Raw genomic sequence first — 57,671 nt, 5'->3', positions numbered from 1 at the left:
TTTTCCATTGTTTTGAATTCCCACGTGGTTTGTATAGGCAATAGGAGTATTGTATTGTTTGGCTTGTGCACTAAATAGGGCGCGGCGTTGTTTTTGCTTATGAATTGTGTAAGGCGAAGAGGAACAATTCACAATCAGATCAATGTGCTGACCTTTCGCTTTTGCAGATTCTACCATAAGACTGGTCGGACAATCTGGATAGTGCGTGTCCCAGCTATCTTCACAGATAACAGGAGCAATAGTGAAAGCTCCTTGACGAGTGGAAATCGTGAGAGGCTGATTGATATTCGATAAAGAAAGATTGCGCTCTTTCATGACTACATTGGCGCTAGTGAAATGCCGAGGTTCATTAAAGTACCGATAACATGGCAATAAGGTTTTAATTGTAAATGGATAAGGCTGGGATGGATTGGATACCAGTTGTCCTTTGGATGCTACATATAGAGCATTGTATTTGCGAAGGCTGCCGTCCAAGTTACGTAGATGTTCATCGATTCCTACATTACCAAAAATAATGGTGAGATTTGTGTTAGCGGTGGCTTTAACAATTTCGTCACCATAATAGAGACAATCGTTTATAAAAGGCACTTGGTCCCACAAGTCGCCTACCATGTATCCGCTGAGACACAATTCCGGAAAGATAAGGATGTCCGTGCTCACCGCCTTGGCGTAGTCGATGGCATGCATCATAGATTGAAAGTTTGTAGCAGGATCACCGGGGTGCACCTGAATTTGTCCAAAAGCAATACGAATCATGGAGAACTCCTTTATAGAATAGATTACAGTGTTGATAGTTGGTGTGTATATTATAGCATTTTATGGATGATTTGTAGTGAGGAAGAAAATGGTAAAAAATTTATAACTGCTAATAATGATAGTCTATTTCCACAAAACTGTCCTTTTCATGCTATAATAAAATCATACAGATATTTTTCTATCTTTCACAAGGAGGAACGATATGTCATCCATTGCTATTATTGGTGGTACCGGTGTGTACGATCCAAATATGTTTGAAACTATGACGGAATCTTCGCTTATGACACCCTATGGTGAGATTCACTATGTGTGTGGTACGTATGAAGGCAAGACGGTATATTTCTTAGCTCGTCATGGTCGAGATCATTCTATTCCACCGCATAAGATTAACTATCGTGCTAATATTTGGGGGCTTAAAAAATTAGGCGTGAAATACATTGTTTCTACCACAGCAGTAGGTTCTTTGGATCAAAACTTTGGACCTGGTCATTTTGTGTTGACGGACCAATTCCTAGACTTTACGAAAAACCGTGTGAATACCTTCTATGAAGGAGGCGATCGTCCGGTGGCGCATGTGGATGTGACAGAACCATATAGCCCTGAGTTGCGAGGTATTGTAGAAAGCGCAGCTAAATCCTTAGGCTTAACGGTTCACAATGGTGGCACGTACGTATGTACAGAGGGGCCTCGTTTTGAATCTCCTGCTGAAATCCGCATGTATGCTATGTTAGGGGGCCAAACAGTGGGTATGACAAACGTACCGGAAGTGACCTTAGCGAATGAAGCGGAAATGGCATATATGACAATTTCCATGGTCACAAACTACGCCGCAGGTATTTCTGAATCTGCATTGACCCATGGCGAAGTGGTGGACATGATGCAACAAATGGCAGAGCAATTACAATTGCTTGTGAAAGAAGTCATCAAAGGCATCGATGTGAATGCTGATTATCCTGCTCATCACCGTATGGCTGAGTATGGTGGCTTTCAATTATAATCTATGGTGAAGAATCTAAAAGGAGAACGCCAATGCAATCTTTAATTCGAGATATTTCATTAGCCGCTGAAGGTCGTAAAAAAATCGACTGGGTAGCTAATTTCATGCCTACTTTGAACACATTAGGGGACCGTTTTGAAAAAGAGCAAACTTTCAAAGGTCAAACTATCGTTGTGTCCGTCCATTTAGAGGCGAAAACTGCGTACTTATCTACGGTGTTGCAACGTGGTGGTGCGGATGTGATCGTCACAGGTTCCAACCCATTGTCTACGCAAGATGATGTGGCGGCAGGACTGGTAGATATGGGCTTAACTGTATATGCTTGGTACAACTGTACAGATGAAGAATATACGATGTTCTTGAATAAAGCACTGGATCATAAACCTCATATCATCATCGATGACGGTGGAGATTTAGTAAGCTTGTTACATACAATACGAACTGATGCAAAAGAACGTTTGTTGGGCGGTAGTGAAGAAACCACAACAGGTGTACACCGTTTGAAAGCCTTGGCTGAAGCGGAACAGTTGACATTCCCAATGATCGCTGTGAACGATTCTAACTGTAAATACTTATTCGACAATCGTTATGGTACAGGCCAATCTGTTTGGGATGGTATTATGCGTACTACGAACTTGACGGTAACAGGCAAAAATGTAGTGGTTGCTGGTTACGGTTGGTGCGGTAAAGGTGTGGCACTTCGTGCCAAAGGTCTAGGCGCTCACGTGTATGTAACAGAAGTAGACCCAATTAAAGCCATCGAGGCTGTATTTGATGGTTTCAAAGTATTACCAATGGTGGAAGCTGCTAAAATCGGTGATATTTTCTGTACTGTCACAGGTTGTAAAGACGTTATTACAGAAGAGCACTATGCCGTGATGAAAGACCGTGCTGTGCTTTGTAATGCAGGGCATTTCGATTGCGAAGTAAATGTGAAAGATTTAGAAGCCATGGCTGTATCTCATGAACGAGTTCGTCAGAATATCGAATCCTACCATATGCAAGACGGTCGTCAATTGTATGTACTAGCAGAAGGTCGCCTTGTGAACTTAGCAGCAGGGGATGGACATCCAGCAGAAATTATGGACTTGTCCTTTGCTATGCAGGCATTAGCAGCGGAGTACATCTTACATCATGGCGCAGATATGGCAGATGATGTGCATGTATTACCATATGAAGTAGACGCGGAAATTGCGAAACTGAAATTGCAATCCATGGGCTATGACTTAGATACATTGACACAAGAACAGTACGATTATTTGTATACTGTGAATTAATAGTGGTGAAAATTTGTTGATACAAAGTAAATAAAAGTTCAATTGTGTTAAACTGGCGATGAAAATGCTAACTTTCGTCGCCAGTTTTAATATGGCAAAGTAGTAGATTGGATCATATTTCTAAAAGGATATAATTGTTATCAGAACCTATCTATTCCTATATTTACTATTCAAAAAAGATGTTTGTCCGCCTGATGAATACAAAAATAAGAAAAATATACGCTATGGGTTTACTAAATAAACTCATAACTAAATTCTTATATTTATATTTGACAAACTACTCATGTTACATTCATAATAGGAAAGCATAGATTTTCTATAGAGTTATCACTTGTTCTTTAAGCTGATAAAGTGAAAAAGGTAAAGATGACTTTCACAGTTAGAAAATCCAAAAGAGGAATTTTAAGAAGGAAGGGTGTAACATGAAAAAATCCATGTTCAAACGTGCACTAGCATTGGGTGCTACAGCTATTTTAGCCGCGGCAATCGCTGGTTGCGGTGGCAATAGTTCATCAACAAACAATGCAAATGAAGCAAAAGTAGCTTTACTGACAACTACGTCTGGCGCGGCAGCTGCCTATGGCGAATCTATTAAGAATGGTGCAGAGTTAGCGGTAGCACAAATTAACGCAGATGCTAACAATGTAAAAATTAATTTGTTAGTGGAAGATACAAAAGGTGACAAAAACGAAGCCATCAATGCGATGAACAAAGTGATTGCTAAAGATAAAGTCGTAGCTGTCATCGGACCTATGTTATCTGGTGAAATGATGGCGGCAGGACCGATTGCTAACAAAAATAAAGTCGTAGCATTGGGTACTTCTACAACTGCAGAAGGCATCACTGATATCGGAGATTATATTTTCCGTAATGCTGTACCAGAATCTTTGGCAGTAGATGCAGCGATTCGTCAATCTCATAAAGTATTAGGTTTCAAAACAGCAGCGATTATGTATTCCAACAACAATGACCAAATGGTTTCTGTAAACAATACAGCGAAAAAAGCATTGGAATCTGAAGGGGTTCAAATTGTAGCGACAGAAACATTTGCTGATAAAGATACAGATTTCTCTGCACAGTTGACTAAAATTCAACAAGCAAAACCTGACATTATCATCGTTGCCTCCTTGTACCAAGAAGGGGCATTGATTATGAAAAAAATGCGTGAACTTGGTATGAACCAACCAGTAGTAGGTTCTAATGGCTTCAACAGTCCAGCATTTATTAAAAATGCAGGCGCTGCTGCTGATGGTGCTATCGTTGGTACACCTTGGTTCCCTAACAAAGATGACCAAAAAGTTCGCGACTTCCGCAAAGCTTATGTAGAAAAATATGGTCATGAACCAGATCAATTTGCAGCACAAGCATATGATGCTGTATTCTTGTACGAAGCAGCTTTAAAAGCAGCAGGTTCTACAACAGATCGGGAAAAATTCCGTAATGCCTTAAAAGGTATTAAAGACTTCGTAGGGGTAACTGGTAAATTCCAATTCAACGAAAAGCGTGACCCATCTATGGAAGTTCAAGTTTTACAAATTAAAAACGGTCAGTTCGACGCATTACAAAAATAGGAGTTACACGATGTTTTTACAGCAATTAGTGAATGGCCTTACTTTAGGCAGTCTCTATGCAGTATTAGCGATCGGATTGACACTGGTTTTTGGTGTGTTGAACATCATCAACATGGCTCACGGAGGCATCTTTATGATAGGTGCCTTCGTGGGTTTATTTATGGTGACAGTCTTTGAAGCTAATATCTTCGTAGCCATCCTTGTGGCTATGCTCGTAGGGGCAATTCTTGGATATTTGTTAGAGTTTGTGGCACTTCGTCCACTTCGTAAGAAAAATGTATCCCATTTGGCGCCATTGATTTCCACAATTGGCGTATCTATTTTTATTGAAAGTATAGCCTTGCTTGTATGGGGCCCACAAACACGTTCTTTCCCACCAGATTTTATTGGTGGACTTATCGATTTTGGTATGTTCAAAATCTCTATGGTTCAAATCATTGGTCTTGGCGTATCTATTGTGTTAATGTTGATTTTAAATGTACTCATTAAAAAAACTAAAATCGGTAAAGCCATTCGTGCTGTATCCTTGAGTACGGAAACTGCATCTCTATTGGGTATTAACCCTACTTTGGTTATTTCTGTAACAGTGATGCTCGCTTCTGCGTTAGGTTCTGCAGCTGGTGTATTAGTTGGCTTATCTTTCGATGCCGTAGAGCCTATGATGGGTGTTGTCATCGGATTTAAAGGATTAGCTGTATTAATCTTGGGTGGTCTTGGAAATATTACCGGTGCCATGGTAGGTGGATTCATCTTAGGTGTATCAGAAGTATTCTCTGTTGCTTATGGAGCATCTTCTTACCGTGATGCTGTAGCCTTTGGGTTAATCATTCTCTTATTGTTCTGGAGACCACAAGGGTTATTCGGATCCAAAGATAAGGGGGGACGACCATGAGTGAAATTTTAAATCCATATTATCTACAAATTGTAATGTTCTTCATTATTAATGCCATTATGGGTATTTCCATTTTCTTCACCCTTTCTACAGGGCAGTTGACATTGGGAGCGGCTGGTTTCATGAGCGTAGGTGCCTACGTAGGTGCTTTACTTACTCTGAAAGTTGAAATGCCGATTCCGATTGCTATCTTCATTGGTGGTATCGTAGCGGCCTTAGTAGCTATTGTGATTGGTTTACCTACGACACGTTTGAAAGGCTTATACTTGGCGATTGCAACGTTAGGCTTTGGTGAAGTAGTGCGTGTTATCTTCTTGAACTTAGAAGTGACACATGGTGCACTAGGACTTTCGGGGATTCCAGCTATTGCGCAAGAATTGACAAATTATGTGTATGAATTTGATATGGACGGTTTGTTAGATATCGATGCATTAACATGGGGTAACTTGTTGACCATCATCATTTTGCTAGTTATTTTAGCATTGATTATTCTGTTCTGCTTACGCATCCACAATAGTCGTGTAGGTCGTGCATTCCAAGCGATTAAAGCAGATGACCATGCAGCAGAATTAATGGGAATCAATGTAGTGTATTACAAAATGTTAGCCTTTGTCATCGGTGCTTTTATTGCCGGTGTTGGCGGTGGTTTGTATGCGCATATTACAAACTTTATTAACCCTACAGATTTTAGCTATCACAAAGTAGTACAAATTTTATTGTTCCCAGTCTTTGGTGGCTCTAATGTAGTATGGGGATCTGTACTAGGCTCTTTCATTTTGACATTGCTACCAGAAGTATTACGTTTCTTAGCAGACTATCGTGATATTATTTATGGTGCCTTGTTGGTGATCTTGATGGCTGTTCGCCCAGATGGTATTTTGACAGAAGAATTAATGGACAAAATCTATCGTAAAGTAGGTGTAAATAAGAAACCATACATTCCAGAATCACAAGTATTAACAGAACGCTTTGAAGCTTATAAAACACAGAGCAAGTCTGGTCAAGAATAGGAGGTAACCATGCTATTACAATTAGATGATGTAAGTAAAAGCTTTGGCGGTGTGGCTGCCTTGACAGGGGTTACCTTCCAAGTGAATCAAGGGGAAGTCTTTGGTGTTATTGGACCTAATGGTGCTGGTAAAACTACGTTATTCAACTTAATTACTGGAGTGTTCCCTGTAAGTACTGGTAATATTGTCTTTGACGGTATGAATGTAGTGGGCATAAAACCACATCGTACGGTGGAAATGGGCATTGCTAGAACGTTCCAAAATATTCGCCTTTTTGGTAATATGACGGCCTTGGAGACAGTGCTGACAGGTATGCATTGTCGTACAGGTTCTGGAGTATTGTCTAGTTTCTTCCATACAAAACGCCAACGCATTGAAGAAGAGCGTTGCCGTGGTATTGCCTACGAGTTTTTAAAATTGGTTGGGTTAGAGGAAGATGCTGAAGAAGTAGCTACATCCTTACCATATGGTAAGCAACGTCGTTTAGAAATTGCTCGTGCTTTAGCAACGCATCCACAATTGATTTTATTGGATGAGCCTGCGGCAGGTATGAACGATAGTGAGACAGAGGTGTTGCGCCAATTGATCGGAAAAATCCGTGATTTAGGTATTACTGTGGTGGTCATCGAGCATGATATGGCGTTGATGATGAATATTTGTGACCGCTTAGCAGTGTTGAACTTCGGCAAAAAGATTGCAGAAGGAACTCCACAAGAAATTCAAAACAATCCAGATGTAATCGAAGCGTACTTAGGAAAGGAGGAATAATATGTTAAAAATTGAAAATGTAGTAGCTGGTTATGGTCATATAACAGCCTTAAAATCTATTAACTTAGAAGTTCCTCAAGGTTCTATTGTATCTTTGATTGGTGCCAATGGTGCTGGTAAATCGACAACCATGCGTTCTATCATGGGTTTAGTAAAACCTACAGAAGGTCGCATTACCTTTGAAGGTAAAGATATTACATCTATGAAAACCCATGATATTGTGAAATCTGGTATTTCCCTCGTCCCAGAAGGTCGTCAAATATTACAAGATATGAGTGTTTACGAAAATCTAGAAATGGGAGCCTATATTCGTAAGGATGCTGAAATCAACGATGATATTAAAAAAGTGTTCAAACGATTCCCTATTCTTGACGAACGTAGTTACCAATTAGGTGGTACCTTATCTGGTGGACAACAGCAGATGCTTGCCATTGGTCGTGCTTTAATGGCTCGTCCGAAACTGTTGTTACTAGATGAACCATCCATGGGTTTGGCGCCTTTGGTAGTGAATGAAATCTTTGAAGTTATCAAAGAGATTAGCGCCGAAGGAACGACAGTATTGTTAGTAGAGCAAAACGTACGTCAAGCTTTGAAAATCGCTGACTATGCATATGTATTAGAAACAGGTAAAATCGTTCTTTCAGGACCAGCCGAAGAAATTCGTCACGACCCTAGAGTGATGGAAGCATACTTAGGCGGTAAAGTAGAATAGAATACTCTAAAATAATTAGCAGATATACAATCCATTATGGTTGTGTATCTGCTTTTTAGTTTAAGTGTTTTCGATTTGTGGTTGCTGCCGATAGAAAGTGACTATATGTATACTATCATAAGAGTGTGCAGAATCTATTCTTTACAATATAAAGAAAATTGAATGGTGATAAAAACTATTGTGTATACATGAGCTACATGTCTTGTAGGAGAATGATTTTTCTTGTAAACTAGTATTATAAATATAAAATATATAACTAATATAGGAAGGTGTTTACTATGAGTATGGCAGCAAAACAAGCGCGTGGGAAAAAAGCAAATGATGTTATCTTTGCGACAAATTCACAAGCTCAAGAGGCAGCGAAACAATATGGCAAAGAAAATGTATTAATTGGAACTGTCGGATCTATCCTAGATGAAAATGGCGATATTGTTTTCTTGAAGGTGGTAGAAGATGAGTTTCGTAATTTGCCACGTAATGAATATGTTGCATATGCACCGATTGAAGGGTTAAAAGAGTTTGTGGAAGCATGTAAACAAGAATGTTTTGGACAATCTCGGCCAGATGCCTATATTGAAGGGATAGCCACAGCGGGTGGTACAGGTGGTATTCATCACTTGGTTCACAATTATACAGAACTAGGTGATAAGGTAATCACCGCTGATTGGTACTGGGGGGCATACAAGCAAATATGCCAAGATAATGGACGAGAATTAGTTACATACCCACTATTTGATGAGAACTATAAGTTCAATTTTGAAGCTTTGCAATCTTTAGTGCTAGATATTGCTGAGAAACAAGAAAATGTGGTAGTTATTTTTAACACACCTGGCAATAATCCAACAGGGTTTTCCTTGTGCGACAGCGATTGGGATAATGTATTAGACTTAGTGAAAGGTATAGTGAATACAGGTAAAAATAAAGTTATTATTGGTGTAGATGCTGCGTATATTGATTTCTCCGGACCTAAAGAAGATGTACGTCGATTCTTTAAAAAGTTTGAGCATTTGTCAAAAGATATTTTAACAGTTGTATGCTATAGTATTTCAAAAGGATTCACCATGTATGGTCAACGTGTTGGTTGTATGTTAGGTATTACTTCTGATAAAGAAGTGGCACAGGAGTTTTTTGATATTAACCAAATGACATCTCGTGGTACTTGGTCTAACATTAATAGACCTGCTATGCGTACGGTTGCTAATATCGTGCTTGATCCTGAAAAATTAAAGCGTTATGAAGAGGAACGTAATTGCTACTCTCGTCTCGTAGAAGAACGGGCAGGTATCTTGGAATGTGAAGGAAAAGCGATTGGCTTACCAATGTTGCCATACATGGGTGGCTTCTTTGCAACAATTCCAAGCGATAATCCAAAGGCCTTGGCAGATGAATTGAAAAAAGAAAATGTATTTTTAATTCCTGTAGCAGGTGGTGTTCGCATTGCTGTATGTTCCATTCCTAAAAGACAAATTACTGGATTGGCACAGCGAATTTACGATGCTATGAAACGAGTGGGGCAATTATAAACTAAGAGAAAAATAGAGACAATAGAATAGTTACTATAGAAGTGATAAAAAGATAGTTGAATCAATGATTTGGCTATCTTTTTTTGTTTTAAAATTAGTAAGTATAAGGATTAGGGATGCACTGTTTAATTGGATATCATTTTATATAAATATTGGCAAAATATGTAAAATTACTCCCACTTTTTACCACCTTTTTTAAATAATAAAATGTTCGATATTAAAGTGAAATATACGAACATATTAATAAATATTAGCAATAATGTTCGGTAGTAATGAGTATGAGAAAATAATATGTATAAATATCTATTAAATTAGTATTTGTTTGTTGTTAAAAGTGGGGAATTGTGGTAAAATTTACCATATAGTGGTAATAAGGGCGAGAAGGTGTAGGAAAAGGAGGTGTCCTTGCTATGTTTAAAGGTGAATTTTCACATACAATTGATAGTAAAGGACGTATGATAGTTCCTGCCAAAATGCGTGAACAACTAGGTGATACCTGTGTTGTTACTAGATATTTTGATAACACCTTAGCCATTTACACACAAGAAAAGTTTGATGAAATTGCAAAAAAATTAAGTTCTCAAAGCTCTAATAAAGCCAACCAACGTGGATTAGTGCGTTTTTTTGTAGGTGGTGCTGCTGACCTTGAGTTTGATAAACAAGGTCGTGTACTAATACCTAGTAATCTTCGTGCTCATGGGGAATTAAAAAAAGATGTAGTTGTAGTTGGTAATGGTGAACGCATCGAGATTTGGAGTAAAACTCGTTGGGAAGCGTATAACAACGAAATTTATGGTAATATTGAGGCGATGGCAGAAGAACTTGATTTGGACGATATTGGATTTTAAGTGAGGCATTATGGACTTTCATCATGTGAGTGTATTACTCAGTGAAACGCTAGACGGATTGGCAATTAAACCAGATGGAACCTATGTGGATTGTACATTAGGTGGTGGTGGACATTCCCACGCTATTGGAGAACGGTTATCCTCAAAAGGTATGATTGTTGGTTTAGATCAAGACGTAGCGGCATTAGAGGCAGCCTCTCAGAGATTATCTGATTTGTCTTGCCAGGTGAAAGTGATTCAAACAAATTTTTCTAACTTAAAACAAGCTTTACAAGAGTCAGGTATTTATGAAGTAGATGGATTTGTATTCGATTTAGGGGTTTCTAGTCATCAATTAGATACAGCGGATCGAGGGTTTTCTTATATGCAAGATGGACCTTTGGATATGCGTATGAATCAAAGTGGATCCTTAACGGCAGAAAGAATAGTAAATACCTATTCGAATGATGACTTGTATCGTATTATCTGGGACTATGGGGAAGAGCGTTGGGCGAAACGAATTGTTCAATTTATTGTGGAAGCTAGAGAAGAATCGCCTATAGTGACTACATTTCAGCTGGTGGATATCATTAAACGTGCCATACCTGCAAAGGCTAGACAAGATGGTCCGCATCCAGCAAAACGAACCTTTCAAGCACTTCGTATCGAAGTGAATCAGGAGCTTCAAATTTTGCATGATGCTTTTGTAGATGCTACATCCATGCTAAAGCCTGATGGAAGAATAGCTGTGATTACATTTCACTCTCTAGAGGATAGAATCACCAAACAAACTTTTAAAGAATTATCTCAAGGTTGCACATGTCCACCTAATTTACCAGTCTGTGTATGTCATCATGTGCCAACAGTGAAAGCTAAGAATAAGGCTGTAGAGCCAAGCAAAGAAGAAGTAGGAGTAAATCCACGGTCCCGTAGTGCCAAGTTAAGGGTAGCCGTAAAATTATAGTTAGGAGGAATATTTATGTTAGTGCGAAAGGCCGCGTATTGGGAACAATCAGCGCCCTATGTTGAACCAGTCAGAAGAAAGAAATCCAATACCCCTGACTTTATTATGGATCTTACGCCAGATATGCGACACTGTTTGGCTACAGTTCTTATGGGAATTGTATTCGGTATGATTTGTTTGTTATTAACTGGTGTCACAGAAAATACAAGAAAAGAAACTGTCAATCTACAAGATCAAATAGTTTTAGAAAATCGCACTAATTATGAGTATAATCTAGTATTAGCAGAGTTAAAATCTCCTACACGCATTCAAAAGATTGCGCAACAAAAACTTGGCATGGTATTACCAGATAATTTCGTTTACACTAGCAAGAATACAGTGGAAGAACGTAATGTTACGATGAAAAAGGATATTAGAGAATAATGAAGGCAGTCCTTTTGGGCTGCTTTCACTTTGATTGGAGGAATGCAGATGAAACGAGTGGAAGAAATAGTAAAAATTGTATCTCCTAAGAAGGTAGAAGGTCCTGTAACATCTGTAGTAAGTCATATTACTGCGGATTCCAGAACAGTGCAAGAAGGAAGTTTATTTATATGTTTAGTAGGTGCTACTGTCGATGGTCATAGCTTTGTGAATAAGGCTATAGAGGATGGGGCTGTGGCGATTATTGCATCAAAACCAGTCATAGTACCAGATAATGTAACCGTTCTATACGTAGACGATACGCGTCAAGCTTTGCAAGATGCTGTTCCATTCTTCTATGATTATCCAGCTTCTAAAATGCGGATGATTGGTGTAACCGGAACAAATGGTAAAACTACAACTACACATATTATTGGACATATGCTACGATCCCAAGGTTATACAGTGGGGATTATTGGTACAGTTCATATTTTGATTGATGATCAATCTTATCCAATTCATAATACAACTCCAGATGTAGCGGATTTACAGCAAATTTTACAGCAAATGGTGGATGCTGGTGTGACACATTGTATTATGGAAGTATCTTCTCATGCGCTAGCATTAGGTCGTACGGCGGGGGTAGAGTACGATACAGCTGTATTTACTAATTTAACTCAAGATCATTTGGATTTTCATAAGACATTCGATAATTATTTAGCAGCAAAATCTAAGCTATTTAAACAAGTAAGTGCATCCTATCAGATGAAAGAAGGTAAAGGCGCTGTTATAAATGTAGATGATGATTACGGTCAAGCTATTGTAGATGTGACTACAGCACCTATGATTACGTATAGTACAGAAGGTAAAGGTACTATGAATGCCTCTGAGTTAGCTATTACTGCTAAATCTTCTAAGTTCAACTTGTCCTATGATGGAAAAAGCTATTCAATTTCCACGAAAATTGCGGGTATGTTCAATGTGTATAATACCTTGGCTGCGGTAGGAGCGGCTTTATATGAAGGATTGACGATGGAGGAGATTGTAAGTGCTTTAACTACTTTTACGGCCGTGCCAGGACGTTTTGAGCTCATTGAAGAAGGACAAGATTTTGCAGTGGTTGTTGATTATGCACATACACCAGATGGACTAGAAAACATTTTACAAACAGCGAAGAAAATTATTGATAACCGTATTTTAGTTGTTTTTGGTTGCGGTGGTGATCGAGATGCTACGAAACGTCCAATCATGGGGCGTATTGCAGCACAGTTTGGAGATCGAGTGTTTGTGACTTCCGATAACCCACGTACAGAAGATCCTATACAAATTGTAAAAGATGTAGAAGTAGGGGTGAAAGAAGGATTACATGATGCTGTGACTTATGAAGTGATTGTAGACCGCCGTGAAGCTATTCATAAAGCAATCGGAGAGGCGACTACTGGAGATGTAGTTATTATTGCTGGTAAAGGTCATGAAGATTATCAAATTTTAAAAGATGAAACGATTCATTTTGATGATCGTGAAGTGGCAAGAGAAGCCTTGAAGGAGAAATAATATGGCACAATTTACAGTGCAAGAAGTTCTAGAGGCAACACAAGGGTTCTATGCAGGAACAAGTACTTGTTCCTTTGCTGATGTATCAACTGATACCCGTACAATTGGAAAAAATGGATTATTTGTTGCTTTGGAAGGAATGACATTTGATGGTCATGACTTCTTAACAGTTGCCAAAGAACGTGGTGCTACAGGTGCTGTAGTAAAACGAGGAAAAACGATAGAGGGCTTAGTCTGTATTGAAGTAGAAGATACACTGCAGGCGTATCAGCAGTTAGCAACCTATCATCGTAGACGCTTTCCTATCCCTATTATTGGAATCACTGGTTCCTCTGGGAAAACAACAACAAAAGAAATGATTAGTGCTGTATTGGAAAAAGCTTTTACAGTATTAAAAACAGAGAAAAATTATAATAATGAAATTGGTGTTCCAAAGATGTTATTGCAATTGACGGAAGATCATGATGTATGCGTTCTTGAAATGGGGATGCGTGGGCTTGGTCAAATTGCTGAATTAGCGGAGATTGCAGAACCTACAATAGGAGTTATTACTAATGTAGGTACTAGCCATATTGAACTATTAGGGTCTCAAGAAAATATTGGAAAAGCTAAGCAAGAATTGATAGAAGCATTACCGAGTACGGGGGCAGCTGTGTTGAATCATGATGATTCTTTTGTATTGCCTATGGAACAGGTAACGGATGCAAAGGTTATGACCTATGGTATGCAAGAGGGTTCTCACGTACAAGGGACTCAATTAGAATATACATCAAAAGGCATTAATTTTACTGTTCGGGATACTTCTGGTGAATGGAAAGTATTTTTGCCAATGATTGGTATTCACAATGTATATGATGCTTTATCCGCTATTGCAGTTGGCACGATTTTGGGTGTACCAAAAGCTGAAATTGTGGAAGCTTTTAAAGAATTTCCAGGAATTCCAATGCGTCAAGAAATTGTAGCATTTCCAACCTTTACAGTTCTGAATGATGCGTATAATGCGAACCCAAATAGTATGGCAGAATCCATTCGTGCCATGAGTCAATTACAAGGAGCTCGTAAAATAGCTATGCTAGGAGATATGTTAGAATTGGGAGACCATTCTAAACTAGCTCATGAAGAGATTGGTAAACTTCTTGGAGAAGAGCACTATGATATGGTATTTACTTTTGGTGATATGATGAAAACCACTGCTTCTATAGCTAAACAAGTGGGTGTTCCTTATGTGTATGTAGGGAAAAGTCATCTTGATATTGCCAATGCCTATTATGATGTAAAACGAGATGGCGATGTGATTCTAGTAAAAGGATCTCGTGGTCTTAAAATGGAACGTATTATAGAAGATTTTAAAGAACGACATGAATAAGTAAGGAGACATGTGACATGAATATGGACTATGCATTAGCCTTTGGCTTAGCCCTAGTAAGTACATTAGTATTCGGTAAAATAGGGATTCCTCTATTGCAGCGATTGAAAGCACAACAGTCGATTCGTGAAGATGGACCTCAGGCACATTTAGCTAAAGCTGGGACACCAACAATGGGCGGATTATTTATGATGCTAGCTTTAGTCATTACAGTTTGCATAGTACCACCCTATTCTGTAACATTGTGGATGCTATTATTTTTAACCTTAGGCCATGGTGCATTAGGATTTAGTGATGATTTTATCAAAGCTGTCAAACGTCGTAACTTAGGATTAACGGCAAAACAAAAATTACTAGGTCAAGCGGTATTGGCTGTCATATTTTGTTATATCTCAATCGCCTATGCAGCCTTGCCAACTACTTTGTGGATTCCTTTAGTGGATATCACTGTAGATCTTGGGTATGCCTATTATGCGCTAGCTTTTATTATTATATTGGGAACCACTAATGCTGTTAATTTAACAGATGGCTTAGATGGATTAGCAACTGGTATTTCTGCTATTGCAGGGGCTGCCTTTGCAGTGGTAGGATTATTAGTAGGTTCTTTAAGTGTTACCTTCTTTGGTATTGTCGTAAGCGCAGTTTGCTTAGGATTCTTATATTTCAATGCGAATCCAGCTAAAGTGTTTATGGGTGATACAGGCTCCTTAGCATTAGGTGGTGCTTTTGCAGGGATGGCTATTGCCACAAAAACAGAACTTCTATTAATTGTGATAGGCTTTGTATTTGTAGTAGAAGCATTATCTGTTATTTTACAGGTAGCATCTTTTAAAACTAGAGGGGTTCGTATTTTCCGTATGAGTCCGATTCACCATCACTTTGAATTAGGTGGTTGGAGTGAGCGAAAAGTAGTATATGTATTCTGGGCTGTCTCTTTAGTAATGGCTTTCTTAGGTATAGTACTGTTAAGCATGAAATAATATAGATTACGGCTCTACTAGTAAGGGCCGTTATTCTTGCATATAGGGTTAGGTGGTTAGAATGGATTATTCAGGTTCTCATGTATTGGTATTAGGTGCGGGACTTAGTGGTATTGGTGTAGCCCATACATTGGCTAAATTAGGCGCTACTGTAACGCTTAATGATTATAAAAAAATTGATTTTGATCAGACTGAAAGTCAGCGTTTGGCAGAGAGTCATATAGAAGTGATTACAGGGCAACAAGATTTTGTGTTGCTAGATACCGCTACAAGAGTGGTTGTATCACCTGGTATTTCTTTAGAGATACCTATTATTCAAGAGGCGAAAAAAAGAAATATTCCCGTAGTAGGGGAAGTAGAAATTGCTTATGAAGTATCAAAAGCTCCAATTTTAGGCGTCACAGGTACGAATGGTAAAACGACAACGACTTCTTTGTTGGCAGAAGTATTGAAAGAAGCAAAATGGGATGTTTATGTAGGTGGTAATATTGGTTACTCTTTGAGTGAACAAGCCTTGGCAGTACCTGAAACAGGTGTATTAGTAGCAGAGCTTTCATCTTACCAATTAGAGAGTATAGATAAGTTTCGCACTAAAGGGGCTATCTTGCTAAATGTGACACCAGACCATTTGTTACGCCATAAAACCATGGAACGATACCAAGAGGCAAAAGAAAATATTTTCCGTAACCAAGAATTAGGGGACTGGACAGTATTAAACTTTGATTCTCCGATTGTGGCAGATATGGCAAAACGAGTAAAAGGACATGTGTTAGGAATTAGCCAAGAAAGACCTGTCACAGATGGAGCTTATTTTGACAATAATACATGTTATGCAGTGATGCAAGGGAAAGCAGTCCCAATTATCACTACAAAAGATATTCATATCCCAGGATCTCACAATATTGAAAATATTCTGAGTGTTATTGCCTTAACATATGCATTGGGTGTAGCTGTAGAAGATATCCATCAGGCTATTGCAAAATTTCATGGTGTAGCTCATCGTTTGGAACGCATTCGTACCTTGCATGGAGTTACCTATTATAACGATTCTAAAGCAACTAATACGGATTCCACTATTAAAGCCTTAGAATCCTTTACCTCACCTCTTGTGTTGATTGCAGGTGGTAAAGATAAAATGACAGATCTGGAAGAAATGATGGAGTTAGTGAAAACTAATGTAAAAGAGCTAATTCTTATTGGTGAAGCAGCACAACGTTTTGCAGAAGCTGCTGTCAAAGTGGGAGTGCCACACATTCATCGTTGTGAATCTATGGAAGAGGCAGTATCCCTAAGTGCTCGTATTGCGGAAGATGGGGATGTAGTATTATTATCTCCGGCTTGTGCAAGTTTCGATTGGTATGCACGATTTGAAGATAGAGGAGATCACTTCCGAAGATTGGTAGAACGATTGTAAGGGGATATACATGAATATCATGATTTCAGGTGGCGGTACTGGAGGACACATTTATCCAGCCCTCACGATTTATAAAACATTAGAAACAATGGTAGATGCTAACTTTCTCTATGTAGGAACTGAAAGAGGCCTAGAGTCCCGTATTGTTCCTAAAGAAGGAATTCCATTTACCACATTGCCGGTACAAGGTTTACAGCGTACATTATCTTTAGATACATTGGTTACTGTAGGAAAAACGATATCATCTTTATGGAAAGCGAATCGCTTAATTTCTAAGTTTCAACCAGATATTGTGATTGGTACTGGTGGCTATGTATGTGGTCCTTTATTATTAGCAGCTGCTTTGCGTGGAATTCCTACATTAATCCAAGAACAAAATGTAGTGCCAGGTATAACGAATAAAATTTTAAGTCGCTTTGTAGATGTGGTAGCGGTAGGATATGAAGAAGCGACTCCACATTTTCCGAATGCAAAGCAAGTAGTGTATACAGGGAACCCTGTGCGCCCCAATGTGGTGACTGCGAATCGAGAAGAAGCTAGGGCGTATTTCGGCTTACAAGAAACACAAACAGCTATTTTAGTAGCTGGTGGATCCCGTGGTGCACGGAGTATTAATAAGGCTATGCTAGCTGTCCATGAACATTATAAAGGTAGAGAGGATATTAAAATTATTCATGCTACAGGAACTGATGAATACAGTCATGTTTGTGAAAGCTTAGGTATACAAGAGGGGGGGGGTTACAGCCCAACATCATATATTGTCCCTTACTTAGATAATATGGATATGGCCATGGCTGCATCAGATATGGCTATTTTCCGATCAGGAGCAATTGGCTTGGCAGAATTGGCTGTACGTGGTATACCATCTATTTTAATTCCTTACCCTTATGCAGCTGCTGACCATCAAACTTTCAATGCAAAAGCATTTGTAGAGGCAGGTGCTTCTACGATGATAGTAGATAAAGAGTTAGATGGTACAAGATTATTACAATCGGTAGATGCTATGTTAGAGGATCAAGAATGTCGCCAACGCATGGCCCAAGCTACATTACAATTAGGAAAGCCTAAGGCAGCTATAGAAATTGCTACATTGGCTCTATCCATTAAGAGATTATAGGAAGGAGTATCTCTATGTTAGATACCTATCAACGTATACATTTAATCGGAATTGTAGGCTCTGGCATGCGTGCTATTGCGCATGTATTGATTGAAAAAGGGTTTATTGTATCTGGTTCCGATATTCAAGAATCGGCTGTTACAGAAAAATTTAGACAAGCAGGGGCTACTATTTTTATGGGGCATGATGCTGCACATGTAGAAGGAGTAGATGTGGTCATCCGCTCTACTGCTATCAATGATGATAATCCTGAAATTCTAGGGGCTAGAGAACGAAATATTCCAATTTTACACCGTTCTGATGTGGTGAAAGCAGTGTTAGATGAAACCTATGGCATTGCTGTTGCTGGTGCGCATGGTAAGACTACAACTACGTCTATGATTGGGCAAATTTTTATGGAAGCAAACCAAGATCCAACCATCATCATTGGTGGAGAAGTTGATTATTTAAATGGTAGTAGCCATGTAGGTACAGGTAAATATAGTATCGCTGAAGCTGATGAAAGTGATGGGTCTTTCTTGCATTTAAATCCTAAACGCATTGTGATCACGAACATTGAAAATGACCATATGGACCATTATCGAACGGTAGAAAACTTATTACGAGCTTTCACAGAGTTTTCTATGAAGTTACCAGAAGATGGTATTGCTGTGGTATGTGGTGATAATCCTTCGATTCGACGGATTATGCCAGATATTAAACGTCAATGTATTACTTATGGTTTAGGAGCAGGCAACGATTATCGCATTGACAACTTACGTATTGAACAAGGGATTACGACCTTCGAAGTAGTCCATAAAGATGCCGTGTTAGGCACGTTACGATTAGCAGTACCAGGTCAACATAATGCGTTGAATGCACTAGGAGCACTTGTAGTAGCTTTGGGAGAAGGAATCTCCTTTGAAGTAGCTGCTCAAGCCTTGCGTAAATTTATTGGAGCTAAGCGTCGCTTTGAGACAAAAGGGCATGTAAAAGATGTTTGGGTTGTAGATGATTATGCACATCATCCTACAGAAATTGCAGCCACAATTAAAGCGGCAAAATCTTTGGAAGATCATCGTGTTGTGATTTTATTCCAACCGCATCGGTATAGTCGTACAAAGCTGTTGCTGCGTGAATTTGGGACCGCCTTTAAAGAAGCTGACTTAGTTTTCATTACAGATATTTATAGTGCTGGTGAAAAACCTGAGGCGGGGATTGATGGTATGTCCATCCCATTGATGATTAAAGAATTGACAGGTAAAGAGATTCATTATGTGGCAGATGTAAATGACTTGCCACAAACTGTGTTAGAGTATGTTCAAGCCAATGATTTAGTCATCACTATGGGGGCAGGTAATATTAATCAATTTGGACCTAAATTATTAGCTTTATTGGAGGAAAAATAAAGTGAAGGATAAACGTATTATTGTCCTCATGGGAGGACCATCAAAAGAAGCTGATGTATCTAGAAGGACGGCTACGGCTATTGCAGAAGCATTACAAAGCAAAGGGTATGCAGCTACAACATTAGAATGCAATCCTAGTACAGTAGTACAAGATTTACAAAATTTAAATTGTGATGTTGTATTTAATGCGATTCATGGCAAATATGGTGAAGATGGAGCCTTGCAAGGGGCCCTTGAAATGGCAGGTATTCCTTATACAGGCTCCGGTGTTATGGCTCATGCTGTAGGTATGAATAAAAAAATGAGCAAGCATGTATTTTTGGGGGCTCAGATTCCCACAGCAAATTCAAAATCCTATGATAATCAATTAGAATCTGTGGATGCAATCATAGAAGATATTCACGCTAACTTTAAAGTGCCATTTGTGGTCAAAGCAGCTAGTCAAGGTTCTAGTATTGGTGTAGCGATTATTAAAGATGAAGCCACTGTTGATGCAGAAGTAAAACAAGTATTAGACATAGACCATGTCATCGTAGTAGAAGAATTTGTAGATGGTAGAGAATTTACTGTATCTGTATTAGATGGTAAAGCTTTACCAGTGATTGAAATTCGACCACATTCTGGTGAATATGATTATGCTTCTAAATACACAACTGGTGCTACGGATTATTTAGTGCCAGCACCAATTACAAAAGAACAAGCTGCTACTATGCAACGCATTGGCGAAGCTGTATATCAACAAATGCAATGCGCCGGTGTCATTCGTGTGGACATTATGATGAACAGCACAGATGACATGTTTGTACTGGAATATAATACAGTACCGGGTATGACGGCTACATCTTTAGTACCTAAAGCAGCAAAAGCTATAGGAATTGAATTTCCTGAATTGTGCGAACAAATTCTTCATTCAGCTGGATTGCATAAATTTTAGGAGTAGCTATGAATGTAAATGGATTTCAAGAACAGAGGGGACAAAGAGTGCCTCCATATAGGGAACATCCAACTAGTGAAAGACCAATCCATCCTATAGAAGAGGAAGATAATCCTTGGGAAGTTGTCACTATAGATACACCTGAAGGGCCTAAACGTGTACGACGTAGACGAAAACAAAAACCGACACGAAGATCCAAACCAGCAATTTGGAAAATTGTAGTAGGAGCATTCATTTTAATTGGTATTTTTACATTACCATTACCTATTGGGCAAATTCAGGTTAATGGAACAGAACAATTAACTTCGGAAGATGTGGTAGCTATTGGTGATTTAGGATATCCAGTCAATATTTTGCGCGTACGAACAGGTGCGTTAGAAGAACGATTGCAAAAAGATATGCGGGTAGATACTGCGCATGTGTCCTATGCCTTACCGTTGACATTGCAAGTCGATATAAAAGCTCGTAAAGCCGTAGTTGTAGTGCCATCACAATTTGGATTTGTAGCGTTGGATAGACAGGGGATGGTTATTGCTAGTAGCCCTACTATTCCAGATACCACAGTTCCTATTATTTCAGGCGTTCGTTTAGGAAATGCATTATTAGGTGATACTATAGAAGCAGCGGGTATTCGAGTAGCTATTGCATATATGGAAGCATTCACTGAGGATAAGCGCAAACAAATTGGTGAAATTAATGTAGGTGATGCTGAAAAAATCATTGCCTATACAGTTGATGGGTTGCCAATTCATATTGGTGATCAAAACAATTTAGAAGAAAAAGCAAAAATAACGACAGATATGCTAGTAGATATTGCACAGCGCCATGTCAATGCTGAATATATTGATGTTAATATTAAAACCCCTTTTATTAAAACACAATAAAGGAGCATAAAGTTGAAACAAGGGCGAATAGCCATAGCTGCAGTGAGTATGATTGTAGGAGTTATGCTTGTTACGCAGTACAAAATGACACAAACCATTGCGGAAGGCAATGTAAACTTGCAAAGAAGTGGAGAATTAGCCTTAAAGATTAATTCTCTTCAAGAAGAACGAGCAGGTCTAAGAAAGCAAATTGCTACTATGAAAGAAGAAGGAAGTTTAGAGGGAATTAAAGAAGAAAATAGAGTATTATCTCTTAGGGCTTCCTTAGTCGATGTAGAAGGACCCGGAGTTGTCTTAACAATAACGGATAGTAAGACTCCCGTAAAAGATGGAGAAAACCCAAATTTATATTTAATTCATGATGAAGATATGTTGCGTATTGTAAATGAACTAAGAGCAGCTGGTGCAGAGGCAATCTCTATTAATGATCAACGGCTAATAGGAACATCAGAAATACGTTGTTCTGGTCCTACGATTACCGTGAATGGAAAGATTTTTGCTCCTCCTTTTATTATAAAAGCTATTGGTGATACTAAAACATTACACTCCTCTTTGACCATGCGCGGTGGGGTGGTGGAGTCTCTCAAATATTGGGGGATTGAAGTAAAAATTCAAGATGAAGCTCATATAACAGTCCCTGCTTATGATGGAACAATGAAACAAAATTACATCAAAGTGAAGGGGGGACAATAATGGTATATGTATGGATTCTAGGGGGCTTAGTCTTAGGGGTTGCTATCGGAATCATAAGCCCTTTTGATGTGCCTGTATCGTATGCAAAATATACTTCTGTCGCCCTATTAGCAGCATTAGACTCTGTTTTTGGCGGCACTAGAGCAGCTATTGAAAGAACTTTTCAATTATCTATTTTTATTACGGGATTCTTTTCTAATTCCTTACTAGCTGCGGTCTTAGTATTCTTAGGAAATGCAGTGGGTATAGACTTATACTATGTAGCATTGATTTCATTTGGGTTGCGACTGTTTCAAAATACGGCAGCTATACGTAGATTATTATTAACAAAACGACTACATACATAGAAAAAAATAAAGTCATTTCTTGACTTTCATTGAAAAAATATAAAATATATTGTAAAATAAAAGCAAATTATAATGATAAGATAGACTAGTAATATAATGTCATAGTAACAATATATGAAATATATCTCTAGTAAAGAGGAGGATCATTCGATGTCAGAGTTCGCAAAAATTAAAGTAATTGGTGTTGGTGGCGGCGGTGGAAATGCCGTATCTCGCATGATCGGTAGCGACTTGGAAAATGTTGATTTCTTAGTAGCTAATACTGAAACACAAGCCTTAGATGGTACAAATGTACCTGTTCGCATTCAAATTGGTGAAAAAGCTACTAAAGGTCTTGGTGCGGGCGCTAACCCAGAAGTAGGCCGTGAAGCTGCAGAAGAAAGTCGTGAAGATATTTTAAAAGCATTGCAAGGTGCTGATATGGTATTCGTAACTGCTGGTATGGGTGGTGGCACTGGTACTGGTGCAGCTCCAGTAGTAGCAGAATGTGCACGTGAAGCTGGCGCATTGACAGTAGGTGTTGTAACAAAACCATTTGGCTTTGAAGGTAAAAAACGTAAAGAACAAGCTGAACGTGGTATTGAAGCATTAACTGGTAAAGTTGATACAATTATTACAATTCCAAATGACCGTTTATTGGGTATTATTGACCGTAAAACTTCCTTAAAAGATGCTTTCTTAACAGCTGATGAAGTATTGCGTCAAGGTATCAAAGGTATTTCTGACTTAATTACAAAACCAGGTTTAATCAACCTTGACTTTGCTGACGTAAAAACTATCATGACAAACCAAGGTGAAGCATTGATGGGTATCGGTGTAGGTGAAGGTGAAAACCGTGCTGTAGATGCTGCTAAACAAGCAATCAATAGCCCATTATTGGAAACTTCCATTGACGGTGCAAAAGGAATCTTGTTAAATATTACTGGTAGTGAAGAGTTAAGCTTATTTGAAATCAATGAGGCAGCAGAAATTATTTCTGAAGCAGCGGACCCAGAAGCAAATATTATCTTCGGTTCTGTTATTGATGAAAACGTAGGGGACAAAGTGTTTATCACTGTTGTTGCTACAGGTTTTGGTGACCAAGGTTCTACTAATGGATTTGCTCGTAAAAGCCCATTTGGAGCTACAGGTAACTCTCCAGAAGTACCAGCTTTCATGAAACGATAAAATTCTCATATAAGGAGGATATTATGAAAAAAGTTTTAGTAGCCACAGCGGTATTAGCCGCATTTAGTGCCTCTGCATTTGCAGCTGCTGTGCCTGTAACTACTATTAATGTAGGCGAAACAAAAGTAGCCGCAGAGTATTCTTTGTCTAAAAAAACAGCACAAGATACAAAACGTAAAGATGGTTTTGGTGTGTCAGCACAACAAGGGCTATCTGATACATTAGCTGCACAATATTCTTTTAATAAAGTTCGTCGTACAGGTGCAGATATCAAAGATCATCAATTAGCAGGTGCCTATGCAGTACATCCTAATGTGAACGTCTACGGTGCTGGTACATACGTAGATATGGGACCTAAACAAAGTGGTTTTGGATACCAAGCAGGTGTAATTGGACATACTCAATTAGCTGATAAAATTGAAGGTTTTGCTAAAATCGGTTTCGGAAATGATATCAAAGGAACCTATCAATTAGGCGCTTCTTATGGATTGCGTCCAGATGTTGATTTAAATGTATATTATCAATATGATAAATACAGTATGAATCAAAACAAAACAGATGTAAAAGGCTTGCATGCAGGTGTAGGTTATTCTTTCTAATTTGAAAAGAGTGATATCTGTTGAAAGATAATAGATAATATATTAGGGCTGTAATACATGGTAGCTTACTTTGTATTGCAGTCCTTTTGATTTATTTATGTGATAAATATGAACAGTTAATCAGCATATGTTAACAAATAATTTGAAAAATAGGTTGACTATATTGAACTTGATTAATTATAATAAAGGTGTAACAGAATGTAAGAATCATGTAAGCTTGTAAGATCCAGTATACCCATATCATGGGGAGGAGGCACTATGCATACACTATGTAAGGGCTTGACAAGTGTAAGGGAAATTCCTAATACCGTGATTGTACGTAATGTACAATATAAACGAACTACAAGATCACCACAGTTACAAATTAACTATACCCCAAGAAAGCAAGAACATATAGTGACTGTTTGTAATTCAAAAGGCACTTTAGTGTCCACGATGTTAGAACGGTTTGACTCCGAAAGGAGCCACCATGATGAAGTTTCATTGGGGGAAATGCCAAAGGTTTGGCCAGGTGAATTAAAAGATAGAACAAGAACAAAATTCGTGTTTACACCTGAATCTATATTTGAGTTTGTTGAGGCTATTCAAGATGATAATTCCATCTATCGGGAAGAGGTACCAGTAGTACCTGAATTAATGGTTTTATCACATATGGCACATCATGTGTTAGATGAAGCAATGTTACTTCAATTAGATATTACGTTTTCTGCACCATTTTATGGTGGAGATGTTATTTCTGTAGAAAAGCTTATAATCCATTCAGAGAAGCATACGCAAATTGGTGAGTGCGAACTAGTTGGAACTCATGGTGGGCGTGCACACTGCAAATGGATTTATGAAGAGGAGTTAGTAAATGTTACAGACTAGAGATTTGACAAAAATGGCTTTGTTAGTGGCATTAGCCTGTGTAATGGCACAATTATCGGTTCCGAACCCCATGGGTGTGGGAATGATTTCCTTAATTACCATTGCATTATGTTTGATTGGCTTGATATTGCCACCAAAGCAGGCATTTTTGACTTTATTAGTCTATGTATTATTAGGAGCAGTTGGATTACCTGTATTTACTGGATTTACTGGTGGTATGGGAAAAATACTAGGTCCTACAGGTGGGTTTATTTTGATTTGGCCTATTGCCTATACTGCAGTTAGTTGCTTAAAGGGAACAGAAAAAAGTTTTCTTAGATATGCTGTAGTAGCTACAGTAGTAAGTATTGTGATTACTTATGTAGCGGCAGTGCCGTACTTCATGTCTGTTGCAAATATACCATTCACTGCTGATGGATTACAAAAAGCCTTAGGAATTTTGTTCTATCCATTTATCATTGGTGATATTGTAAAAGCAATTCTATCTGCCTGGATTGCTACGAAAATTAAATTCTAGTTATCTAAGTAGAATAGCGATCAAATCCTTTTGGATTTGGTCGCTTTTGTTGTGTAAGGATGTCAACTGACCTCCCATATCAATTACTCATTATTTAAAAGTCTTTTACCTAGGCAATTCAAGTAAAAAAATATGAATACATATGTGTAAAAGTAGAGGATTCTCCTATTTTTACAAGTTTACTATATCTAATTGGTATACATGATATAGTGGTTTTTGTTGAAATAAACTACAATATGTTGTAAACTGAATCTAGTGATATCCATAAAGGGTACAAAATAGTGGTAATCTACAAAGTTATATATTTGATTGTTACACAGGTTACTAAGCATTTGAAAAAAAGATTAATTGTTTCAGTGCTTATGAAATGACTAGACACTAATAAAGCAGTACGAATTTTCTACATGTGTAGATACAGAATGGATAGAGCAGAAATTGCTCTTTTTATATGTCCATATTTTGATTTAAATGTGCACCGCATATGTTAATTTTTTTGCTTATGCATTGTTTGTATGATTCATACTAAATCTAATACACCGTATAGTTTGTTATGTGCGGTGTAATTAGTATATAGGAGGCTGTATTATGATACATGTGATAAAAAGAGATGGTACTATTGCTGATTTTGATAAAGAAAAAATTATCATTGCTATAGAAAAAGCTATGCATAGTAGTACAGGTGTATATACGCCTGGATTGGCTTTGCAAATTGCTAATGAAATTGAGTCTTATGCAGAAAAAATGGGACGCAATATTACAATCTATGCTATTGAAGATCAAGTGTATTATAAACTCCTGGAAAATAATAATCCTGCAACGGCTCGAGCCTATGAAAATTATAAAGCAGTACAAGCTTTCAAGCGTGTAGAGAATACCACAGATAAAGATGTATTTGGTTTGTTGAATAAATCAAATGTAGCAGTTCTTGATGAAAACTCCAATAAAGATGCTTCTATTGTATCCACACAACGTGATTTAATTGCTGGAGAAGTGAGTAAAGACATTGCTCGTAGAAAATTGATTCCCACGGATATTGTGCAAGCTCATGACAGTGGTGCCATCCATTTCCATGATATGGACTATATCATTCAACCTATGTTTAATTGCTGTTTAGTAAATTTAGAAGATATGTTGACGAATGGCACAGTTATCAATGGAAAACGCATTGATACGCCTAAATCCTTTCAGGTAGCATGTACGGTAACTACACAAATTATTGCACAGGTTGCATCTGGCCAATATGGAGGTCAAAGCATTAATGGGATTGATCGTATTTTGGCGCCTTATGTAAGAAAATCCTATGATAAATATTTAGAGTTAACATTACAAGAGCAGGTCGAAGTGTATGGTATGGCTCCAGATGTAGCAAAGGCAGAGGAAATTGCTTGGCAACGGACGAAAAAAGAGGTAAAAGATGGGATTCAAACTATCCAATATCAAATTAACACCTTAATGACTACGAATGGACAGGCGCCTTTTGTAACATTGTTTATGCACTTCGATCCGAATAGTGAACTAGCAAAAGAAGCTGCTTTAATTGATGAAGAAATTCTAAAACAACGTATACAAGGCATCAAAAATGAGGCAGATGTATATATTACACCAGCCTTCCCTAAGTTGATTTATGTATTGGATGAACATAATGTACATCCTAATAGTGAATATTATTATTTGACGGAACTGGCTGCTCAATGCACGGCGAAACGCATGTATCCTGACTATATTTCTGCGAAAAAGATGAAAGAAATCTATGAAGGTAATGTATTTGCTCCTATGGGATGTCGTTCCTTCTTATCTCCTTGGAAAAATGAGCAAGGTGAGTATGTATTTAATGGTCGTTTTAATATAGGTGTGGTAAGTCTTAACTTACCTCAAATTGGTATTTTAGCACAAGGTAAGGAAGATGCTTTTTTTGAGATTTTGGAAAAACGCTTAGAATTAGCTGAAAAAGCATTGTTGTTCCGCTATGAACTATTGAAAGATGTGACCAGTGATGTATCTCCTATTCACTGGCAATATGGAGCCATTGCACGCCTTCCTAAAGGGGCTCCGATTCGACCATTATTAGAAGGTGGATATGCGACGATTTCTTTGGGATATATCGGTTTATATGAGGCGACCAAGCTAATTGTAGGAGATTCCAATACATCGGAAAAGGGCCATGAGTTTGCTAGAAAAGTGATGGAACGTTTGCACAATGCTACAGAAACATGGCGCAGTAAACACAACATTGGGTTTGCCCTCTATGGCACACCAGCTGAAAGTTTAACCAACCGATTCTCCTCCATTGATAGAGCTCGGTTTGGTGAGATTCCGGATATTACAGATAAAGGATACTACACCAATAGTTATCATGTGAATGTACGTGAAGAAATCAATGTGTTTGATAAATTTGCCTTTGAGTCGGAGTTTCAACGGTTATCCACTGGGGGATGCATTTCCTATGCAGAAATTCCTAATATGAATAATAATATCCCAGCTTTGTTGACAATGATGCAGTATATTTACGACACTATTTCCTATGCGGAATTTAATACAAAATCAGACTATTGCCATGAATGTGGCTTTGATGGTGAGATTATCGTTAATGATCAAGTGCAATGGGAATGTCCTCGTTGTCACAATACGAATCGTGATACTTTGACTGTAATTCGTAGAACTTGCGGTTATTTAGGGGAAAATTTTTGGAATGAAGGCCGTACGAAGGAAATTAAAGATCGAGTAATGCATATTTAATAAGATGATGAAAGAAGGATGTACAATGCGCTATGGACAGCTTAGACAATATGATATTGCTAATGGTGAAGGTATTCGTACATCCTTATTCGTTACTGGCTGCACTCATGGTTGTTATAATTGCTTTAACGAAGAGTATCAAGACTTTTCTGCTGGCCAAGAATGGACAGAATCAGATACAGAGAGATTACTTTCCTATGTCAGTGCGCCTGCATGCAGTGGATTGACCTTACTAGGGGGAGAACCGTTTCAAAATATTGACGGATTGGTACCCTTAGTGGATAGAGTATTAGAGGTGGCACCGCAGAAACCAATTTGGGTCTATTCGGGATATACCTATGAAGAAATATTGGATTGCCCTAATAAACGACAATTGTTAGATCGGTGCCATATCTTAGTGGATGGGAAATTCGTGGATGATTTACGAGATCCAGGATTAGCATTTAGGGGTAGTAGTAATCAACGGATTATTGATATACAAAAGTCTTTGCAATGTGGAGAAGTAGTTTTGTATATGGAATAATATGTAATATTACGATGACAGTGTATAAGGCTCTTCATTAGAGATTGGTGCTAAGCATATTATAGTATGAATAGAATTACTGATACAATTAAGTGTAAAATAGAATAAGATAAAAACGGATATTTGACTGGGTTAGTTAAATATCCGTTTTATTTATAATATATTTATAGTTAATATAGCTACGAAAAAGATAAGTATACTATATTTACACGATGGTTTGGCTAGGATCCCACACTTCACCATCAGCATCTGGTAAAAATCCATATTCTTTAGTCCACAGTGTTTTGTATTTCACAGCTTGGTTGTGGATTTTTGTAATCATTGTTTCGTCTGTACGAATGACCTTAGCAGGGCTACCTACAACTAGGGAGTAGGGTGGAATTTCTGTACCTTCTAGCACGAGAGCGCCCGCACCGATGATGGAGCCACGGCCGATGTGACAACGGCTAAGAACGATAGCTCCCATACCCACTAATACGTGGTCCTCTAGGGTAGAGGCGTGGATGATAGCACTATGACCAATGGTTACAAAGTCACCAAGGATACAAGCGTGGTCATCGTCTACGTGAAGTACAGAATTGTCTTGTACATTGGAGTAGCGGCCTACTATAATTTTATTGACATCTCCGCGAGCAGATACATTTTGCCATACAGAGGCATATTCTTTTAGTTCTACATCGCCAGCAAGCTCAGCACCTGGCATAGCGTGACTTTTTGGATCTAATTTTGGATATTTTCCTTTAAATGGTAGCATAGTAACCTCCTATATATTGCTATGTATACGGTAGTATTATTACTTGAATCCCCTTGGTTAAGAAACAAACCAAGGGGGACATTGTGAGTAGAAAGTATATATTTAATTAGATGAATTGTTGTGCCTTCTTGATGGCTTCTTTTGCTTCTGCTACAACGGATTCTACGATGGTTTTCGCAGGCTCTACTTGTGTTAAGCGGTTCAGACCTTGACCAACTTGAACAACGCCGTTTACAGTATCTCCATCAACGGCAGCTTTTTTATTTGTACCGATTGCCATAGCTGTCAATTCACTTTTAGGGGCACAACTGTACTCAGCTTCTAAATAACGAGCTGTAAACTCACTTTTAAGACCACGTACTCCGTGATTGAAAGTAAGACCTGTTACAGTGGAGTCAGTATCTGTAGCGTTGATAATAGCTTCTTTACAGTTTTGATGCATTTTACATTCTTCCGCTAAGATGAAACGAGAGCCCATTTGAACGCCAGCTGCACCCATAGTAAGACCAGCAGCGAGTCCACGACCATCTACAATACCGCCAGCGATAATCACAGGGATATCAACTTCTGGCACAACGTTTTCTAGTAAGGCCATCGTTGTTTGTGTACCAATATGACCGCCTGCTTCTTGACCTTCGATGATGATGGCATCGGCCCCTGCAGCTGCAACACGTTTAGCAAGTTTTACATTCGGAACTACGGGAATTACTTTGATACCTGCTGTGTGTAATGGTTCGATGAAAGGAACAGGATTGCCCGCACCTAAGGTAACGAAAGCAGGTTTCTCTTCTACGATAACGGCTAAGATATCATCTAAGTTAGGTGCCATTAACATTAAGTTTACACCGAATGGTTTGTCAGTTAAGGATTTGCATTGACGGATTTCTTGGCGAACCCATTCTGTGTCACGACCGCCTGTAGCGATAACACCAGTAGCGCCAGCATTGGCTACTGCGGCCGCAAGGGTGTGCTCAGATGTCCAAGCCATAGCACCTTGAATAATAGGATATTGAATGCCTAATAATTCTGTTAAACTAGTTTTCATAATTCCTCCTATATAGAATAGTGATTCCTTTATTTAAATCACTGGAGCTTTCAACATGCTTTCATTATAGCCTAATGGAATGAAAAAATATAGTTGCTGTAAAAGATGATAAAAACAATGTATAATATAACTAAGCTTATCACTAAGAGATATGTGGCACATGGTGCATATATGATATTAAAATGATCCCAATACATATGTGTATTTTAATGAATGTAAAATAGTGATATGCTTGTATATGAGTTTATTAGGCTTAAAAAAGTTATCTATAAAGCTCATGTATATTATGGCAAATTAGGTATATAAGAATTATAGTGTAAAGGAGGACTTATGAAAAAGTCATGGTTAATTGGTTTAGGTATTGTAGGTGTACTTCTGATTTGGATATTTAGTTCCTACAATGGATTAGTACAAACGGAAGAACAAGTCAATGGGCAATGGGCACAAGTGCAAACGCAGTTGCAACGTCGATCTGATTTAATTCCGAATTTAGTGAATACTGTAAAAGGTTATGCGACCCATGAGAAAGAAACAATTCAAGCAGTAGCAGATGCACGGGCAAAATTAGGTGGTGCCAAAACAGTAGAAGAAACGGCGAAAGCGAACCAAGAATTAAGTAGTGCCCTAAGTCGTTTGTTAGTGGTAGTAGAAAACTATCCGAACTTAAAAGCAGATGCTAATTTCAGAGCTTTACAAGATGAATTAGCAGGTACAGAAAATCGTATTGCAGTAGCACGTAAGGATTATAATGGCAGTGTACAAGCCTATAATATGAAGATTCGTACCTTACCTACATCCATCATCGCTAGTCCTATGGGATTTCAGGTGAAACCATATTTTGAAGCAGATCAAGGGGCACAAAGTGCGCCGAAAGTGCAATTTTAATCCTTTTAACATATGTACTTACAATGACTATGTATCGTTGGAAGGAATTGAGCTATAGTGCGATATAAAAGGGTATCTTTCATGAGGAGGTAGGATGAGAAAAAAATATACATGGACTACTATTCTCAGTGCTTTATTTGTAACAATAGTTTTATTTTGGGGTAACCTATCTGCTTTTGCCTTAGATGTACCGAGTCCACCAAAAAATGGGTATATTTTGGATCAAACACGGACCTTGACTAAAGAAGATGTTCAGAAGATGAATCGTATGGGGTTTGAGTTACAGCAAAAGACAAAGGCTCAAATCGCGGTTCTGATCATCCCTACTTTAGATGGTGAGGATGTAACAGAGTATGCAAACAAGGTGTTTCGTTCTTGGGGCATCGGTGAAAAGGATAAAAATAATGGTATTCTTTTCTTGATAGCCCTTAAAGATAAACAAATGCGTATTGAAGTTGGCTATGGTTTAGAAGGTGCAATCAATGATGCCAAAGCGGGACAAATTTTAGATGACTATGCCATACCGTATTTTAAACAAGGTCAAATAGGTAAAGGAGTAGTAAATACCTATGCGACCTTAGTAGGTGAAGCGGCTAAAGAGTACGGTATCACCATTGACGGAAGTCGTACCTATGAAACACAAAATGTAGAGGAATTAACGCCTTTTCAAATGTTGCTTATAGGTGGAGGTATTCTCTTGTTACTCATTTTGGACTTCACTGTATTTGGTGGCGCTATTACACAATCTTTATTATGGGTATTAGCTTCTAGTCGAGGTGGTGGCTCTGGCCGTTCAGGCGGTGGAGGTTTTGGTGGATTCGGCGGTGGATCTTCCGGTGGTGGCGGTGCGAGCCGTCGATGGTAATAGATATAGATTTGCTAAATGTAGATATCATGATGTAATATGTCCCTATTATGCGTAGTTTGCAAATAGGTATCTAAAAATAACATAGAAAATGGTTGAGAATATATTGAAAGTTTTCGATTGTGGTGGTATACTGATTATAGATGAAGTATCTGAGACAAATCTTTTAGTACGAAAGGTGGTGCACATAATGGATAAAAAATACGTTTGCGTAGTATGCGGTTGGGTTTACGACGAAGCTGTTGAAGGCGTTAAATTCGAAGATCAACCAGCTGATTACCTTTGCCCAGTTTGTGGGGTTGGTAAAGACCAATTCGAAGAAATGTAATTAATTTTTCGATAAATTAATCCACATACATAAGGGCTCTCCAATAGGAGAGCTCTTTTTAACATGATAAGTTAGTGCTGTGTCTTGTATGGGTTTTATGAAAACTTAACAACATATAGTGGCTAGCATTTGACAAAGATAGTATAGGTAGCTATAATAGTATAGTCGAGGTAAAATTATGAAACTGCAAGTAGAGCAAGCAAAAGAACAGATTGGACGAGTAGTCCCTTTTCTATGTACGACATCAGGTGATGATCTTGGTGACGTATCTGCTTTTCCTTGGAGCCGTCATGATATAACCATTAGTGGTGAGCTTCGTTATGATGGTCAACATTATGTGGTGAATGGTACCATAACAACAAATGGACAATATGAGTGCTCAAGATGCTTAACCGATACTAATTATACCCATACTGTTCCATTTGAAGAGACTTTTGGTGTTACACATTCCAACTATGGAGACGATGATATAATTTCTTTCGATGGGGAAGAAATTGATCTAACGGAGACCATTCGGGAAACATTAATCATCAATGAGCCCTCTCAAGTGTTATGTCAGGATGATTGCAAAGGATTGTGTGTTCAGTGTGGAGCTAATCAAAATGTTTCACCATGCTCTTGTGAATCCTTTGTGGTAGATCCTCGATTAGCAGTGCTAAGAACATTGCTGAAGGAAGAAAATGATGATTAATACCTAGTGATTATGTTAAGGAGGTGCAGATAATGGCAGTACCAAAGCGTAGACTTTCCAAATGCCGTCGCGATCGTCGTCGTGCTAACTGGAAATTAGAAGTACCTGGTTATGTAGCTTGTCCACAATGTCACGAACCAATGATGCCGCATCGTGTTTGCCCAACATGTGGTTCTTACAAAGGAGAACAAGTAGTTTCTAAAAATGCGTAATAGGAACGAATGAGAAGGCCTTGTAAACTATTGTTTACGAGGTCTTTTTTGTATGCATTTTACAGCTAATTATGATATAATAAAGAAACATTAATATATAACTCAAGTGATGATTATACGAGGTGACATTATGTTAAGAGATACAATTTTGGTAACAGGACATAAGAGTCCAGATACTGATTCAATTTGTTCTGCCATTTCTTATGCAAACTTAAAAAATCAAATGGGATTTGCAGCACAACCGATTTGTGCAGGTCAAGCGAACAAAGAAACAACTTTCGCATTAAATTATTTTGGATTTGAACATCCAGAAATCGTAACTTCTTTTGCAGTTACAGTGGAAGATGTAGTAGAATCTATTCCCGCTGTAGATGCTAAAGCATCTTTGCAAGATGTATTATCATGGCGCAAACAATATGAAATGAATCGCATTCCAGTTGTGGAGAATGGTAATTCCTATGTAGGTACGATTACAGCACAACGTTTGATTGATGCTTTAGAAGCTGCTATGAGCGGTAATTCTGGTGTAACAGCGGGTGAAATTTGCACAAAAACTTCTTGCCAAGTGATTAGCAAAGAAACTAAATTACGTGATTTCAAAGCTAACTCTCACATCGGTGGATATCCAGTAGTAGATAATGGTACATACTTAGGTATCATTCGTTCTAATGTAGAAGCGCCAAAGCAAAAAACTAAAGTAGTTTTGGTAGATCACAATGAAAAAGTTCAAATTATTGATGATATTGAGGAAGCAGAATTAATCGAAAATATCGATCATCATCGTATTGGTGGTTTGGTAACAGACAATCCTATTTTCATTCATTATGAAACTGTAGGATGTACTTGTACAATTCTTGCTAATTTATACTGGCAATATGGTCAAGAGATTCCTAAAAATATTGCAGGTTTAATGTTATCTGCTATCATTTCTGACACAGTATTATTCCGTTCTCCTACTTGCACTGAAAAAGATAAAGAAACGGCTAAAAAATTAGCAACTATTGCTGGTGTTAACTTAGAAGAATATGGTATGGAATTATTGAAAGCTGGTTCTGATGTATCTGATTATTCCGATGAAAAAATCGTGCGTACAGATTTAAAAGAATTTGAAGCAAATGGCAAAATCATCAGTATTGGCCAAATTCAAGTAATGGATACTACAGATATTTTGGGTCGTAAAGCATGCTTGTTAAAAGCTATGGAAACATTGCGTAGTGCCAATAATTACAGCGCTTCTTACTTGATGATTACAAATATCTTAACAGAAGCAACAAACTTAATCTTTGTTGGAGATGCGAATGATGTGGTAGCAGCCGCATTTAATGCACAACCTGTGGACAATGAAGTATATTTAGAACATACATTATCCCGTAAAAAACAAGTAGTACCACCAATTGTGGGTGCTATGAAAGGCTAATCTATAATAGGGGGTGCGTTGTAGTGAAACACAGCGCACCCTTGTTATATGCAAGAGAGGTATTATGATATTTGACGGTTTAAATAAAGAGCAACAAGAGGCAGTATACGCAACTGAAGGGCCTCTTCTTATATTGGCTGGTGCTGGATCAGGTAAAACACGAGTGTTAACATATCGTATCGCCTATTTGTTGACACAAGGGGTAAGCCCCTATGAAATTTTAGCCATCACATTTACCAATAAAGCAGCAAAAGAAATGAAAGAACGTGTGGAGACCTTAGTAGGGGATACAGCACACCGTATTTGGCTTAGTACATTCCATTCCTTTTGTGCTAAATTTTTGCGCTTTGAACTAGATTCCTTCATGGGATATAGTAAAAACTTTTCCATCTACGATTCTAGTGATTCTCAAGCAGTTATTAAACAAGCAATTAAAGCACTAAATTTAGATGATAAATATTACCCTGTAGGGGCTATGCAATCACAGATTAGCGATGCAAAAAATAGAATGAAATTAGCTAAGGATTTTCGCAGTGAAGCTCGTGATTTTTATTCACAACAAGTGTCTAAGGTGTACGATTATTATGAAGCAGAATTGCGAAAAAATAATGCTTTAGACTTTGATGATTTATTGCTAGTAGCTGTTAAATTATTACAAGAAAATCCAGCCGTACTAGAAAAGTACAGTCATCGTTTCCGTTATATTATGATCGATGAGTATCAAGATACAAACCATGCACAGTATACATTGGCATCTTTATTAGCATCTAAATGGAATAATTTATGCGTGGTAGGTGATGTGGATCAAAGTATTTATGCTTGGCGTGGTGCAGATATTCAAAATATCTTGGAATTTGAAAAAGATTATCCTAAGACAAAGCTTATTAAATTAGAGCAAAACTATCGGTCTACGAAAACAATTTTAGAGGCGGCTAATGCGGTTATTGATTACAATGAGGGGCGCCCTGAAAAAGTATTGTGGACAGATAAAGGAGAAGGTGCCAAAATTCGTCATTTTGAAGCTCAATCTGAACAAGAAGAAGGAGCTTTCATAGGAGATACCATCAAAAAACAAAAGGAAATTCATAATCGTAGTTATGGAGAGATGGCTATTTTATATCGCACGAATGCCCAATCGCGTGTACTTGAGGAATCTATGATCAAACGCGGTATTCCTTACACTATGGTGGGGGGTACTAAGTTCTACGATCGTAAAGAAATCAAAGATATTTTGGCGTACTTGCGTATTTTAATCAATCCCTTTGATGATATCTGCTTGCAACGCATTATTAATGTGCCAAAACGTAGTATTGGATTAACTACAGTCGGTAAATTACAGGATTTTGCAAGAGAAACGAATAATTCACTATTTATGACATTGAGTCAATTGGACCAAATTCCTACTATAAAAGGTAAAACGAAAGAAAAGTTAGAAGATTTTATGGGTTTAATTTTTACCTTAGTCAACGAGGCTACAGAGCTTTCCGTACAAGGTATTATTGAGGCCGTATTAGATCGGACTGGATATGTAGTGGAACTAGAGAATAGTACAGACCCACAAGACCAAGCTCGGTTAGAAAATATTGGTGAGTTGGTATCGGTAGCCAAAGAGTTTATGGATACAAATCCAGAAGGTACTTTACAAGACTTTCTTGAGCAAGTAGCATTGGTGAATGATGTAGATTCCTTTGAACAAGAAGAGTCCAAAGTGACGTTAATGACTTTGCATGCTGCAAAGGGACTAGAGTTCCCCGTGGTATTCTTAGCTGGTTTAGAAGAAGGATTATTTCCGCATAGTCGTACCTTGATGAATCCTGAGGAAGTAGAAGAAGAACGCCGTATTGCCTACGTAGGGATTACGAGAGCCGAAGAAGAGCTATATGTATCTAATGCCACTACACGGACTGTATTTGGTAAAACTACAGGGTATTTACCATCTCGTTTTTTGAAAGAAATTCCTAGCGAACTCATGGAAGAAGTACGGCCAAAACGAACTGTGAAGGAAGAATTACAACGAAATGTACCATTCCATCAATCAGTAGCGAATCGACCTGTTACAAAACCTATGATTCGAAATCCACAAGTAGTAGATTGGACTGTGGGAGATACTGCTATCCATGCTAAATGGGGTGAAGGAACTGTAGTGGATGTAGTTGGTGAAGGGGCCAATGTAAAATTAAAAATTGAGTTCCCTACACAGGGATTGCGACAAATTATGGCTAAGTTCGCTCCTATACGAAAAAAATAAGGAAATCATACAATGAGTATTCAAGAAGACATTCAACAATTACAAAAAGAATTAGCCCATCATGCGTATTTATATTATGTGAAAGATGCTCCCATTATTTCTGACTATGACTATGATGTATTATATCGAAAATTAGTAGAGTTAGAAACAGCACATCCAGAGTATATTGTGCCGACCTCTCCTACACAACGTGTGGGAGCCAAGGTGGAAGGAAGCTTTGAAAAAGTAGTACATGGACAACGAATGCTCAGCTTGAGCAATGTGTTTGATGATGCTGAAGTAGAACAATTTGGGGTGCGCTGTGAAAAAGAGTTGGGCCATGCGCCGCAATATGTAGTGGAATTGAAGATTGATGGCTTAGCGGTTAACTTACATTATGAAAATGGTCTCTTTGTACGTGCGGTCACACGTGGTGACGGTCGTGTAGGGGAAGATGTAACAGCGAATGTAAAAACCATTCAGTCTATTCCACTAATCATTGATAATGCGCCTCCTTTCATTGAAATTCGTGGAGAAGCCTATATGCCGCATAAGGAGTTCAAACGAATCAATGAAGAACGAGAAGAAGCAGGTTTGCAAACGTTTGTAAATCCTCGTAATGCGGCAGCAGGATCGTTGCGCCAACAAGATCCAGCCATTACGGCGAGTCGAAATTTAGACTTTTTTGCCTATGCGATTGGTTCATCAGAAGGATCTAACATACATACACAACAGGAATTATTAGAGCAACTCGAAGCTTTTAAATTTCATGTCAATCCTCACTATAAAGTGTGTCAATCCATAGCAGAGGTTGTGGAGCATATTCATTACTGGGATGTCGAACGTCACAATTTGCCTTATGATACAGATGGTATGGTGATAAAAGTAAATGACTTTGAAGACCAAGAGACATTGGGGACCACAGCGAAGGATCCCAAATGGGCGACGGCCTTCAAGTATCCACCAGAAGAAGTGGAGACCATCGTCAAAGATATTACAATCAATGTAGGGCGTACAGGGGTGTTGACGCCGACTGCAGAATTAGAATCTGTGTTTGTGTCCGGAACGAATGTATCACGGGCAACTTTACACAATGAAGACTTTATTAAAGAAAAAGATATTCGTATTGGTGATACGGTACGTATTCATAAAGCTGCAGAAATCATTCCAGAGGTAATTTCTGTGGTGGTAGATAAACGAAAATCGGATTCTGTGCCTTATGAAATGCCCAATGCTTGCCCGGTGTGTGAATCTCCTACGGTGCGCCGTGAAGGAGAAGTGGCTATTTATTGTAGTAATGAACATTGCCCAGCGGTAGAGAAGGAAGGTATCATTCACTTTGCATCCCGTGATGCCATGAACATTGATGGATTAGGTCCTAGTATTGTAGAAGCGCTAGTGACAAATCATCGTATTGAAACGGTAGTGGACTTGTATCATTTGAAGGAAGAGGATATTACATCCTTAGAGCGAATGGGCAAAAAGTCGGCGCAAAATTTACTAAAAGCGATTGACGATTCTAAACAACGCGGCTTAGGTCGAGTTTTATTTGGACTGGGTATACGTTTAATTGGTGCAAAAGCAGGGCAAACCATTGCGAAATACTTTACTTCCATTGATAGCTTAATGAATGCCACCATAGATGAGTTGACTAATATTGATGAAATAGGACCTACCATGGCGAAAAGTTTGGTAGAATATTTTGGAAATGAACGAAATCGCCAATTGATTGAAGGGTTACGTCATGCGGGAGTACGGTTAGAAGAGGAAGTGCAAGAAGCCGTTGGCAATGAACTGGAAGGACAGATCATTGTATTGACTGGTAAGCTTACTTCCATGGGACGTTCTGAAGCAGGGGCAATCCTAGAAGCTCATGGAGCGAAGGTAACAGGTTCTGTCAGTAAAAAAACTACTTTGGTCATTGCCGGTGATGATGCAGGTAGTAAACTAACGAAAGCAGAACAATTGGGTATCCCTGTGATGGATGAACAAGGATTATTAGATTTAATCAAGGATTTCTAAGCTATCTATTGATAATGAGGTAGACTTTCCTCTATAATAAAAAGATAAGCTTAGAAAGGTTAGCTATATGGAACATAGAACATTATTAGAATACTTTCAAGAGCATACAAGTTCACATCCTTTTGAGGTGTTACATCACGTAACACTTAAGAATATGTCACCAGGACATGTGGAACTAGACTTTCACAGTGAAGAACAATTGCACAGTAATCCGCGAGGCGATGTGTATGGTGGGGTACATTTGAGTTTATCAGATTATCTTATGGGATTGGCTTGTATTACACTAGGAAAGCAAGTGACAACGGCACAAATTAATGGTAATTTTGTGAAATCACTGCCGAAAAATGCAAGAATCCGCGGTGTATCCAATGTGGAACACAAAGGTCAAAGTACAATGGTTACATCCTGTCGTTTGTATAATGATATGGGAGAACTTGTCTATATGGGAAGTGGAACGTTTATGGTTCTTGACGATTTGGTATTACCAGAATTGCCATGGTCGTTGTTAGATGAAGAATAGTTGGAGGATAGGAATCAATGAAAGAACAATTGCAAGCATTGCAAGAGAAAGCAATCGCCCAAATTCAAGGGGCTGCGAACTTGCAGGAATTACAAGATATTCGTGTTACCTATTTAGGTAAAAAGGGAGAAGTTACCTCCTTATTAAAAGGATTGGGCAAACTATCTCCAGAAGAGCGTCCTGCTATGGGGGCCTTGGTAAATACAGTGCGTGTAGCGTTGGAAGAAGCCTTAGATGAAGTACAACAACAAATGGAATCTGCTGTATTGGCAGCTAAATTAGAACAAGAAACTATTGATATTACATTACCAGGTCGTCCTGTTCGTAAAGGCCATTTACATCCATTAACAAAAATCAACGAAGAAATTGAACAGTTTTTTGTGTCTATGGGCTATGCTGTAGAAGAAGGTCCTGAAATTGAGTCAGACTATTTTAACTTTGAATGCTTGAATTTAGCTGCAGATCATCCAGCTCGTGATATGCAAGATTCTTTCTATATTACTGATTCCGTATTACTTCGTACCCATACATCTCCAGTGCAAGCGAGAACATTGCAAGGTAGCGAAAAAAATGCACCTATCCGTATGATCGCACCGGGAAAAGTATATCGTTGGGACTATGATGCCACACATTCTCCAGTATTCCATCAAGTGGAAGGTCTTGTTATCGATAAGAAGATTACCTTCTCTGACTTGAAAGGAACATTGGAGTTGTTCTTGAAACACATGTTTGGTGAAGATACAGCTGTACGTTTCCGTACAAGTTTCTTCCCTTTCACAGAACCAAGTGCAGAAGTAGATATTTCTTGTTGCATGTGCCACGGTGAAGGATGCCGTGTATGCTCTCATACAGGGTGGTTAGAAATTCTTGGTTGCGGTATGGTCCATCCTAATGTATTGAAATTGAATGGTTATGATCCAAATGAAGTACAAGGATTTGCCTTCGGTATGGGCGTAGAACGTATTGCAATGTTGAAATATGGTATTAATGATTTACGTTTATTCTATGAAAATGATAAACGTTTCTTAACGCAATTCTAGGAGGTTACCGTGAAAGCTAGTTTACAATGGATGAAAGACTATGTATCTGTGAATCTTGGCGAGAACCCTCAAGAATTTGCAGATGCCTTAACACAAGCTGGGATTCCAGTAGAAGAAGTGATCAACTGTGATACAGGTATTAAAAAAATCTATACAGGAAAAATTGTAGAAATTACAAAACATCCTGATGCAGATAAATTACAAGTGTGCCAAGTAGAATGCTTAACAGAAGAAGGTGAGCCGGTTACGAAACAAATCGTAACAGCAGCTACTAATGTGGCAGTGGGACAAATCGTTCCTGTAGCGTACCATAAATCTCGTTTAGCAGATGGTACAGAAATTAAAAAAGGCAAACTTCGTGGACAAACATCAGAAGGCATGTTCTGTTCTGTAGCAGAATTTGGCTTATCTACAGATGTAGTGTTACCAGAAGAAGCTACTGGTATTTATATCTTCCCTGAAGGTACAGCTATTGGACAAGATGTAAAAGAAGTACTAGGCCTTAATGATGTAGTCTATGAATTTGAGTTGACGCCAAACCGTGCAGATTGTTTCTCCATGGTTGGTTTAAGCCGTGAATTTGCCGTATTAGATAAAACAGAAGCTACATTCCCAGAGGTAACAGTGCAAGAAGAGGGACCATCTATTGAAGGTCGTTTGAATATTTCTATTGCTGATACAGAGTTATGCTCTCGTTTCATGGGACGTTTGATTGAAAATGTAACAGTTCAAAAATCTCCATTATGGTTACAAAATCGTTTGCGTAATTGCGGTATTCGTCCTATCAATAATGTGGTGGACGTAACAAATTATGTAATGTTAGAATTAGGTCAACCAATGCATGCTTACGACTATGATCATCTTCATGGACATAGTTTAGTGGCTCGTAAAGCTACAGAGGGAGAAGTGATTCAAACCTTGGATAGCAATGATCATACATTAGCAAACACTATGCTAGTTATCGCTGATACTGACCGTCCTGTAGGGGTGGCTGGTGTCATGGGTGGTGCTGATAGTGAAGTATCCAATGAAACAACAACGGTTGTATTGGAAGCTGCTGTATTTAATGGAGCTTCTATTCGCCGTACCTCTCGTGCATTAGGCTTGCGCTCTGAAGCATCTGGTCGTTTTGAACGTGGTGTGAATAGCGAAGTGACACCACTAGCTTTAGATCGGGCAGCACAATTGTTGTTGGATATTACACCAGGTGCTGTAGTAGCAAAAGGTGTGATTGATGTATATGCAGCGCCAAAAGAAGTGCGTACAGTATCTTTCACGAGTGAAGCTGTGAATTCGTATTTAGGTACTAATATTGCAGAAGAAGAGATGATTACTATCCTAACAACTTTATCCTTCGACGTGAAAGTTGATGGTGAGGCATTAGTGGCTACTATTCCATCTTGGCGTGATGATGTAACAGGCATGCCAGATATTGCAGAAGAAGTAGCACGCATTCACAACTATGATAATATTGCACCTACTACGCCATTGGCACGAATCCAAACGGGAACAGTATCTCCTATGCATGCGTTAGTACATGATGTAAAACATGCTTTGGCTGAAGCTGGTTTAGATGAAATTATTACTTTTAGTTTCATGCATAAAGATAGTTTGCAAGATTTGTTAATTCCTGAAACAGATAGCAGACATCAAGCGATTCCTATTCTAAACCCAATTTCCGAAGAGTTTCCTGTGATGCGTACTACTTTAGTACCTAGCGTCTTAGAAACAGCAAAACGCAATGTAGCTCAAAAGAATTTAGATTTAGCCGTTTTTGAAGTGGCTGCTGTGTACGAACCTAAGGCATTGCCGCTTACAGAATTACCAAACGAACGCATGATGGCAGCAGGGGTTATCCTAGGCAAATGGGATCGCCAAGAATGGAATGTACCGGCTAGAAATGTAGACTTCTATGATCTAAAAGGTATCATTGAATCTGTACTCGCTAATCTTGGTATTGAAAATTATGCAATTAGTAGAAGTAAAGAGTATTATTTACATCCAGGTGTAAGTGCTAGTATCTCCGTAGAGGGTGTTGAAATAGTACGCTTTGGTGAATTACATCCACAAGTAGCAAGTCATTATGACATTAGTGGTAAAGCATATTTATTTGAAATGGATTTAGAAGCATTGTTACAAGTGAACCGCAAAGGAATTTCTTTCACAGCAATTTCTAAATTCCCTGGTACTAGTCGTGACTTAGCGATTGTAGCACCAAAAGATGTTCAAGCTATTGATGTGTTAGAAGTGATGAAACAAGAAGGCGGCGAATATCTTGAGAGTGTTCGTATCTTTGACGTATACGAAGGGGAACATATCCAAGAAGGATATCGTAGCTTAGCGTATACCTTGTCGTTCCGTTCTCATGAAGGTACATTAGTAGATGCTGATATTGAAGATAGAATCCAAGCGATGTTAGCAAAATTAGCAGACAAAGGTTGCACTTTACGATAATACGTAAATCCTACGGGATGTAACAATCGGTCATCTCTCTTATGGGATGACCGATTTATTATAAGGAGTTGTGATGGAATTATTAGCCCCAGCAGGGACAATGGAAAACTTTATGGCCGCCCTTGAAGCAGGGGCTGATGCCATTTATTTAGGCGGTAAGGTCTTTAATGCGCGATCTCATGCGGGAAATTTTGACTATGATGAGTTGCGAGAGGCTTTGCGATTAGCTCATATATTACAGGTGGGTATCTATGTAACGGTGAATATCTTGGTAGGTGACCGTGAAAGTAAAGCCTTAGCAGAGCATCTACGGGAACTAGAACGCATTGGTGTAGACGGCATTATTGTGCAAGATCTTGGTGTTGCAAGAATAGCGCGTCAAGTAGCGCCTACCTTAGAGCTACATGGTAGTACACAAATGACGGCTACTAATTTGGAGACTGTACAATTTCTAGAACGCTTAGGATTTACACGAGTGGTTCTATCTAGGGAGCTGAGCCTAGATGAAATTCGCCATATCTGTGAACATGCGAAGGCTGAAATTGAAGTGTTTATTCATGGAGCGCTTTGTATCTCCTACTCTGGACAATGTTTGATGAGTAGTTTCATTGGTGGACGTAGTGGCAACCGTGGGTCTTGTGCCCAACCATGTCGCTTGCCATACCAATTGGTTACTTTAGATGGTGAACAAATTACTCATGATAAAGAGACCTATATCATGAGCCCTAAGGACTTAAACTATAGTGCGTATATGAAAGAGCTCATCGAAGCAGGCGTAGCTTCATTCAAAGTAGAAGGACGCATGAAAAAGGTATCCTATGTGCATGAAGTCATCGGTACGTATCGGACAATCATCGATAGATCTGGACAAGCCACAGAGGAAGATTTTACTCGCTTAGAAGAAGGGTTTAATCGTGGGTTCTCTACGGCTTATTTAGAAAATAATGGTTCCAAGTCTATGATGACCATCAGTGCGCCTAACCATTTAGGGAAATACTTGGGAGAAGGACAGGTTAAAGGCCGTACGTTATCCTTGCGCACTAAGGAGGCTGTGGCGGAAGGTGACTTGCTGAAAGTCATTGCCCATACGGGAGATGTGCATTACATTACAGTGACGGCGGATATGACTTTTGATCGTAATATATATCGCATTCCACTTACGGAAACCATTAGTGCAGGCAAGGTCTATCGTGCCAGCCAAGGTGGATATACCAAACAACGGGGGTTAAAAGATTTTACCCGTAAATACAAATCCTATATGTTCTTACATGGTGAAGAAGGTAGTACTGTGTCATTGACGATGATGTTAGATTCTGGTCAAACGGTAACAGTCACAGATGAATATGTATTACAAATGGCTAATCATAAACCTACTTCTGTGGAGAAAATTACGGAACAATTAGGTCGTTTAGGGAATACTCTATTTGAGTTAGATCATGTGACGGTTCCAGAAGGTTCTTTCATGTGGCCTAGCAGTGTCTTAAATAGTCTTCGTAGACATGCTGTGGAGGCTATGGAAGAATTGCTAATAGAACAATACGTGGCATCATGGGAAGCACGTAAAGCGAACTTGCCGACAGGGATGGAATTATTAGGAGATATGACAAAAACAGTAGGACAGGTGTTAGGATTTACACAGGTGCATACCCTAGAATCTAATACAAAACAATTAGAAATCTTAGTGGATTCCTTAGAAGGTCTGCAGCAGGCAATTATGACGCCAGTAGACCGTATTGTGTTTGGCGATCCATTACAAAGAATCCCAGTAGCATATCCTGTATATGAAGAAGCTGTACAAATGTGCCGTGAGGCTAACAAAGAAATTATATTTAGTACCCCAAGGGTGATTAAGGATAATGAAAGTATAGCCTTTAGGGATATGCTAACCCATATGGTAGAAGCCAATCCAGATGGGATTCGAGTGCATTTCTTGGGGGCTTTGGAGGTATTACATCAACTGGGATATACAGGTGTGGTGGAAGGTGATACAGGATTGCAAACCTTTAACTCTCACACCTTAGGCATACTTAATGACTTAGGATTTAGTACTGTCAATGTGTCCTTAGAGGCTACCTTGCATCAAATGAATACGATGGCAAGTAAAAATATTATGCCTATTGGAGCTATTGTGCAAGGCCGTGTAGAATTGATGATTTCTGAGTATTGTCCTATCAGCAGTTTTGCCGGTACAGGTTATAAACGAGGTTGTCCTGTGGTGTGTACGAAACAAGACTATGCTTTGCAAGATAGAAAGGGTGAACTATTTCCAATTTATACAGATCCATTCTGTCGTACCCATATTATGAATAGCCGTGAGTTAGATATGAAAAGCTATATAGATGACTTACGACGTTCTGGGTTACAACGATTGGTTATTGATGGAAGACAACGAAGTCTTAAATGGATTGCTAACGAGGTGAGTATGTATCATCAATTACTAGAGGGGACTGTGAAAGCACCGAGCAAAGAAGGAGCTACTCATATCACACGAGGACACTTTTTTAAAGGAATATTAGGGGAATCATAATGAATAGTGAACAAGTCTTAGACTTTCAACATATACGGCAAAAGCTGGCAGATGTGTGTTCCTCTGCCATAGCTAAAGAATATGCACTGAATTTGCAACCTATGCACAACCGTCAAAAAATTGAAGATGCCCTAGATGAAACCGTGGAAGCTATGCGCTCCTTAGAGCAAGAAGTGGAGCAACCCATCAGTGGCACGAAAGATATTCGTACAACTTGTACGAAAAGTCGTAAAGAAATTATTTTGACTCGTGAAGAGCTTTGGGACTTGCATACCACTATCTTGGCATATAATCGGATGCATCGTTTTTTTAAAGAAAAGTATCTGCTCTACCCATTATTATCTTTGTGGGTACAGGATTTGCCAAGTCATGATAAGCTGACCAAGCGCTTTGAACGAACTTTTGATGCCTATGGTGTGTTACTGGATGGCGCTACACCTAAACTACAACAGTTGCGAATGACCATGAGTCGTACAAAGAATGCTATTAAAAATGATTTACAGCGAATATTACAGGATAAGGATAATCAAAAATACTTTCAAGAAGCTATCGTTACTATGCGTAATAATCGTTACGTCATTCCTGTAAAACAAGAATATCGAGGAGCATTTCCTGGTCTTATTCATGATAGATCTGCTACAGGTGCCACTTTATATATTGAGCCTATGCGATTGGTAGACTTAAATAATGAATTACAAGAAGCTACCTTGGCAGAAGAACAAGAAGTACTTCGTATTTACAAAGAATTAACAGAGTTGGTACGAGCTCATGCAGATACATTATTAGATGCATGTAAACGTGTATCCCATGTAGAATTTGTCTATGGAAAAGCAGAATTAGCCATACGGATGAAAGCCGTCCGTGCCATCATTAGTCAAGGTCGAGAAGTGAACTTACTACAAGCGCGTCATCCTATGCTAGCTCCAAATGTGGTAGTTCCTACTACCATCACTTTAGGGACGAAGTATCGTATTTTGTTGATTACGGGTTCTAATACAGGTGGTAAAACAGTGTCTCTAAAAACATTGGGATTGTTGGCGTTAATGAACCAAAGTGGATTATGTATTCCAGCTGATAGCGGATCTACTTTACCAATCTTTCACCATATCTATGCAGATATTGGAGATGAACAAAGCATTGAAGCCAGCTTGAGTACATTCTCTGCCCATATGTCGCAGGTAATTCGGATACTGAAAAAGGTAGGACCAAATGATTTAGTATTACTAGATGAATTAGGTTCTGGTACGGATCCAGAAGAAGGAAGTGCCTTAGGGATTGCAATCATTGAATACTTCCGTAAAAAAGGAGCGCTCATGATGGTGAGCACGCATTATAATGAGTTGAAAACCTATGCGTATCAAACGGAAGGTGTCGAAAATGGTCATGTGGAGTTTGATGAAAGAACCTTACGCCCAACGTACCGTTTACATATTGGTGTAGCAGGTAGTTCACATGCACTTAGCATTGCAGCACGCTTAGGATTACCGCAAGATGTGGTGGACTTAGCTCGCAAACAATGGGAACTGAATGGACGTAGTGCTATGGAAGATATGCTTCGTGATTTAAATCAAGAGCTTAGAAAAACGCAAGAACGGGAACGAGCTTTGAAAAAAGAACAAGAAGAAGTGCGCCGTATGCGTACCCAAGTGATGCGTGATAAAAAAGCATTACAAGATAAGAAAAAGGTCATCTTAGAAAAAGCTCGAGAAGAAGCGCAAAATATGAAACGATCTGTTCGTATTGAGAGTGAACAAATCATTAAAGAGTTAAAAGGTTCTTTTAATGAAACGGACAAGCAAAAACGTCAGGATGCTATATCTAAAGCTAGAAAAGGTGTATCCAATGTAGCTGTTCCAACAGGGACTATTGAAAAACGAGATCCTTTAGATGTGACTAAGGTAAAAGTGGGCGATGTTGTATTCCTAGATAATTTACAATCATTGGGCACTATATTGGCTATTCAAGGAAAACGGATTCAAGTAGATATGAATGGACTGACAGTGACTGTGAAAGAAAAGGATTTATTAGCAGCCACTCGTGAGGAAGCCAGTGCCTTATTGCGTAAAGAAAATCCTGCACCTATGTCCAATCGTCAGCGGAAGCGATCTGGTATGGCGGTCATTCGTCAACAACAAGCCTCTACTGAGTTAAATATTATTGGTAGAACTGTGGATGAAGCTATTGTAGAAGTAGGAAGATTCATTGACCAAGCTATACTAGCTGGATTAAATTCGGTGCGTATTGTTCATGGTAAAGGAACGGGAGCTTTACGGTCTGGAGTTCATGATTATTTAAGGACCTTGCCAGGTATTAAAAGTTATGACCTAGCTAGTTTAGATGAAGGTGGTGCAGGAGCGACGACTGTAATCCTATAAATGAATCCTTTATGGAATTCTAATTTGTGCAAAAATCTGCAATAGAGTATAATTAAGGGAGTTCTATAGGAAATAATGAGCTTTAGAGAGGTGACATATGAATCCTAGTTCATCAAGACCCATTCCTCCTAGGAGACGGGTAGTGCAAAAGAAACCGATAAAGAAAAAATCATCTTGGAAACGTTCTTTTTGGATTTTCTTTATCTTATTTATATTGATTGTAGCAGGTGCAGGTTGTGGATTTTTAGGTGCCACTATGTCTTCTTTACCGGACGTGGCTAATGTAAAACCAGCAGCATCTTCACAAATATATGATGCGAATGGTGATTTAATTACTACAGTCCATTCAGAAGAAAATCGATTACCTGTGAAGTTGTCAGAAGTTCCAAAAAACCTTCAGAATGCTTTTATTGCTACAGAAGATAATCGTTTCTATAGCCATCATGGTATCGATCCTATTGGTATCTTACGCGCTGTATGGGTAAATATTATTCATGACGGTGTTGCAGAAGGTGGATCTACGATTACACAACAGTTAGCACGAAATGCTTTCTTAACACAGGATCGTACCTTTAAACGTAAGATTATGGAAGCTTTATTGGCATTGCGTATTGAACAACACTATACAAAACAAGAAATTTTAGAAATGTACATGAACCAAATTTATTTTGGTCAAGGTGCATATGGCGTACAAACAGCGTCTCATGTATACTTTGATAAAGATGTGCAGGACCTGTCATTAGCGCAGATGGCAATTTTAGCGGGCTTACCGCAAAGTCCAAATTATTATTCTCCATTTAATAATCTAAAAGCAGCTAAAGCGCGTCAGGCTGTTGTATTGGGACAGATGGTGAAATATGATTATCTATCAGCTGATCAAGCAGAAGAAGCCAAAAATGCGGACTTACACTTGTTAGATAAACCAAAATCTTCTAATGGATATGGCAGAATGAGTTACTTTGTAGATTATGTTATTAATGAAGTATCAGAACGATATGGTGATAATGCAATTTATAAAGAAGGTATGAAAATTTATACTACCATTGATATGAAGGCACAAAGGGCTGCTGAACAGGCTATGGAAAACTTACCAAATTATTATACGGATGAAAATGGCTTACAGCAGCCACAAGGGGCATTGATTTCTATTAATCCTCATAATGGTCATATCGTAGCTATGGTGGGTGGCCGTGGTACAGATTCCTTTAATCGTACTACTATGGCGGTACGTCAACCGGGCTCAGCCTTTAAGCCATTTGTATATTTGGCAGCTTTGAAAAATGGAGATACTCCAGGTACAGTATATGTAGATAAACCATCTGAATTTAATGGCTGGAAGCCTCAAAACTATTCTCGTAGACATTCAGGCGCTATGACAATGCGTAATGCAGTAGCTCACTCTAATAACGTAGTAGCTGTATTAGCAGCAGATAAGGTGGGTATGTCAAATGTGTTGGACCTAGCTGAGAAAATGGGGATTTCTACATTAGATAAACATGGTGATGATAACTTAGCTGTTGCATTAGGTGGTTTGACAAAAGGTGTGACACCTATGGATATGGCGGTAGCCTACGGGGTGCTTGCCAATAACGGTGTGAAAGTTAAGCCTGTAGCTATTACGAAAATTATAGATCGTAATGGTAATATTGTAGAGGAAGGTTCTGTTGAGGAAACTCGTGTTGTAGAGCCAAAATATGCATATATGATGACAAATATGCTTGAATCTGTAATTAAATTTGGTACAGGTGGTAATGCTTATTTTGGTCGTCCAGTAGCAGGTAAAACTGGTACTACCGATGAAGAAAAAGATGCTTGGTTTGCAGGTTATACGCCTGATTTAGTGACAGTGGTTTGGATGGGTGATGATAGTGGATCTGAAACTTTACATGGTACCACAGGTGGTCAAACACCAGCTATCATCTGGAGACAATACATGCAAGCAGCTTTAGCAGATACTCCAGCATCTAACTTTACAGTGCCAGAGGGGGTAGGTCCTGAGGCTTATGCAGGCAATACAAACCCAGCTACAGATAAGAAAAAAGATGAGAAAGACAAAAAAGATAAAAAAGATGGAGATGTAGAGGAGGATACTAGTACAACATCCAATGATGAAAGCCCCTCTAAATCAAAAAGTAATAAAGGGAAAGATCCCATTATTGCCCCTAAATCCTCTAAAAGTTCACAGTAATATAGGAGATAATCATGATTAGTGCAGCAGAACAGTTTCGCCTCATTTCCCATGGGGTAGCTGATCTTTTACCAGAAGATGAATTTAAGAAGAAACTTGAAAAATCCGTAGCAACCAATACGCCATTGATTGTTAAATTAGGTTTGGATCCTACAGCTCCAGATATCCACTTGGGTCATACTGTAGTCTTGCGTAAGTTAAAATTGTTTCAAGACTTTGGGCATAAAGTCATCATTCTAATTGGTGACTTTACAGCTCGTATCGGTGACCCTACTGGTAAAAGTGTAACACGCCCTCCATTGACTGAAGAACAAGTTATCACCAATGCAAAAACATACCAAGAGCAAATCTTTAAAGTCTTAGATCCTGAAAAAACAGAAGTGCGCTTTAATAGCGAATGGTTGAGCAAATTAGACTTTGCTGATGTGTTGAAACTAGCATCTAAGTACACCGTAGCTCGTATGTTAGAACGTGATGATTTTCATAAACGCTACACAGAAGGTCGTCCTATCAGTATTCATGAGTTCATGTATCCATTGATGCAAGGTTACGATTCTATTGCTTTGAAAGCTGATGTGGAATTTGGTGGTACTGACCAAACATTCAACCTGTTAATGGGACGCCATTTACAAGGCGAAGAGGGGATGCCCGAGCAAACCATTATTACAATGCCAATTTTAGAAGGCCTTGATGGGGTTCAGAAAATGAGTAAGTCTCTTGGCAACTACATTGGTATTAGTGAAGCTCCATCTGAAATGTATGGTAAAGCGATGTCTATCCCAGATGAGTTGATGATGCGTTACTTTATGTTGGTGACAGACATGAGTATTGAAGAACAAGAACAACTTAGTAAGGATTTAGAGTCTGGTGCAGCCCATCCTAGAGATGTAAAAATGAAATTGGCTCATACTATCGTTCGTCTATATCATGGAGAAGAAGCAGCCAATTTTGGTCAAGATGAGTTTGTGCGTGTGTTCCAAAAACATGCGATGCCAACAGATATTCCAGAATATAAAGTGGCAATCACAGAAGAACCTGTGTTTGTACCACAGTTACTATCTGATGCAGGTTTGACAGCAAGTAATGGGGAAGCAAGACGATCTATTAAAGCTGGAGCCTTTAAAATTGATGGTGAAAAGTGCAATGAAGAACATATTGTATTGAAAGATGGTATGGTGTTGCAAGTTGGAAAGCGGAAATTCATCAAAATCGTCTCTTGTTAGTTTATGTAGCCTGTGGCGTTCTTAACTAAATAAGATAAAGGGAAGACCGTAACACACCCCTTCTCAAACTATACAGTGGTTATGTTTGTTCAGGGGTATGTTACGGTCTTCTTGTGTTTGTGTGATTTAGGTAGTAAGAGATGCCACAAGGCTACTACATCTAACTGCGTTCCTCTGAGTTTTTAGAGCACGGCATATTCCTTCGCAAGCTATACAGTAGTTATGCTTGCTCAGGAACAGGCCGTGCTCTTCTTGTGTTTGTGTGATTTAGGTAGTAAGGGACGCCACAAGGCTACTACGTCTAATTGCGTTCCTCTAAGGACGGAAAGATCACAACAATGAGGGTAAAAGTGATAGTTTGAATTTTTGTGGATACATTTACGTTTTGTTGATTTTGTTTTGAAAAAAGAGAAAAAAGTGACTTCTAATTCATAATAGTTATCATAGAAAGATAATGTTAAAATTCGTAATATATGTGGTATTTTGTGTATTAAAATTATATATTTTGAATAAAAATGCGGGGGGGGTAAGAAGATATTAAAAATGATATAAGTTATGACACTTAAAATGCGAGAAGAATAAAAATTCATAAAATTGTTTCAAGTAACCATATAATGAATAAAAATAAATAAATATTAATCTATAATCCAAAAAAGAAAGTAAAATTGAGCATAAAAACATATCAATCAAGTATTACAAAATTAATGTATGTGAATATTTTTTCAAAAGAATACTTGCTAGTGTATAGAAATTTATATATAATAATATCGAGATTAATTGAACTAGATTTATACAATATATTTAGCGATAGAGATTATCTGCGAATTGTAGAATAATCAAATAGTTCATGGATCATGGATATATTGTTTTATCTCTAAAGCCTATGGGAAACTGAGGGTGTATTTGTAGTTTTATTACAGTATGCTACATCGTGAATATAAGTGAAGCTAATGAAGATATTTTCCTAATATTAGAGGGTTAGAGTTTAAAAGGTGTATAGCTAGTATAGAAGGAGGAAGGATTTATGGGTTTGAACCGCATATATAAAGTCATTTGGAGTAAGACAAAAGGCTGCTATGTAGTCGTATCAGAGATGGCAAAACGTGTAGGCCGCAACAAGGCAAAAGCGATTGTTATGTCTACGGCGGCGATGGCCATGGCTGTGACACCGGCGGTTATGAATGTAGATCGAGTAGAGGCGTCGGTGTTGATTGGTAATGCTGATGGTACTACTATATCAGCAAATGGGTCGACAGTATCTTCTGATGGGATTACTATTGGTAGTGCTATTACCAAAGCTGGTGGCGAATCTGTTCATATTGGTGATAACAGTGGTAGTGTGGGTAGTAGAAATGTAGTTATCGGTACAAATGCCTCGGCTGGTTACGATGAAAAGGATTCTGCTGGTAATCCACCGAAAGATGGTGCCTTTAATCAATCTGTAGCGATTGGGTCAGGGCGTAAGGCTGGTGAAGGCGCTCGTGCGTATGGAGATCAGTCTATCGCCATTGGTTCAAACACGATTGCAAGAGGTAACTCTTCTATTGCTATTGGTAATGATGATGTGGATAAAACAGACGCAATCATGACTACCTATACAGACTTGGAGGGAAAGCGGTCGACGGCCACGATTGGTACTGCATATAATAAATTAACCGGTAAAAATTTAAAGTGGGATGGAGGACAATATACCGATACTTCTGCAGGGGAAGCTTCTGTAGCAATAGGTGTAAAAGCTGAGGCGGGTGATATTTCATTAGCTTTGGGTACTGGCGCTAAAGCAAAAGTTGTCAATGGTGTGGCTATCGGTTCAGGTGCCACAGCAAATCGAGATAATGCCGTAGCTATCGGTGGCGGTGCCACTACGGATAAAGCAGGCACAAAAGAAGTAGATGTAACAGTAAATGGTCTTCGCTATACATGGAAAGGTGGGGAAAATACCTTGGCTGGTGACGTGGTGTCTTTCGGTAAGGAAGGATATGAACGTCAATTGAAACACGTTGCAGCAGGCCGTGTTGCAGAAGATTCTACAGATGCCATCAATGGTTCCCAGTTCTTTGGTGTATTAAAGCATTTGACAACCGATCCTGTGTATTTTTATGGGGCTGATAACTCTTCTGATGATAAGGTTGTTGGAGATAATGCTGATCTGAAGGCTGCCGATGCGAAAACTAAAAAAGTTGTTGCTAGAAGTATGTCAGATAGCCGTTTAGATTTTAAAGGTGGCGCTACCGGAGAATTAACAGATAATAATATTGGCGTTGTCTATAGCGATGAAAAAACGATTAAATTCAAATTAGCAAAACAACTAACAGGCCTAACAAGTGCCGAATTTAAAGATGCTAACAATAATGTGGTGAATATTACACCAACAGGAGTTTCCTTTAAAAAGCCTAATGCTACTGGTACAAACACGGTTACATTAAATCAAAATGGCTTAAATAATGGTGGCAATGCTATTACGAATGTTGAGGGCAACTTACAAGGCTCCAAATCAAACAGTGCAGCACCAACGACTAGCGCAATAGCACCAACATTGGGAACAGGAAGTGACCAAGTAAATAAAAATAATGCAGCCACAGTAGGCGATGTATTACAAGCTGGCTGGAACTTACAAAATAACGGCGCAGAAAAAGATTTCGTAAAACCATATGACACTGTGAATTTCATCGATGGTGATGGAACTTCAGTGGCTGTAGACACTACAAATGGTACAACATCTACTGTGAAATACAATGTTAACTTAGGTAATGGATTAGAAAAAAATAGTGCTAACAAAATTACCATAAAACCAGCAGACAAATCTTTAGAAGTAAACAAAGATGGTGTAAAAGTTAAAACAGATGGTACTACGATTACAACTGACGAAAATAAAGGATTAAAAGTTGTCACTGGTGAAATCGAACCTGTTATAACTGGTGATAATCCTGGTACAGTGAAAGTAACAGATGGAGACGATGACAAAATTGCTACCGTAGATTCTGTAGTAAAGGCTGTGAATAATGCTGCTTTCACATTGAAAGCAAGTGCTGATGGTGGTACAAGAAATGGAAATAGTACTGTAAAAGCAAAGGGCGAACTCATTAAAGCAGGCAGCACTATAGACATGATCGCTGGTAAAAACCTAGAGGTAACACATAATCAAAAGGGTAAAATCACATTTGCTACGGTAGAGAATCCTTCTTTCAACACTGTGCAAATAGGTGACAACGAGGGGCCAAAATTCTCTGCCACATCTGATGGAAATATTAAGGTATCTGACAAAGATGATACAAAACCGGTAAAAATTACAAATGTAAAAGACGGTGAGATCTCTAAAACATCCAAAGATGCTATTAATGGTAGTCAATTCCATAAACTAGCGAATAATACAATTAAATTAGCTGGTCAAAATGGAGAGGAAGAAGCTACTGAAACAGATCCACAAAATCTAAATCAAAAAGATGGTATCAAGTTTACTGTTAAATCTAGTGATGGAACCTTGTTACATGTAACGGCAGTAAATGATACAATTACATTAGCTCCAAAAACTGGTACAATTACAACAACAGAAGGTGTACCAACTGCAGTTACTAAAAATGGTAAATTAGTGACTGTTGATGAAGTAGTAAAGGCTTTAAAAGACCTGGGTTGGAAAGCGACAGCAGGCACAGATGGCACGGGTACTATGATTGGTGCTGGAGCTACTGAAGAGTTAATCAAATCTGGTAATACAGTGACTTTCAAAGCTGGTGATAATTTAGCTGTTAAACAAGATGGTAAAAACTTTATCTACTCCTTGAAAACAGATTTAAAAGACTTAACAAGTGCTGAATTCAAAGATGCTAATAATGCGGTGAAGATTACACCAAATGGAGTTTCCTTTAAAAAGCCTAATGCTACTGATGCAGACACTGTTACATTAAATCAAAATGGTTTAAACAATGGTGGTAATCCAATTACAAATGTAGCAGGCAACTTACAAGGTGCTAAACCGAACAGTACAGAACCAACGACTAGCGCAATAGCCCCATCATTGGGAAACGGAACTGATCAAGTAAACAAAAACAATGCAGCCACAGTAGGCGATGTATTGAACGCTGGTTGGAACTTACAAGAAAAAGGTGTAGCGAAAGACTTCGTGAAACCATATGACACTGTGAATTTCATCGATGGTGATGGAACTTCAGTGGCTGTAGCAACTGCAAATGATGGTACAACATCTACTGTGAAATACAGCGTAAACCTTGGCGATGGCTTAGAAAAAACTACAGATAACAAAATTACTGTAAAACCAGGAGATAAGTCTTTAGAAGTAACAACGGCTGGTTTAAAGGCAAAAACTGATAACACAACGATTACTACAGGAGATAGTGGATTAAAAGTTGTTACTGGTGGTATCGAAGCTGGTACTACCCCTGGCACTATGAAAGTAACAAATGGAGACACTGGCAAAATTGCTACCGTAGATTCTGTAGTAGATGCTGTAAATAATGCTGCTTTCACATTGAAAGCAAGTGCTACTACAGATGGTACAAGAAATACAGGAAGTACAGTAGATGCAAATGGTGAATCCATTAAAGCAGGCAATACTATAGAAATGATTGCTGGTAAAAACCTAAATGTAACACATAACACAAATGGTAAAATTATATTTGCTACGGTAGAGAATCCTTCTTTCAACACTGTGCAAATAGGTAATAGTAAAGGTCCAAGATTCTCTGCCACATCTGATGGAAATATTAAGGTATCCGATAAAGATGATACAAAACCGGTAAAAATTACAAATGTAGCAGATGGAACTATCTCCGACACCTCTAAAGATGCTATCAACGGTAGCCAAATCCATAAACTAGTGAATAAAGCAATTAAATTAGCTGGTCAAAATGGAAGCGAGACAGCTGGCGAAACAGATCCACAAAATCTAACTCAACAAGATCCTATCAAGTTTACTGTTAAATCTAGCGATGGAACCTTGTTACATGTAGCAGCAGCAGGCGATACGATTACATTAACTCCAAAAACTGGTACTATTACAACAGGTGAAGATGGAATACCAACAGCGAATACAACTGGTGGCAAATTAGTGACTGCTGATAATTTAGTAAAAGCCTTAACAGAAATGGGCTGGAAAGCGACAGCAGGCACAGATGGCACGGGTACTATGATTGGTGCTGGAGCTACTGAAGAGTTAATCAAATCTGGTAATACAGTGACCTTCAAAGCAGGCAATAATTTAGCGATTAAACAAGATGGTAAAAACTTTATCTACTCCTTGAAAACAGATTTAAAAGACTTAACAAGTGCTGAATTCAAAGATGCTAATAATAATGCGGTGAAGATTACACCAAATGGAGTTTCCTTTAAAAAGCCTAATGCTACTGATGCAGACACAGTTACATTAAATCAAAATGGTTTAAACAATGGTGGTAATCCAATTACAAATGTGATCAGCAAGCTTGAAAACTATAATGACCCTACAGTAAATGGTAAAGCACCAGTTCGAAATGAATTGCGTAAATTCGATAACAATGCGGTACCTGATACAAATGCAGCTACAGTAGGTGATTTGCGTAACATGGGTTGGGTAGTATCTTCTAATAAAACAACTGGTGATTTGGGCAATTCATATTCTGAAACGGTAAAAAATGCTGATGAAGTGAAATTTGTTGGTACAGGTCTAGCTACAGTATCTGGTAAAACAGAAAATGGAGTACGTATAATCACTGTTGATGTGGAATCTAAGACAGCTATCAATGCAGTAACGTATACAAAAGCAGATGGTACGAAAGTATATCCTGTAGAAGGTCCGAATGGTACTACTTACCACACAACTCCAGAAGGAAAAGGTCCAAACGATGAAATAGTGGATGGAAGCAATGTAATTACATCTGTGAATGGACCAAAAGGCACAAAAACTCCGTCTACATTAACTAATGTAGAAGGCAACTTAGAAGGTGCTAAAACAGGTACTAATGCTCCAACGACTAGCGCAACAGCCCCAACATTGGGAACTGGAACTGATCAAGTGAACAAAAACAATGCAGCCACTGTGGGTGATGTATTGAATGCAGGTTGGAACTTACAAGGTAATGGTACAGCCGTAGATTTTGTGAAACCATATGATACAGTTA

46 protein-coding genes (1 of these 46 running past the window's edge) are annotated in these 57,671 nt (G+C 38.6%); 43 read left to right on the top strand and 3 right to left on the bottom strand.

Going from position 1 to position 57,671, the window contains the following annotated elements; genetic code table 11:
• Window positions 1-756: the 5' portion of a nitrilase-related carbon-nitrogen hydrolase gene (locus EO114_RS05310; protein ID WP_127061947.1), read on the bottom strand. Its footprint begins 1,347 nt before the window's first position; the window shows 756 of its 2,103 coding nt (coding positions 1-756); it begins with the start codon at window positions 754-756; its stop codon lies off the left edge, out of view.
• Between the two features lie 202 nt (window positions 757-958).
• Between EO114_RS05310 and mtnP the strand changes: the two genes are divergently transcribed.
• The 27 genes from mtnP (at window position 959) to nrdG (ending at window position 28,785) form a co-directional block, all read left to right on the top strand.
• Window positions 959-1,753, top strand: a complete 795-nt coding sequence (mtnP, locus tag EO114_RS05305) for an S-methyl-5'-thioadenosine phosphorylase (RefSeq protein ID WP_009353014.1) — start codon at window positions 959-961, stop codon at window positions 1,751-1,753.
• 32 nt (window positions 1,754-1,785) lie between these two features.
• Window positions 1,786-3,030 (top strand): adenosylhomocysteinase, encoded by a 1,245-nt coding sequence (locus EO114_RS05300; protein WP_127061945.1) that lies wholly within the window; start codon window positions 1,786-1,788, stop codon window positions 3,028-3,030.
• A gap of 422 nt (window positions 3,031-3,452) precedes the next feature.
• Window positions 3,453-4,601: an ABC transporter substrate-binding protein gene (locus tag EO114_RS05295; RefSeq protein ID WP_127011080.1), complete on the top strand. Its 1,149-nt coding sequence runs from the start codon at window positions 3,453-3,455 to the stop codon at window positions 4,599-4,601.
• Between the two features lie 10 nt (window positions 4,602-4,611).
• Window positions 4,612-5,493 (top strand): branched-chain amino acid ABC transporter permease, encoded by an 882-nt coding sequence (locus tag EO114_RS05290; RefSeq protein ID WP_009353024.1) that lies wholly within the window; start codon window positions 4,612-4,614, stop codon window positions 5,491-5,493.
• The gene (locus EO114_RS05285; RefSeq protein WP_127061942.1) at window positions 5,490-6,503 is read left to right on the top strand and encodes a branched-chain amino acid ABC transporter permease; all 1,014 of its coding nucleotides are present in this window, start codon (window positions 5,490-5,492) and stop codon (window positions 6,501-6,503) included. Before EO114_RS05290 ends, EO114_RS05285 begins: the two co-directional genes overlap by 4 nt.
• Window positions 6,504-6,512: 9 nt before the next feature.
• Window positions 6,513-7,271, top strand: a complete 759-nt coding sequence (locus EO114_RS05280; RefSeq protein ID WP_009353016.1) for an ABC transporter ATP-binding protein — start codon at window positions 6,513-6,515, stop codon at window positions 7,269-7,271.
• A 1-nt stretch (window position 7,272) separates the two neighbouring features.
• On the top strand, window positions 7,273-7,983 hold the full coding sequence (locus EO114_RS05275) for an ABC transporter ATP-binding protein (RefSeq protein WP_009353026.1): 711 nt from the start codon (window positions 7,273-7,275) through the stop codon (window positions 7,981-7,983).
• A gap of 278 nt (window positions 7,984-8,261) precedes the next feature.
• Complete coding sequence (locus tag EO114_RS05270; RefSeq protein WP_127061940.1) at window positions 8,262-9,506, top strand: aminotransferase class I/II-fold pyridoxal phosphate-dependent enzyme; 1,245 nt, start codon at window positions 8,262-8,264, stop codon at window positions 9,504-9,506.
• Between the two features lie 410 nt (window positions 9,507-9,916).
• Window positions 9,917-10,354, top strand: coding sequence for a division/cell wall cluster transcriptional repressor MraZ (mraZ, locus tag EO114_RS05265; RefSeq protein WP_009353022.1), 438 nt, complete (start codon window positions 9,917-9,919; stop codon window positions 10,352-10,354).
• A gap of 10 nt (window positions 10,355-10,364) precedes the next feature.
• A complete protein-coding gene (gene rsmH, locus EO114_RS05260; protein WP_127061938.1) occupies window positions 10,365-11,297 on the top strand; it encodes a 16S rRNA (cytosine(1402)-N(4))-methyltransferase RsmH in 933 nt (310 codons plus the stop codon).
• A 15-nt stretch (window positions 11,298-11,312) separates the two neighbouring features.
• Complete coding sequence (locus EO114_RS05255; RefSeq protein ID WP_127061936.1) at window positions 11,313-11,720, top strand: hypothetical protein; 408 nt, start codon at window positions 11,313-11,315, stop codon at window positions 11,718-11,720.
• A gap of 48 nt (window positions 11,721-11,768) precedes the next feature.
• Window positions 11,769-13,253: a UDP-N-acetylmuramoyl-L-alanyl-D-glutamate--2,6-diaminopimelate ligase gene (locus tag EO114_RS05250; protein ID WP_127061934.1), complete on the top strand. Its 1,485-nt coding sequence runs from the start codon at window positions 11,769-11,771 to the stop codon at window positions 13,251-13,253.
• A gap of 1 nt (window position 13,254) precedes the next feature.
• The gene (gene murF / locus EO114_RS05245) at window positions 13,255-14,619 is read left to right on the top strand and encodes a UDP-N-acetylmuramoyl-tripeptide--D-alanyl-D-alanine ligase (protein ID WP_009354194.1); all 1,365 of its coding nucleotides are present in this window, start codon (window positions 13,255-13,257) and stop codon (window positions 14,617-14,619) included.
• A gap of 17 nt (window positions 14,620-14,636) precedes the next feature.
• Window positions 14,637-15,599, top strand: coding sequence for a phospho-N-acetylmuramoyl-pentapeptide-transferase (gene mraY, locus EO114_RS05240; RefSeq protein WP_127061932.1), 963 nt, complete (start codon window positions 14,637-14,639; stop codon window positions 15,597-15,599).
• Window positions 15,600-15,660: 61 nt separating this feature from the next.
• Window positions 15,661-17,013, top strand: a complete 1,353-nt coding sequence (gene murD / locus EO114_RS05235) for a UDP-N-acetylmuramoyl-L-alanine--D-glutamate ligase (protein ID WP_127061930.1) — start codon at window positions 15,661-15,663, stop codon at window positions 17,011-17,013.
• Between the two features lie 10 nt (window positions 17,014-17,023).
• A complete protein-coding gene (gene murG / locus EO114_RS05230) occupies window positions 17,024-18,130 on the top strand; it encodes an undecaprenyldiphospho-muramoylpentapeptide beta-N-acetylglucosaminyltransferase (protein ID WP_127061928.1) in 1,107 nt (368 codons plus the stop codon).
• Between the two features lie 14 nt (window positions 18,131-18,144).
• Entirely contained in the window at window positions 18,145-19,518 is a 1,374-nt protein-coding gene (gene murC / locus EO114_RS05225; RefSeq protein WP_127061925.1) for a UDP-N-acetylmuramate--L-alanine ligase, read from the top strand.
• A gap of 1 nt (window position 19,519) precedes the next feature.
• Window positions 19,520-20,452 (top strand): D-alanine--D-alanine ligase, encoded by a 933-nt coding sequence (locus EO114_RS05220; protein ID WP_127061923.1) that lies wholly within the window; start codon window positions 19,520-19,522, stop codon window positions 20,450-20,452.
• Window positions 20,453-20,460: 8 nt separating this feature from the next.
• The gene (locus EO114_RS05215) at window positions 20,461-21,336 is read left to right on the top strand and encodes a cell division protein FtsQ/DivIB (RefSeq protein ID WP_127061921.1); all 876 of its coding nucleotides are present in this window, start codon (window positions 20,461-20,463) and stop codon (window positions 21,334-21,336) included.
• A gap of 12 nt (window positions 21,337-21,348) precedes the next feature.
• Window positions 21,349-22,029, top strand: coding sequence for a DUF881 domain-containing protein (locus EO114_RS05210; RefSeq protein ID WP_127061919.1), 681 nt, complete (start codon window positions 21,349-21,351; stop codon window positions 22,027-22,029).
• Complete coding sequence (locus EO114_RS05205; protein ID WP_009354202.1) at window positions 22,029-22,376, top strand: small basic family protein; 348 nt, start codon at window positions 22,029-22,031, stop codon at window positions 22,374-22,376. Before EO114_RS05210 ends, EO114_RS05205 begins: the two co-directional genes overlap by 1 nt.
• A gap of 150 nt (window positions 22,377-22,526) precedes the next feature.
• Complete coding sequence (ftsZ, locus tag EO114_RS05200; RefSeq protein WP_062402999.1) at window positions 22,527-23,543, top strand: cell division protein FtsZ; 1,017 nt, start codon at window positions 22,527-22,529, stop codon at window positions 23,541-23,543.
• A 23-nt stretch (window positions 23,544-23,566) separates the two neighbouring features.
• Window positions 23,567-24,142: an outer membrane beta-barrel protein gene (locus tag EO114_RS05195; RefSeq protein ID WP_127061917.1), complete on the top strand. Its 576-nt coding sequence runs from the start codon at window positions 23,567-23,569 to the stop codon at window positions 24,140-24,142.
• Window positions 24,143-24,400: 258 nt separating this feature from the next.
• Window positions 24,401-25,009 (top strand): hypothetical protein, encoded by a 609-nt coding sequence (locus EO114_RS05190; protein WP_127061915.1) that lies wholly within the window; start codon window positions 24,401-24,403, stop codon window positions 25,007-25,009.
• Complete coding sequence (locus tag EO114_RS05185; RefSeq protein ID WP_009354182.1) at window positions 24,996-25,526, top strand: biotin transporter BioY; 531 nt, start codon at window positions 24,996-24,998, stop codon at window positions 25,524-25,526. Before EO114_RS05190 ends, EO114_RS05185 begins: the two co-directional genes overlap by 14 nt.
• A gap of 585 nt (window positions 25,527-26,111) precedes the next feature.
• The gene (nrdD, locus tag EO114_RS05180; RefSeq protein ID WP_126940234.1) at window positions 26,112-28,262 is read left to right on the top strand and encodes an anaerobic ribonucleoside-triphosphate reductase; all 2,151 of its coding nucleotides are present in this window, start codon (window positions 26,112-26,114) and stop codon (window positions 28,260-28,262) included.
• A 25-nt stretch (window positions 28,263-28,287) separates the two neighbouring features.
• The gene (nrdG, locus tag EO114_RS05175) at window positions 28,288-28,785 is read left to right on the top strand and encodes an anaerobic ribonucleoside-triphosphate reductase activating protein (RefSeq protein ID WP_127062002.1); all 498 of its coding nucleotides are present in this window, start codon (window positions 28,288-28,290) and stop codon (window positions 28,783-28,785) included.
• A 205-nt stretch (window positions 28,786-28,990) separates the two neighbouring features.
• On the opposite strand, the gene EO114_RS05170 is transcribed toward nrdG, so the two are convergent.
• Both EO114_RS05170 and EO114_RS05165 read right to left on the bottom strand, forming a co-directional pair.
• Entirely contained in the window at window positions 28,991-29,539 is a 549-nt protein-coding gene (locus EO114_RS05170) for a gamma carbonic anhydrase family protein (RefSeq protein ID WP_009354177.1), read from the bottom strand.
• A gap of 106 nt (window positions 29,540-29,645) precedes the next feature.
• Window positions 29,646-30,584 carry a nitronate monooxygenase gene (locus EO114_RS05165; protein WP_127061913.1) on the bottom strand — a complete coding sequence of 313 codons (939 nt, stop codon included), beginning with the start codon at window positions 30,582-30,584 and terminating at the stop codon, window positions 29,646-29,648.
• 330 nt (window positions 30,585-30,914) lie between these two features.
• Between EO114_RS05165 and EO114_RS05160 the strand changes: the two genes are divergently transcribed.
• The 16 genes from EO114_RS05160 to EO114_RS05085 all read left to right on the top strand — a co-directional run.
• Entirely contained in the window at window positions 30,915-31,469 is a 555-nt protein-coding gene (locus EO114_RS05160; protein WP_009354181.1) for a LemA family protein, read from the top strand.
• Between the two features lie 94 nt (window positions 31,470-31,563).
• The gene (locus EO114_RS05155) at window positions 31,564-32,334 is read left to right on the top strand and encodes a YgcG family protein (RefSeq protein WP_009354191.1); all 771 of its coding nucleotides are present in this window, start codon (window positions 31,564-31,566) and stop codon (window positions 32,332-32,334) included.
• Window positions 32,335-32,524: 190 nt separating this feature from the next.
• Entirely contained in the window at window positions 32,525-32,662 is a 138-nt protein-coding gene (locus tag EO114_RS05150; protein ID WP_009354175.1) for a rubredoxin, read from the top strand.
• Between the two features lie 178 nt (window positions 32,663-32,840).
• A complete protein-coding gene (locus tag EO114_RS05145; RefSeq protein WP_126938643.1) occupies window positions 32,841-33,353 on the top strand; it encodes a DUF177 domain-containing protein in 513 nt (170 codons plus the stop codon).
• Window positions 33,354-33,385: 32 nt separating this feature from the next.
• A complete protein-coding gene (gene rpmF, locus EO114_RS05140; protein ID WP_009354192.1) occupies window positions 33,386-33,565 on the top strand; it encodes a 50S ribosomal protein L32 in 180 nt (59 codons plus the stop codon).
• 130 nt (window positions 33,566-33,695) lie between these two features.
• Complete coding sequence (locus EO114_RS05135; RefSeq protein WP_127061911.1) at window positions 33,696-34,982, top strand: manganese-dependent inorganic pyrophosphatase; 1,287 nt, start codon at window positions 33,696-33,698, stop codon at window positions 34,980-34,982.
• Window positions 34,983-35,046: 64 nt separating this feature from the next.
• A complete protein-coding gene (gene pcrA / locus EO114_RS05130; RefSeq protein WP_127061909.1) occupies window positions 35,047-37,230 on the top strand; it encodes a DNA helicase PcrA in 2,184 nt (727 codons plus the stop codon).
• 12 nt (window positions 37,231-37,242) lie between these two features.
• Window positions 37,243-39,231 (top strand): NAD-dependent DNA ligase LigA, encoded by a 1,989-nt coding sequence (ligA, locus tag EO114_RS05125; RefSeq protein ID WP_127061907.1) that lies wholly within the window; start codon window positions 37,243-37,245, stop codon window positions 39,229-39,231.
• A gap of 67 nt (window positions 39,232-39,298) precedes the next feature.
• Window positions 39,299-39,751, top strand: coding sequence for a PaaI family thioesterase (locus EO114_RS05120; protein ID WP_009354207.1), 453 nt, complete (start codon window positions 39,299-39,301; stop codon window positions 39,749-39,751).
• A 17-nt stretch (window positions 39,752-39,768) separates the two neighbouring features.
• Window positions 39,769-40,791: a phenylalanine--tRNA ligase subunit alpha gene (gene pheS, locus EO114_RS05115; protein ID WP_009354203.1), complete on the top strand. Its 1,023-nt coding sequence runs from the start codon at window positions 39,769-39,771 to the stop codon at window positions 40,789-40,791.
• Window positions 40,792-40,800: 9 nt separating this feature from the next.
• On the top strand, window positions 40,801-43,245 hold the full coding sequence (pheT, locus tag EO114_RS05110; protein WP_127061905.1) for a phenylalanine--tRNA ligase subunit beta: 2,445 nt from the start codon (window positions 40,801-40,803) through the stop codon (window positions 43,243-43,245).
• A gap of 73 nt (window positions 43,246-43,318) precedes the next feature.
• Window positions 43,319-45,772, top strand: a complete 2,454-nt coding sequence (locus EO114_RS05105) for a DUF3656 domain-containing protein (RefSeq protein ID WP_127061903.1) — start codon at window positions 43,319-43,321, stop codon at window positions 45,770-45,772.
• A complete protein-coding gene (locus tag EO114_RS05100; RefSeq protein ID WP_127061901.1) occupies window positions 45,772-48,147 on the top strand; it encodes an endonuclease MutS2 in 2,376 nt (791 codons plus the stop codon). The genes EO114_RS05105 and EO114_RS05100 overlap by 1 nt, the downstream gene beginning before the upstream one ends.
• 97 nt (window positions 48,148-48,244) lie before the next feature.
• Entirely contained in the window at window positions 48,245-50,335 is a 2,091-nt protein-coding gene (locus tag EO114_RS05095) for a penicillin-binding protein 1A (protein ID WP_127061899.1), read from the top strand.
• Window positions 50,336-50,349: 14 nt separating this feature from the next.
• A complete protein-coding gene (gene tyrS / locus EO114_RS05090) occupies window positions 50,350-51,558 on the top strand; it encodes a tyrosine--tRNA ligase (RefSeq protein ID WP_126940248.1) in 1,209 nt (402 codons plus the stop codon).
• 1,024 nt (window positions 51,559-52,582) lie between these two features.
• Window positions 52,583-57,671, top strand: a 5,089-nt coding sequence (locus EO114_RS05085; RefSeq protein WP_240629064.1) for an ESPR-type extended signal peptide-containing protein, incomplete at its 3' end; no start/stop codon positions are given.

Origin of the sequence: Veillonella sp. 3627, from assembly GCF_003992195.1 — a bacterium.
GTDB lineage: Bacteria > Bacillota > Negativicutes > Veillonellales > Veillonellaceae > F0422.
This window is presented reverse-complemented; position numbering and strand designations above follow the sequence as displayed.

Coding starts and splice junctions, on each gene's coding strand:
- EO114_RS05155 (WP_009354191.1), top strand. CDS start 31,564: ATGAGAAAAAAATATACATGGACTACTATTCTCAGTGCTTTATTTGTA.
- EO114_RS05295 (WP_127011080.1), top strand. CDS start 3,453: ATGAAAAAATCCATGTTCAAACGTGCACTAGCATTGGGTGCTACAGCT.
- rsmH (WP_127061938.1), top strand. CDS start 10,365: ATGGACTTTCATCATGTGAGTGTATTACTCAGTGAAACGCTAGACGGA.
- nrdG (WP_127062002.1), top strand. CDS start 28,288: ATGCGCTATGGACAGCTTAGACAATATGATATTGCTAATGGTGAAGGT.
- pcrA (WP_127061909.1), top strand. CDS start 35,047: ATGATATTTGACGGTTTAAATAAAGAGCAACAAGAGGCAGTATACGCA.
- EO114_RS05275 (WP_009353026.1), top strand. CDS start 7,273: ATGTTAAAAATTGAAAATGTAGTAGCTGGTTATGGTCATATAACAGCC.
- EO114_RS05120 (WP_009354207.1), top strand. CDS start 39,299: ATGGAACATAGAACATTATTAGAATACTTTCAAGAGCATACAAGTTCA.
- nrdD (WP_126940234.1), top strand. CDS start 26,112: ATGATACATGTGATAAAAAGAGATGGTACTATTGCTGATTTTGATAAA.
- murF (WP_009354194.1), top strand. CDS start 13,255: ATGGCACAATTTACAGTGCAAGAAGTTCTAGAGGCAACACAAGGGTTC.
- EO114_RS05250 (WP_127061934.1), top strand. CDS start 11,769: ATGAAACGAGTGGAAGAAATAGTAAAAATTGTATCTCCTAAGAAGGTA.
- tyrS (WP_126940248.1), top strand. CDS start 50,350: ATGATTAGTGCAGCAGAACAGTTTCGCCTCATTTCCCATGGGGTAGCT.
- EO114_RS05135 (WP_127061911.1), top strand. CDS start 33,696: ATGTTAAGAGATACAATTTTGGTAACAGGACATAAGAGTCCAGATACT.
- EO114_RS05215 (WP_127061921.1), top strand. CDS start 20,461: ATGAATGTAAATGGATTTCAAGAACAGAGGGGACAAAGAGTGCCTCCA.
- mraZ (WP_009353022.1), top strand. CDS start 9,917: ATGTTTAAAGGTGAATTTTCACATACAATTGATAGTAAAGGACGTATG.
- EO114_RS05190 (WP_127061915.1), top strand. CDS start 24,401: ATGCATACACTATGTAAGGGCTTGACAAGTGTAAGGGAAATTCCTAAT.
- EO114_RS05095 (WP_127061899.1), top strand. CDS start 48,245: ATGAATCCTAGTTCATCAAGACCCATTCCTCCTAGGAGACGGGTAGTG.
- murG (WP_127061928.1), top strand. CDS start 17,024: ATGAATATCATGATTTCAGGTGGCGGTACTGGAGGACACATTTATCCA.
- EO114_RS05150 (WP_009354175.1), top strand. CDS start 32,525: ATGGATAAAAAATACGTTTGCGTAGTATGCGGTTGGGTTTACGACGAA.
- ftsZ (WP_062402999.1), top strand. CDS start 22,527: ATGTCAGAGTTCGCAAAAATTAAAGTAATTGGTGTTGGTGGCGGCGGT.
- mraY (WP_127061932.1), top strand. CDS start 14,637: ATGAATATGGACTATGCATTAGCCTTTGGCTTAGCCCTAGTAAGTACA.
- EO114_RS05160 (WP_009354181.1), top strand. CDS start 30,915: ATGAAAAAGTCATGGTTAATTGGTTTAGGTATTGTAGGTGTACTTCTG.
- EO114_RS05285 (WP_127061942.1), top strand. CDS start 5,490: ATGAGTGAAATTTTAAATCCATATTATCTACAAATTGTAATGTTCTTC.
- EO114_RS05195 (WP_127061917.1), top strand. CDS start 23,567: ATGAAAAAAGTTTTAGTAGCCACAGCGGTATTAGCCGCATTTAGTGCC.
- EO114_RS05290 (WP_009353024.1), top strand. CDS start 4,612: ATGTTTTTACAGCAATTAGTGAATGGCCTTACTTTAGGCAGTCTCTAT.
- EO114_RS05100 (WP_127061901.1), top strand. CDS start 45,772: ATGAATAGTGAACAAGTCTTAGACTTTCAACATATACGGCAAAAGCTG.
- EO114_RS05270 (WP_127061940.1), top strand. CDS start 8,262: ATGAGTATGGCAGCAAAACAAGCGCGTGGGAAAAAAGCAAATGATGTT.
- rpmF (WP_009354192.1), top strand. CDS start 33,386: ATGGCAGTACCAAAGCGTAGACTTTCCAAATGCCGTCGCGATCGTCGT.
- murD (WP_127061930.1), top strand. CDS start 15,661: ATGGATTATTCAGGTTCTCATGTATTGGTATTAGGTGCGGGACTTAGT.
- EO114_RS05205 (WP_009354202.1), top strand. CDS start 22,029: ATGGTATATGTATGGATTCTAGGGGGCTTAGTCTTAGGGGTTGCTATC.
- EO114_RS05145 (WP_126938643.1), top strand. CDS start 32,841: ATGAAACTGCAAGTAGAGCAAGCAAAAGAACAGATTGGACGAGTAGTC.
- EO114_RS05165 (WP_127061913.1), bottom strand. CDS start 30,584: ATGAAAACTAGTTTAACAGAATTATTAGGCATTCAATATCCTATTATT.
- EO114_RS05170 (WP_009354177.1), bottom strand. CDS start 29,539: ATGCTACCATTTAAAGGAAAATATCCAAAATTAGATCCAAAAAGTCAC.
- pheS (WP_009354203.1), top strand. CDS start 39,769: ATGAAAGAACAATTGCAAGCATTGCAAGAGAAAGCAATCGCCCAAATT.
- EO114_RS05185 (WP_009354182.1), top strand. CDS start 24,996: ATGTTACAGACTAGAGATTTGACAAAAATGGCTTTGTTAGTGGCATTA.
- ligA (WP_127061907.1), top strand. CDS start 37,243: ATGAGTATTCAAGAAGACATTCAACAATTACAAAAAGAATTAGCCCAT.
- mtnP (WP_009353014.1), top strand. CDS start 959: ATGTCATCCATTGCTATTATTGGTGGTACCGGTGTGTACGATCCAAAT.
- EO114_RS05280 (WP_009353016.1), top strand. CDS start 6,513: ATGCTATTACAATTAGATGATGTAAGTAAAAGCTTTGGCGGTGTGGCT.
- murC (WP_127061925.1), top strand. CDS start 18,145: ATGTTAGATACCTATCAACGTATACATTTAATCGGAATTGTAGGCTCT.
- EO114_RS05300 (WP_127061945.1), top strand. CDS start 1,786: ATGCAATCTTTAATTCGAGATATTTCATTAGCCGCTGAAGGTCGTAAA.
- EO114_RS05105 (WP_127061903.1), top strand. CDS start 43,319: ATGGAATTATTAGCCCCAGCAGGGACAATGGAAAACTTTATGGCCGCC.
- EO114_RS05255 (WP_127061936.1), top strand. CDS start 11,313: ATGTTAGTGCGAAAGGCCGCGTATTGGGAACAATCAGCGCCCTATGTT.